This is a genomic window from Bowdeniella massiliensis (assembly GCF_023634005.1).
In the GTDB taxonomy this organism is placed as follows: Bacteria; Actinomycetota; Actinomycetes; order Actinomycetales; family Actinomycetaceae; genus Bowdeniella; species Bowdeniella massiliensis.
The window spans coordinates 138,049-192,444 of sequence record NZ_JALIQR010000004.1 but is presented as its reverse complement, the minus strand read 5'-3'; the positions used below and the strand labels follow the sequence as shown (position 1 = coordinate 192,444).

The 54,396-nt window shown below is 64.4% G+C and carries 61 protein-coding genes, 1 tRNA gene and 1 pseudogene (2 of these 63 cut by a window edge); 34 read left to right on the top strand and 29 right to left on the bottom strand.

Annotated elements, in window-relative coordinates; translation table 11 throughout:
* From MUN85_RS04180 to MUN85_RS04165, 4 genes are all read right to left on the bottom strand, one after another.
* Nucleotides 1-117, bottom strand: partial view of a hypothetical protein gene (locus MUN85_RS04180; RefSeq protein WP_250505518.1) — the beginning only. It extends 597 nt beyond the left edge of the window; only the first 117 of its 714 coding nucleotides appear in the window; it begins with the start codon at nt 115-117; its stop codon lies beyond the left edge, outside the window.
* Nucleotides 114-704, bottom strand: a complete 591-nt coding sequence (locus tag MUN85_RS04175; protein ID WP_250505517.1) for a hypothetical protein — start codon at nt 702-704, stop codon at nt 114-116. Before MUN85_RS04175 ends, MUN85_RS04180 begins: the two co-directional genes overlap by 4 nt.
* Nucleotides 704-1,360 (bottom strand): hypothetical protein, encoded by a 657-nt coding sequence (locus MUN85_RS04170; protein WP_250505516.1) that lies wholly within the window; start codon nt 1,358-1,360, stop codon nt 704-706. The genes MUN85_RS04175 and MUN85_RS04170 overlap by 1 nt, the downstream gene beginning before the upstream one ends.
* Nucleotides 1,361-1,528: 168 nt before the next feature.
* Nucleotides 1,529-1,951, bottom strand: coding sequence for an NPCBM/NEW2 domain-containing protein (locus MUN85_RS04165; RefSeq protein ID WP_250505515.1), 423 nt, complete (start codon nt 1,949-1,951; stop codon nt 1,529-1,531).
* 110 nt (nt 1,952-2,061) lie between these two features.
* Between MUN85_RS04165 and istA the strand changes: the two genes are divergently transcribed.
* The 8 genes from istA to MUN85_RS04125 all read left to right on the top strand — a co-directional run bounded on the left by istA (nt 2,062) and on the right by MUN85_RS04125 (nt 9,181).
* Nucleotides 2,062-3,612 carry an IS21 family transposase gene (gene istA, locus MUN85_RS04160; protein WP_250505514.1) on the top strand — a complete coding sequence of 517 codons (1,551 nt, stop codon included), beginning with the start codon at nt 2,062-2,064 and terminating at the stop codon, nt 3,610-3,612.
* The gene (gene istB / locus MUN85_RS04155) at nt 3,609-4,421 is read left to right on the top strand and encodes an IS21-like element helper ATPase IstB (RefSeq protein ID WP_250505513.1); all 813 of its coding nucleotides are present in this window, start codon (nt 3,609-3,611) and stop codon (nt 4,419-4,421) included. The genes istA and istB overlap by 4 nt, the downstream gene beginning before the upstream one ends.
* A 227-nt stretch (nt 4,422-4,648) precedes the next feature.
* Nucleotides 4,649-5,920 (top strand): S1 family peptidase, encoded by a 1,272-nt coding sequence (locus MUN85_RS04150; protein ID WP_250505512.1) that lies wholly within the window; start codon nt 4,649-4,651, stop codon nt 5,918-5,920.
* Nucleotides 5,917-6,324, top strand: a complete 408-nt coding sequence (locus MUN85_RS04145) for a hypothetical protein (RefSeq protein WP_250505511.1) — start codon at nt 5,917-5,919, stop codon at nt 6,322-6,324. Before MUN85_RS04150 ends, MUN85_RS04145 begins: the two co-directional genes overlap by 4 nt.
* Nucleotides 6,325-6,522: 198 nt before the next feature.
* Entirely contained in the window at nt 6,523-7,122 is a 600-nt protein-coding gene (locus MUN85_RS04140; RefSeq protein WP_250505510.1) for a recombinase family protein, read from the top strand.
* 3 nt (nt 7,123-7,125) lie between these two features.
* Complete coding sequence (locus tag MUN85_RS04135; RefSeq protein WP_250505509.1) at nt 7,126-8,094, top strand: DDE-type integrase/transposase/recombinase; 969 nt, start codon at nt 7,126-7,128, stop codon at nt 8,092-8,094.
* A complete protein-coding gene (locus MUN85_RS04130; protein WP_250505508.1) occupies nt 8,013-8,366 on the top strand; it encodes a Mu transposase C-terminal domain-containing protein in 354 nt (117 codons plus the stop codon). Before MUN85_RS04135 ends, MUN85_RS04130 begins: the two co-directional genes overlap by 82 nt.
* Nucleotides 8,363-9,181: an AAA family ATPase gene (locus MUN85_RS04125; RefSeq protein ID WP_250505507.1), complete on the top strand. Its 819-nt coding sequence runs from the start codon at nt 8,363-8,365 to the stop codon at nt 9,179-9,181. Before MUN85_RS04130 ends, MUN85_RS04125 begins: the two co-directional genes overlap by 4 nt.
* 110 nt (nt 9,182-9,291) lie before the next feature.
* Here MUN85_RS04125 and MUN85_RS04120 read toward each other — a convergent pair whose 3' ends face one another.
* From MUN85_RS04120 to MUN85_RS04110, 3 genes are all read right to left on the bottom strand, one after another.
* On the bottom strand, nt 9,292-9,468 hold the full coding sequence (locus MUN85_RS04120; protein ID WP_250505506.1) for a hypothetical protein: 177 nt from the start codon (nt 9,466-9,468) through the stop codon (nt 9,292-9,294).
* 126 nt (nt 9,469-9,594) lie between these two features.
* Nucleotides 9,595-12,150, bottom strand: coding sequence for an endo-alpha-N-acetylgalactosaminidase family protein (locus MUN85_RS04115; RefSeq protein WP_250505505.1), 2,556 nt, complete (start codon nt 12,148-12,150; stop codon nt 9,595-9,597).
* A 266-nt stretch (nt 12,151-12,416) separates the two neighbouring features.
* Complete coding sequence (locus MUN85_RS04110) at nt 12,417-12,677, bottom strand: discoidin domain-containing protein (protein ID WP_250505504.1); 261 nt, start codon at nt 12,675-12,677, stop codon at nt 12,417-12,419.
* Nucleotides 12,678-13,138: 461 nt separating this feature from the next.
* Here MUN85_RS04110 and MUN85_RS04105 point away from each other — a divergent pair, with 461 nt between their 5' ends.
* The 3 genes from MUN85_RS04105 (at nt 13,139) to MUN85_RS04095 (ending at nt 15,809) form a co-directional block, all read left to right on the top strand.
* Nucleotides 13,139-14,770 (top strand): sodium-dependent transporter, encoded by a 1,632-nt coding sequence (locus tag MUN85_RS04105; protein ID WP_250505503.1) that lies wholly within the window; start codon nt 13,139-13,141, stop codon nt 14,768-14,770.
* Nucleotides 14,767-14,913: a methionine/alanine import family NSS transporter small subunit gene (locus MUN85_RS04100; protein WP_250505502.1), complete on the top strand. Its 147-nt coding sequence runs from the start codon at nt 14,767-14,769 to the stop codon at nt 14,911-14,913. Before MUN85_RS04105 ends, MUN85_RS04100 begins: the two co-directional genes overlap by 4 nt.
* A gap of 140 nt (nt 14,914-15,053) precedes the next feature.
* The gene (locus tag MUN85_RS04095) at nt 15,054-15,809 is read left to right on the top strand and encodes a hypothetical protein (protein WP_250505501.1); all 756 of its coding nucleotides are present in this window, start codon (nt 15,054-15,056) and stop codon (nt 15,807-15,809) included.
* Here the strand turns inward: MUN85_RS04095 and MUN85_RS04090 are convergent.
* The 8 genes from MUN85_RS04090 to MUN85_RS04055 all read right to left on the bottom strand — a co-directional run bounded on the left by MUN85_RS04090 (nt 15,806) and on the right by MUN85_RS04055 (nt 22,452).
* Entirely contained in the window at nt 15,806-16,684 is an 879-nt protein-coding gene (locus tag MUN85_RS04090) for a patatin-like phospholipase family protein (RefSeq protein WP_250505500.1), read from the bottom strand. The genes MUN85_RS04095 and MUN85_RS04090 overlap by 4 nt on opposite strands.
* Nucleotides 16,685-16,786: 102 nt before the next feature.
* Nucleotides 16,787-17,572, bottom strand: coding sequence for an ABC transporter permease (locus MUN85_RS04085; protein ID WP_250505499.1), 786 nt, complete (start codon nt 17,570-17,572; stop codon nt 16,787-16,789).
* Entirely contained in the window at nt 17,569-18,411 is an 843-nt protein-coding gene (locus MUN85_RS04080) for an ABC transporter ATP-binding protein (protein WP_250505498.1), read from the bottom strand. The genes MUN85_RS04085 and MUN85_RS04080 overlap by 4 nt, the downstream gene beginning before the upstream one ends.
* Nucleotides 18,408-18,698: a hypothetical protein gene (locus tag MUN85_RS04075; protein WP_250505497.1), complete on the bottom strand. Its 291-nt coding sequence runs from the start codon at nt 18,696-18,698 to the stop codon at nt 18,408-18,410. The genes MUN85_RS04080 and MUN85_RS04075 overlap by 4 nt, the downstream gene beginning before the upstream one ends.
* Entirely contained in the window at nt 18,695-19,297 is a 603-nt protein-coding gene (locus tag MUN85_RS04070) for a hypothetical protein (protein ID WP_250505496.1), read from the bottom strand. The genes MUN85_RS04075 and MUN85_RS04070 overlap by 4 nt, the downstream gene beginning before the upstream one ends.
* A gap of 1 nt (nt 19,298) precedes the next feature.
* Nucleotides 19,299-19,622 (bottom strand): PadR family transcriptional regulator, encoded by a 324-nt coding sequence (locus MUN85_RS04065; RefSeq protein ID WP_073716002.1) that lies wholly within the window; start codon nt 19,620-19,622, stop codon nt 19,299-19,301.
* A 131-nt stretch (nt 19,623-19,753) separates the two neighbouring features.
* Complete coding sequence (locus MUN85_RS04060; protein WP_250505495.1) at nt 19,754-21,163, bottom strand: sugar porter family MFS transporter; 1,410 nt, start codon at nt 21,161-21,163, stop codon at nt 19,754-19,756.
* 122 nt (nt 21,164-21,285) lie between these two features.
* On the bottom strand, nt 21,286-22,452 hold the full coding sequence (locus MUN85_RS04055; protein WP_250505494.1) for an ROK family transcriptional regulator: 1,167 nt from the start codon (nt 22,450-22,452) through the stop codon (nt 21,286-21,288).
* A 106-nt stretch (nt 22,453-22,558) separates the two neighbouring features.
* Here MUN85_RS04055 and MUN85_RS04050 point away from each other — a divergent pair, with 106 nt between their 5' ends.
* Both MUN85_RS04050 and MUN85_RS04045 read left to right on the top strand, forming a co-directional pair.
* Nucleotides 22,559-23,203 carry a DNA-3-methyladenine glycosylase I gene (locus MUN85_RS04050; protein WP_250505493.1) on the top strand — a complete coding sequence of 215 codons (645 nt, stop codon included), beginning with the start codon at nt 22,559-22,561 and terminating at the stop codon, nt 23,201-23,203.
* A gap of 10 nt (nt 23,204-23,213) precedes the next feature.
* Entirely contained in the window at nt 23,214-23,918 is a 705-nt protein-coding gene (locus tag MUN85_RS04045) for a DUF4232 domain-containing protein (RefSeq protein ID WP_250505492.1), read from the top strand.
* 1,421 nt (nt 23,919-25,339) lie between these two features.
* Here MUN85_RS04045 and MUN85_RS04040 read toward each other — a convergent pair.
* The 4 genes from MUN85_RS04040 to MUN85_RS04030 form a co-directional block, all read right to left on the bottom strand.
* On the bottom strand, nt 25,340-25,573 hold the full coding sequence (locus MUN85_RS04040) for a hypothetical protein (RefSeq protein ID WP_250505491.1): 234 nt from the start codon (nt 25,571-25,573) through the stop codon (nt 25,340-25,342).
* Between the two features lie 9 nt (nt 25,574-25,582).
* On the bottom strand, nt 25,583-25,690 hold the full coding sequence (locus MUN85_RS13040; protein WP_431603544.1) for a group II intron maturase-specific domain-containing protein: 108 nt from the start codon (nt 25,688-25,690) through the stop codon (nt 25,583-25,585).
* An 83-nt stretch (nt 25,691-25,773) separates the two neighbouring features.
* Complete coding sequence (locus MUN85_RS04035) at nt 25,774-25,947, bottom strand: reverse transcriptase domain-containing protein (RefSeq protein ID WP_250505490.1); 174 nt, start codon at nt 25,945-25,947, stop codon at nt 25,774-25,776.
* A 39-nt stretch (nt 25,948-25,986) separates the two neighbouring features.
* Nucleotides 25,987-26,127, bottom strand: coding sequence for a hypothetical protein (locus MUN85_RS04030; protein ID WP_250505489.1), 141 nt, complete (start codon nt 26,125-26,127; stop codon nt 25,987-25,989).
* 472 nt (nt 26,128-26,599) lie between these two features.
* On the opposite strand from MUN85_RS04030, the gene MUN85_RS04025 reads away from it, so the two are divergent.
* Nucleotides 26,600-27,190: an isochorismatase family protein gene (locus MUN85_RS04025; RefSeq protein ID WP_250505488.1), complete on the top strand. Its 591-nt coding sequence runs from the start codon at nt 26,600-26,602 to the stop codon at nt 27,188-27,190.
* A complete protein-coding gene (locus tag MUN85_RS04020) occupies nt 27,191-27,577 on the top strand; it encodes a hypothetical protein (RefSeq protein ID WP_250505487.1) in 387 nt (128 codons plus the stop codon). It abuts the gene before it with no gap.
* Nucleotides 27,578-27,584: 7 nt separating this feature from the next.
* Here MUN85_RS04020 and MUN85_RS04015 read toward each other — a convergent pair whose 3' ends face one another.
* From MUN85_RS04015 to MUN85_RS04005, 3 genes are all read right to left on the bottom strand, one after another.
* The gene (locus MUN85_RS04015) at nt 27,585-28,505 is read right to left on the bottom strand and encodes a restriction endonuclease (protein WP_250505486.1); all 921 of its coding nucleotides are present in this window, start codon (nt 28,503-28,505) and stop codon (nt 27,585-27,587) included.
* Nucleotides 28,506-28,800: 295 nt separating this feature from the next.
* Nucleotides 28,801-29,670 carry a phosphotransferase family protein gene (locus MUN85_RS04010; RefSeq protein WP_250505485.1) on the bottom strand — a complete coding sequence of 290 codons (870 nt, stop codon included), beginning with the start codon at nt 29,668-29,670 and terminating at the stop codon, nt 28,801-28,803.
* A 76-nt stretch (nt 29,671-29,746) separates the two neighbouring features.
* Nucleotides 29,747-30,217: an SRPBCC family protein gene (locus MUN85_RS04005; protein ID WP_250505484.1), complete on the bottom strand. Its 471-nt coding sequence runs from the start codon at nt 30,215-30,217 to the stop codon at nt 29,747-29,749.
* A gap of 160 nt (nt 30,218-30,377) precedes the next feature.
* On the opposite strand from MUN85_RS04005, the gene MUN85_RS04000 reads away from it, so the two are divergent.
* The 6 genes and pseudogenes from MUN85_RS04000 to MUN85_RS03975 form a co-directional block, all read left to right on the top strand.
* Entirely contained in the window at nt 30,378-31,421 is a 1,044-nt protein-coding gene (locus MUN85_RS04000; RefSeq protein ID WP_250505483.1) for an ABC transporter substrate-binding protein, read from the top strand.
* A complete protein-coding gene (locus MUN85_RS03995) occupies nt 31,411-32,433 on the top strand; it encodes a FecCD family ABC transporter permease (protein ID WP_250505482.1) in 1,023 nt (340 codons plus the stop codon). The genes MUN85_RS04000 and MUN85_RS03995 overlap by 11 nt, the downstream gene beginning before the upstream one ends.
* On the top strand, nt 32,430-33,413 hold the full coding sequence (locus MUN85_RS03990; RefSeq protein WP_250505481.1) for a FecCD family ABC transporter permease: 984 nt from the start codon (nt 32,430-32,432) through the stop codon (nt 33,411-33,413). Before MUN85_RS03995 ends, MUN85_RS03990 begins: the two co-directional genes overlap by 4 nt.
* A gap of 3 nt (nt 33,414-33,416) precedes the next feature.
* Nucleotides 33,417-34,220, top strand: coding sequence for an ABC transporter ATP-binding protein (locus MUN85_RS03985; protein WP_250505480.1), 804 nt, complete (start codon nt 33,417-33,419; stop codon nt 34,218-34,220).
* The gene (locus MUN85_RS03980; protein WP_250505479.1) at nt 34,217-35,176 is read left to right on the top strand and encodes a siderophore-interacting protein; all 960 of its coding nucleotides are present in this window, start codon (nt 34,217-34,219) and stop codon (nt 35,174-35,176) included. The genes MUN85_RS03985 and MUN85_RS03980 overlap by 4 nt, the downstream gene beginning before the upstream one ends.
* A gap of 5 nt (nt 35,177-35,181) precedes the next feature.
* Nucleotides 35,182-35,498 (top strand): annotated as a pseudogene (locus MUN85_RS03975) (ribonucleotide-diphosphate reductase subunit beta); the annotation flags it as partial.
* 19 nt (nt 35,499-35,517) lie between these two features.
* Here the strand turns inward: MUN85_RS03975 and MUN85_RS03970 are convergent.
* Complete coding sequence (locus tag MUN85_RS03970; protein WP_250505478.1) at nt 35,518-36,342, bottom strand: fumarylacetoacetate hydrolase family protein; 825 nt, start codon at nt 36,340-36,342, stop codon at nt 35,518-35,520.
* Between the two features lie 112 nt (nt 36,343-36,454).
* On the opposite strand from MUN85_RS03970, the gene MUN85_RS03965 reads away from it, so the two are divergent.
* The 4 genes from MUN85_RS03965 to MUN85_RS13035 all read left to right on the top strand — a co-directional run bounded on the left by MUN85_RS03965 (nt 36,455) and on the right by MUN85_RS13035 (nt 39,403).
* Entirely contained in the window at nt 36,455-36,853 is a 399-nt protein-coding gene (locus tag MUN85_RS03965; RefSeq protein ID WP_250505477.1) for a cupin domain-containing protein, read from the top strand.
* Nucleotides 36,850-37,290 carry a RidA family protein gene (locus tag MUN85_RS03960; RefSeq protein ID WP_250505476.1) on the top strand — a complete coding sequence of 147 codons (441 nt, stop codon included), beginning with the start codon at nt 36,850-36,852 and terminating at the stop codon, nt 37,288-37,290. Before MUN85_RS03965 ends, MUN85_RS03960 begins: the two co-directional genes overlap by 4 nt.
* Nucleotides 37,290-38,657 (top strand): TIGR00366 family protein, encoded by a 1,368-nt coding sequence (locus tag MUN85_RS03955; protein WP_250505475.1) that lies wholly within the window; start codon nt 37,290-37,292, stop codon nt 38,655-38,657. The genes MUN85_RS03960 and MUN85_RS03955 overlap by 1 nt, the downstream gene beginning before the upstream one ends.
* A gap of 74 nt (nt 38,658-38,731) precedes the next feature.
* Nucleotides 38,732-39,403: a GntR family transcriptional regulator gene (locus MUN85_RS13035; RefSeq protein WP_431603543.1), complete on the top strand. Its 672-nt coding sequence runs from the start codon at nt 38,732-38,734 to the stop codon at nt 39,401-39,403.
* A gap of 197 nt (nt 39,404-39,600) precedes the next feature.
* On the opposite strand, the gene MUN85_RS03950 is transcribed toward MUN85_RS13035, so the two are convergent.
* Nucleotides 39,601-40,236: a hypothetical protein gene (locus tag MUN85_RS03950; RefSeq protein ID WP_250505474.1), complete on the bottom strand. Its 636-nt coding sequence runs from the start codon at nt 40,234-40,236 to the stop codon at nt 39,601-39,603.
* Between the two features lie 392 nt (nt 40,237-40,628).
* Entirely contained in the window at nt 40,629-41,360 is a 732-nt protein-coding gene (locus MUN85_RS03945) for a uracil-DNA glycosylase family protein (RefSeq protein WP_250505473.1), read from the bottom strand.
* Between the two features lie 807 nt (nt 41,361-42,167).
* On the opposite strand from MUN85_RS03945, the gene MUN85_RS03940 reads away from it, so the two are divergent.
* The 5 genes from MUN85_RS03940 to MUN85_RS03920 all read left to right on the top strand — a co-directional run bounded on the left by MUN85_RS03940 (nt 42,168) and on the right by MUN85_RS03920 (nt 44,989).
* Nucleotides 42,168-42,653, top strand: a complete 486-nt coding sequence (locus MUN85_RS03940; protein ID WP_250505472.1) for a DUF1889 family protein — start codon at nt 42,168-42,170, stop codon at nt 42,651-42,653.
* Between the two features lie 79 nt (nt 42,654-42,732).
* Nucleotides 42,733-42,957, top strand: a complete 225-nt coding sequence (locus MUN85_RS03935; protein ID WP_027020286.1) for a DUF2188 domain-containing protein — start codon at nt 42,733-42,735, stop codon at nt 42,955-42,957.
* A gap of 128 nt (nt 42,958-43,085) precedes the next feature.
* Entirely contained in the window at nt 43,086-43,247 is a 162-nt protein-coding gene (locus MUN85_RS03930; RefSeq protein WP_250505471.1) for a hypothetical protein, read from the top strand.
* A gap of 117 nt (nt 43,248-43,364) precedes the next feature.
* Nucleotides 43,365-43,874, top strand: a complete 510-nt coding sequence (locus MUN85_RS03925) for a DUF4365 domain-containing protein (RefSeq protein ID WP_250505470.1) — start codon at nt 43,365-43,367, stop codon at nt 43,872-43,874.
* A complete protein-coding gene (locus MUN85_RS03920) occupies nt 43,871-44,989 on the top strand; it encodes a hypothetical protein (RefSeq protein WP_250505469.1) in 1,119 nt (372 codons plus the stop codon). The genes MUN85_RS03925 and MUN85_RS03920 overlap by 4 nt, the downstream gene beginning before the upstream one ends.
* Before the next feature lie 16 nt (nt 44,990-45,005).
* Here the strand turns inward: MUN85_RS03920 and MUN85_RS03915 are convergent, their stop codons facing one another.
* From MUN85_RS03915 to MUN85_RS03900, 4 genes are all read right to left on the bottom strand, one after another.
* Nucleotides 45,006-46,736, bottom strand: coding sequence for a hypothetical protein (locus MUN85_RS03915; RefSeq protein ID WP_250505468.1), 1,731 nt, complete (start codon nt 46,734-46,736; stop codon nt 45,006-45,008).
* A gap of 11 nt (nt 46,737-46,747) precedes the next feature.
* The gene (locus tag MUN85_RS03910) at nt 46,748-49,324 is read right to left on the bottom strand and encodes a DEAD/DEAH box helicase (protein WP_250505467.1); all 2,577 of its coding nucleotides are present in this window, start codon (nt 49,322-49,324) and stop codon (nt 46,748-46,750) included.
* Nucleotides 49,324-51,456: a site-specific DNA-methyltransferase gene (locus tag MUN85_RS03905; RefSeq protein ID WP_250505466.1), complete on the bottom strand. Its 2,133-nt coding sequence runs from the start codon at nt 51,454-51,456 to the stop codon at nt 49,324-49,326. Before MUN85_RS03905 ends, MUN85_RS03910 begins: the two co-directional genes overlap by 1 nt.
* Before the next feature lie 221 nt (nt 51,457-51,677).
* Nucleotides 51,678-51,764 (bottom strand) — tRNA-Leu (locus tag MUN85_RS03900).
* Between the two features lie 133 nt (nt 51,765-51,897).
* On the opposite strand from MUN85_RS03900, the gene MUN85_RS03895 reads away from it, so the two are divergent.
* Entirely contained in the window at nt 51,898-52,599 is a 702-nt protein-coding gene (locus tag MUN85_RS03895; RefSeq protein ID WP_250505465.1) for an FHA domain-containing protein, read from the top strand.
* A gap of 4 nt (nt 52,600-52,603) precedes the next feature.
* A complete protein-coding gene (locus tag MUN85_RS03890; RefSeq protein ID WP_250505464.1) occupies nt 52,604-53,086 on the top strand; it encodes an FHA domain-containing protein FhaB/FipA in 483 nt (160 codons plus the stop codon).
* Nucleotides 53,083-54,396 (top strand): PP2C family protein-serine/threonine phosphatase, encoded by a 1,314-nt coding sequence (locus tag MUN85_RS03885; protein WP_250505463.1) that lies wholly within the window; start codon nt 53,083-53,085, stop codon nt 54,394-54,396. Before MUN85_RS03890 ends, MUN85_RS03885 begins: the two co-directional genes overlap by 4 nt.
* On the top strand, nt 54,396 holds a 1-nt sliver of the coding sequence (locus MUN85_RS03880; protein ID WP_250505462.1) for an FtsW/RodA/SpoVE family cell cycle protein. It continues 1,439 nt past the right edge of the window; just 1 of its 1,440 coding nucleotides falls inside the window; its start codon straddles the right edge of the window (only 1 of its three bases is visible, at nt 54,396); its stop codon lies beyond the right edge, outside the window. Before MUN85_RS03885 ends, MUN85_RS03880 begins: the two co-directional genes overlap by 1 nt.

Below are 54,396 nucleotides of genomic sequence, written 5' to 3'. Positions count from 1 at the left end.
GCGCCACCAGCGGCGCTTTCGGTGGCGCTCCGCGCGCGTCGTCGGGGCGGCGGGCGCGGTGGCGTCGGCGGGCGGCGTCGCCTCGGGGCGGGCTTCGGGCGCGTCGGAGAAACTCACGGCTGCCTCCGCTCGTAGCGCGTCGACTCCGCTTCGATCGACGTCGCAGCCGCGAGCATGGCGGCCGCGTCCTCGTCGGTGATCTGCAAGTCGATGTCGGCGATGTTATCGCCCCCGGCCGAGCGGTAGTTGTGCACGAGCAAGTGGCCGCCGGCGATCGCGTCGGTGGGCAGCTCGAACCAGATCGTGCACGTGACCGGGATGCCCACGACGGATGACCCGCACGCGGTGATGCGCGAGCCGGGCTGGCTGCCGCCGTAGCGCTTGCCGTCGGCGCCGCGCCAGAAAATCGGCGAGATAACGCGCTCCCGCCCGTTCGTCGCGTAGGTAACGTCGACGACGGCGAAGATGCCGGAGGTTTTCGCCGTCGAACCGAAGACGGTGACGTCGGTGGCGAGGCGGAGGTTGGTGGCCTTGACTTCGCCCGTGCGGATGGCCACGTACTCGTCGAGCACGCCCGCAACGGGGTAGGGCTCGGACATGATGTCCGCGCGCGTGGGCAGATAGGAGTTGATGACGCTGCCGACGGCGAAGGCGGCGGCGAGGACGGCTGCGGTGACGAGGCCGCTCGGGGTGAAGCGGCGCATCAGGGGGCTCCTGCCGCGAGGGGTTCGACCGGGATGCGGGCGATCGGATCGGTCAGGCGGAAGATCTGGTGGCCGTCGAGCGAGGAGCGGCCGTCCTCCGCGCCCGTGACGACCAGTGTGACGTCCTCGCTGGTCACGGGCGCGACCGGCTGCCACGTCACGACGATGTCCGTCGGTAGGCCGGGCTGGTAGGCGCCCTGCGTGAGGCCGTCGATCACGCGGTAAATCTGCGGGTAGCGCACGGTGGTTTTCAGGGGTTCGTCGTCGACGGTGACCGTGAGCATGCCGGAATCGAGCAGGTGAGTGGCGAAGACGGTGTCCTCGATGAGGCGATCGGCGGTGTTGGTGGCGGTGAGGCGGGCCTCGATGCAGCCGTGCTCGGCGTCGAAGGCGAATCCCGAGCATTCCGCGACGTGCCGGGCCTCGGAAAACACCAGGGTGAAGGGGCCGGCGGTGAGTTCTTTGCCGAGCTCGATCAGCGGGAGGGCGTCTTCCTTATCGACGGCTTGGCTGGCTTTCGACCAGCCGCCGGTTACTGCGACGACGGCGATGACGATGAGCATGACCGCGAGCGCAATGTTGCCGGGCTTGGCTACGTCCTTGACGAGGCCGTAAAGCCGGGTCAGGCGCTCGGTTCTCGAGGGTTTCTCGCTCACGCTTGCATCGTACTTCGTTCGAGTGGCTTTATGGCGAAGTTTTCCGGGGCGGAGAGTTGGTTCCGAGGGTGGGGGGGTATGGCTTGGGCCGGAGCCTGGCGTGGTCACCAGATTCCGGCCCAAGCTGGGCGCGCTCCTCACGGTTGCTCTAAGGGGCGCGCCGGTTTCCTACGCGTGGGAGTTGCGTCGGATGATGAGGACACTGCCACCTACGAGCAGCGCTGCCAGCAGCGCCAGGCCCGTCAGCTGGCCACCGGTAATCGGCAGTCCGGACTTTCCAGGCTTCGTCGGAGTTGCGGTTGGCTCGTCCGTCGGCTGCTCCGTGGGCTGCTCCGTCGGTTCCTCGGTCGGCGTGGCAACCGTGCACTCGACTCGGGCGTCGCCCCAGTTCGCGTGGTCGTTTCCAACCCCGTTGCCGCCGTCGCCCACAAGGAGCGTCAGCACGTCAACGCCGGTCACGTCGACGTCGATCTCGATCGAATGCCGTCTCGGTTGGCGCCGGTTTCCTGTGACGGCGGCCACGGCAGACTGCCCGGAGACGGCCAGATAGTTGCCCGGTCGCGGACATGAAAGTTGCCCGCTGATGGTCATGGGATCTGCCCGACACGACATTCGTTGCCTCGCCGCCTTGCGCGGTTCGAGGCCCCTCCTCGGGTGCGATAGCGGTGCTGAAGCGCCCATCGCGTCCGAGGAGGGACAACATGAAGCCTGCCGAGGAGATCATGGAAATTCTCGAAGCGTTCGATCTGACAGGGTCCTACCGGGATGCCGGCGAGCTCGCCGGGGTCTCTCACCACACCGTCGCCCGTTACGTCACCGCCCGTGATGCCGGGCGTCTGAGCGACAAGCCCGCGGCTCGGGCGCAGCTGATCGATGAGTTCTTGCCCAAGGTTGAGGAGTGGGTGGAGAAGTCCCGCGGGAAGGTCCGCGCGGACGTGGTCCACGACAAGCTCACCGCCGCGGGGTTCACCGGGTCCGAGCGCACCACCCGCCGGGCGGTCGCGGCGGTGAAGAAGTCCTACCGGCTGGGAAGCGTGCGGGTCCACCGGCCGTGGGTCACCGAGCCGGGCCTGTGGTTGCAGTACGACTTCGGCGACGGGCCGGTGATCGACGGAGTCCGGACCGTGCTGTTCTGCGCGTGGCTGGCGTGGTCGCGGTTCCGGGTAGTGCTGGCGATTCGCGACAAGACCGCCCCGAGCGTGTTCGCGGCGCTGGACGTCACGCTGCGGCGCCTGGGCGGGGCGCCGACGTATGTGCTGACCGACAACGAGAAGACCGTGACCGTCGAGCACGTCGCAGGGATGGCGGTCCGCAACCCGCAGATGGTGGCCTTCGCCAGGCATTACGGGCTCACCGTGTTGACGTGTGAGCCGGCCGACCCGGCCTCGAAGGGCGGGTCGGAGTCGACGGTGAAGGTCGCCAAGGCCGACCTCGTGCCGAAGGAGACGAACCTGAGGGGCGAGTACGCCTCGTTCGCCGACCTCGAGGCCGCCTGCGCGACGTTCTGCGAGGAGGTCAACAACCGGGTCCACCGGGTCACCAGGCGCGCACCCGCGGAGATGCTCGAGCAGGAGCGCGCCCGGCTGCATGCCCTGCCGTCGACCCCGCACACGATCGCACTGGGCACCACGAGACACGTCCCAGTGAACAGCCCGATGGTGACGTTCGAGGGCGGGCAGTACTCCGTGCCGCACCGCCTGCTGGGTGAGACCGTCTGGGTCCGGGTCTACGGACAGGGCGCTGGTGAGCAGGTCGTCATCGTCCACGTCAGCTCCGACGGGCCCCTGGAGGTTGCCCGCCATGCTCGCGCGACCCCGGGCAGCCCGCGGATCGACGATGGGCACTTCCCGCCGGCCCCGGCCGGCGCGCTGGAGCGCAGGCCACGGCCCAAGAGCGCCGCGGAGGCCGAGTTCCTCGCGCTGGGCAACGGGGCCAGGCTCTGGTTGACCGAGGCCGCCGCGGCCGGGACGACGAAGATGCGCGTCAAGATGGCCGAGGCCGTCTCGCTGGCCAAGCTCTTCGGGCCCGGTGAGGTCGACTGGGCACTGGGTCACGCCGCCGTCCACGCCCGCTTCGCCGAGGCCGACCTGCCCTCGATCCTCAACCACCGAGCCGCCGGCACGAGCGGGGCGGTCCACCGGGCCGGGGAGGACCGGTCCCTGACCCAGGGCACCGCCGGATGGGCCGCCCTGGGCCAGCACACGGCCACCACCGGCGAGGTCGGCGCTCAGGCCCAGGAGGTGGCCTCATGAGCCCGACCACCACGACGAGCAGGAGCGTCCCGACGCTCGGAGTGCCCTCCGCAGCGCCGCTGCCCGATGACCTCGAGGCGATGCTGCGTCGTCTACGTCTGCCCCACATCCGCCGCCATGCTCCCGAGGTCGTCGCGACCGCGAAAGCCCAACGTTGGGAACCCCTGGAGGTCCTACGAGCCCTGTTCGCCGAGGAGGCCGCCGGACGCGAACGCGCCGCGCTGACCACCCGCCGCACCGCGGCGGGGTTCCCCACCGGCAAGACCTTCGAGGCCTGGGACGAGAGCATGTCCTCGATCCCAGCACCGACTCAGCAGGCGCTACGGACCCTGGAGTGGGTCCACCGCAAGGAGAACCTCGTCCTCTGCGGGCCCTCGGGCACGGGCAAGACGTTCCTGCTCGAGGCGCTCGGGCAGCAGGCCGTCGAGCAGGGCCTGCGGGTCTCGTGGTTCACGCTCGAGGACCTCGGCGTTCTCCTGCGCAGGCACCGCGCCGACGACACCGTCACCAAGGCCATCGCCCGCGTTCTGCGCGCCGACCTGATCATCGTCGATGACATCGGTCTGCTCCCGGTCGCCACCGACGCCGCCGAGGGCCTCTACCGTCTCGTCGACGCCGCCTACGAGAAACGGGCCGTCGCGATCAGCTCCAACCTCCACCCGGCGGCGTTCGACGAGCTCATGCCCAAGACCATCGCCACCGCGACCGTCGACCGGCTCCTGCACCACGCCCACATCTGCCAGACCAGCGGCGAGTCCGTCCGCCTCTCCCAGGCCCTAACCGGTCAGGGGGTGAAGCCCCTGGCCTGACACCCCGGACCGTAATGGCCAACCCCTGTGCAGATCCCATGGCCATCACCGGGCAGAACTCGTGACTGTCACCGGGCAGGTCTCACGACCGCCTCCGGGCAGATCTCACTGTCCCTTGACATTCCTGGCCGGGTCTTGCAGAATGGTCGTCGGAACGACGTGTTGCCTTTATCACACACCGGGGGATCGCGAGCTCCGGTTCCCAATCGTCGGACAGAGGAGTCACGATGTTCAGGGCACGTTCTTTGCGAGTGGCAGCGATGGCCGCTGCTGCTGGATGTCTCGTTCTTCAAGGCGCGATCGCGTATGCGCACGAGAGCACCAACGCGGCCGACGCCGCGCAGACGGTGGAAGTCGCCGCACCGCAGATCGAAGATCAGATCAGCGCAGCAGAGATGCAGGACTTGATGTTTGTGGCGGAGCAGAGTGGCGCTCCACTGGACGAGGTGATCGAGCGATACGCCTGGAACGACAACTTTGCCTTGGCTGCGGCGGAAATCCGGGACACGTACCCCGACCTGTTCTCCAGTGCCGAGATTGTCGACGCGCACCACGCTTGGGTAGCCTTCAAGGGCTCCCCTCCTGAGGGGGTGCACGCCGTCCTCGATTCCTTCGCCCGCGTCGCGCCATCCGTCAAGGTTGAACTGCGAGGTGGCGAGGGCTACTCCGAACGGGAGTTGCAGGCCTCTATCGAGAGCGTTCATTACGCCGTCTACGAATCTCCGGGGGTCCGAGACGCCGCCACGAGCTTCGACGCCGCCACTCGCACGATCACGACGAGTGTCGTCCTCGCCGACGGGCTGCAAGAGTCGGTCGTCACCGACCTGAATACAACCGCACAAGAAGCGCTCGTGGCTGCCTCCGCCAAGTCGCTCGGCATCGCTGCGGTCGTGGACGTTTCCGACCGTGCGGTTCTCGGCGGGGTCGACAGTTCGAGCTATCACTACGGAGGTGAGGTTCTCTCGGGTTGCACCTCCGGGTTCGGGACCAGGGCTTCGAGTAGTACCAGCGGCACCCGCGGGATCGCCACCGCCGGTCACTGTGGCAACAGCCAGAGTGACGATGGCTCTGCGCTGACCTACCAGGGTGGGCACGTGGAGACCCACGGCGACTTCCAGTGGCACACGGGGCCAAGGACGGAGTCTGACGACTTCTATGCAGGTACTGCGAGCACGACTGAGACGACCCTTCGTGATGTCTCAGCTGTAGGGTCGCCGACCGTGGGCCAGACGCTCTGCAAGAACGGGGCGACGAACCATGCAAGCTGCCAACAGGTGCGGGCGCTGAATCACTGCAACGGAAGTGCATGCAACCTCGTGATGATGGGCGCGCGCCTGGCCGCCGGAGGGGACAGCGGCGGACCTATCTACTGGGGAAACACCGCATACGGTCTGCACCAAGGCTGGAAATACGACCCGGCTTGGCCCGCCGACCGTGACCTGTTCTCTCGGGCTGACCGGATCGACAACGCCCTCGGTGTCTGGATTGCGACGAATTGAGAGCGAAACGTCCGCCGGGCAGCAAGGCTGCGAACCAGACCGGGCGAAAAAGAACCCGCTGGGTTGTCGCGGCCTTGCTGCTCGCGGTCGCGGTGGTCGCTGTCGCCGTCACGCTGACACGAGGCGTCTCTTGGCGCGACCAGGTTCCGGTTACTCGTGCGATCCTGTCCGCTGAGGACAGCCTCACCCTCGTGGTCAATACGTGCGGCGGTGAACCCGCTGTTGATCTGTTGCGCGAGCAGAACGAGACGGTGGAGGTTGCTGTCGTCTCGACTCGTACCTTCGGCGGGTCCGGGGGCGAAGATTGCCAGGACACAATCGAGGTAAAGCTTCAGGCACCGCTCGGCGATCGAAACCTGGTCGATGGTGCGACCGGCGACGACCTCGCCGTGGATAACGGCTAGCTACCAAGTTCCGTACAACATCCGGAGGTTGTTGCTGAATCGAACGATTCCGCTACAACGGTGACGAGGGTGCGTCGCCCTGTCCAGGATGCTTGACGCGTCGCGGTTCTCGGCCGACGCCGTCTGTAACGAAACTCAGTGCCGGATTCTATGGCTCGATACTTCCCGTGCTGGATGAGTATCGCTACAGTCAGCATCATGGGGCATCTGCTGGGGTACGCGCGTGTGTCGACGACTGATCAGGACGCTGCGCTGCAGATCGATGCGCTGACTGCGGCGGGGTGTTATCGGGTCTTCGTCGACACGATCTCTGGCTCCCTGGATCACCGGCCCGAGTTGGCGAAGTTGATGGACCAGTTGCGCCCGGGGGACACGCTAGTGGTGTGGAGGCTGGACCGGTTGGGTCGCTCGATCCGGCATCTCATCGACCAGCTGCAGGTCCTGTCCGAGCAGGGCGTGGGGTTCCGCTCCTTGCAGGAGACGATCGACACGACCTCCTCGGGCGGGCGGCTGGTGTTCCACGTCTTCGCCGCGCTGGCCGAGTTCGAACGTGACCTGATCCGTGAGCGCACCAACGCAGGACTGGCCGCCGCCCGGGCCCGTGGCCGCAAAGGCGGGCGACCGCCCGCACTGTCGCCGGACCAGGTCAAGGCGGCCCGTCGGATGTATCAGCAGAATGAGATGACGGTGGCGCAGATCGGTGCGGTCTTGGGCGTCAGCCGCGCCACCATCTACCGCGTGCTCAACCGCCAAAGTGTCCCAGTGGTCGAACCACGACAGTCGAGAAGCGCCGTGTAGGTCATGGACGCGGCCGGGCGCTGGGAGATCCTCAAGCTTCACGTCGAGGACCAGATCCCGCTCGCCGCCCTGGCCCGTGACACCGGGATCGGGCTGCGCACGCTGGAGCGGTGGCACGCCCGCTACCGCACCGAGGGATACGCAAGCCTCGATAGGCGGCAGCGCGCTGATGCCGGCAGCCACCGCCTGCCCGCCGAGCTCGTGTCGCTGGTCGAAGGGCTGGCGTTGAGGAAGCCTCGGCCGGCGATCATCACCATCCACCGCAAGGTCAGCGCCATCTGCGAGGAGCAGGGATGGCCCGTGCCTTCCTATGGCGTCGTGCGCGCGATCATCGCCGACCTCGATCCGGGCATGGTCACCCTGGCCCTGGAAGGGCCGACGTCCTACCGGGACAAGTACGAGATCGCGCTGCGTCGGCAGGCCGAGCGGCCGAACGCGATGTGGCAGGCCGATCACACCCTGCTCGATGTCCTCGTGGTGGGCACCGACGGCAAGCCCGCCCGGCCGTGGCTGACGACGATCATCGATGACTGCTCGCGCGCTATCTGCGGGTACACCGTGTTCCTCGGTGCACCCTCGGCGATGAACACCGCGCTGGCGCTGCGCCAGGCGATCTGGCAAAAGACCGACCTCTCCTGGCCGATGTGCGGCCTGCCCGAGGTGCTCTACGTCGATCACGGCAGCGACTTCATCAGCAACCAACTCACCGCCACGGCCGTGGACTTGCATATCCGGCTCATCCACTCTGCCGTCGCGCGCCCGCAGGGTCGCGGCAAGGTGGAGAGGTTCTTCGGGACCGTGAACACCGAGCTGCTGGCTGGTCTGCCTGGGTACATCGCCCAGGGCCACCCCTGGCCAACGCCGAAGCTGCCGTCGCCCAGACCAGGGCCGTGCGTCGCGATGGCATCCACTTCCAGGGCCTGCGCTACATCTCCCCGACCCTGGCCGGTTACGTCGGCCGGTCGGTCGTGATCCGCTACGACCCCAGGGACATCACCGAGATCCGCGTGTTCGACCACGAGGAGTTCGTCTGTAAGGCCATCAACCAGGACCACCACGACCAGAAAGTCAGCCTCAAGGAGGTCCAGGCCGCCCGCAACGCCCGGCGCCGGGCGCTGCGGCAGGGCATCAACGAGCGGATCGCCGTCGTGGCCACCCACACCACCGAAACGCCACCAGCGACCCAGGCGCCGCCACCGGCGCCACGGCGGAAGTTGAAGGTTTACAGAGAGGACCTGAGGTGAGTCAGCGCTTCATCGTGACCAAAGAACACCGCCGCTTCACCGAGTTCGCCGACGCCGTGCGGCGCGGGCACACCATCGGCCTGTGCTTCGGACCAGCCGGCGTGGGCAAGACGCTCTCGGCGCGCCGCTACGCCCGCTGGGACAAGGTCCACGACCTGCTGACCTACTGGGGACCGCGCTCCGACAGTGACGCGCAGGTCTACGCTGCGCTGGCCAAGAGCCGCACCGTGCTCTACACCCCCAGCGTGCTGACCACCCCACGAGCCTTGAAGGACGAACTCGACCAGGTCATCACCCGCACCAACATCTGCATCGAGCAGCACCTCGCGCCGGCCGGGCAGGTCACGCCAGAGACGCGCGGATGGCGCCACAGCAGGAACTACGTGGAGCTGGTCATCGTCGATGAGTCCGAACGCCTCCGCCCCACCGCACTGGAACTGCTCCGCGATCGCTACGACCGCGACAACCTTGCCCTCATCCTGATCGGCATGCCCGGTCTGGAGAAGCAGTTCAGCCACTATCCCCAGTTCTACAGCCGCGTCGGCTTCGCCCACCAGTACCGGCCCCTGGGCAAGGAGGAACTGCTCTTCGTCCTGCAACGGCATTGGCGCGCCCTCGGTAAGACCCTCGACCCAGAGGACTTCACCGACGCCCAAGCCATTGCCGCCATCGCCCGGATCACCCGAGGTAACTTCCGGCTTCTGGAACGACTCTTCCCCCAGATCGAGCGCGTCCTGAAGATCAACGAACTCGACACCATCACCAACGACGTCATCGAAGCCGCCGCCAGCAGGCGCTCGGCGAGGTCTTTCTGATTGATGATCTCTCCGGTCACGGGATCAATCATCTCGTCATTAGCGATGACGGCATCGGTCGTGTCAGTCACGGCCATCTCCTTTCGGATCAGGCCGGACCCACACACCGTTTATCTGACAGTCCCCGTTCCGAAGAAGGGCAGATCGGACAGGTAGTTCGTCCCGTCGGTGATGGCCTTTTGGACGGTGACCGTCTTGGAAGTCGTCACCTCGCGGGCGCTGCCGTCGACGAGGTAGGACACGGTGAGCGTGAGCTCGCCGGGCTCGGCGCCCGCAGGTGCGGTCACGCGCCAGGCCTGGGAGGTCTCACCGTTCGAATCGGCGTCGACCTTCTCAACCGTCCAGCCCTCGGGCCGTCAGGGTGTGCGTCACGTCCGTGACGTCGCCGGTCTCGAAAATGTCGACCGTCGTCGTCACGTCGAAGGCCTTACCGCCCTCGACGTTTCCGGGCGAGGAAATCGCGGCCGAGGCGCAGGCTGGCATGTCCTCGGACTCCCCGAGGTCCTCGATGCGACGACGCGCAGGTCATCGATGCGGACCTTTGCTTCGCCCTCGCCGGCTGCGATCGTGAACGTTGCCGGGGAGCCCGTCGACGTGAACGTCACGCGCACCCGCTGGAAGTAGGTGCGCAGCTTCTCGTCGGAGGCCGTCGAGTTCAGCGCGGTGGAGCTGGTGATCGACGTCGTGGGCGCGCCCTCGACCTCGCTCTGGTAGCCCGCGGCGCTCACGCCGGTGCCGGTGACGGAGACGTCAACCGGGCGGGTGGTGCCCGGCTCAACCTCGATCCACGCCCAGGCGCTGTACGTGCCGGCGGGGAGGTCCAAGGCCTGGGAGATGCTCGAGGCACCGGCGCCGAGGACGGCCTGGTAGTTGTCGCGGTCGGTCTTTTCGATGCTCGCCTCGCCGCTCACCTGGTAGGCGTCGAGGGTGCCCGAGAAGAAGCCGGGATCAACGATGTGGCTCGCCTGGCCCCAGTTCGGTGCCTTGGCAGCCGGGACGCTGGTGCTCGGGTAGAGCACGTAGGCCGTGTTGGCTTCGGCGTCGATCGTGACCTTGCCGCCCGCAACCGCGAGGTCGGCGACCTTGACGCGTCCCGTATCCGTCAGCTTGAACAGGCTGAGCGCGGACTGGCCAGCGTAGGAGTCGGTCAGCGTCCACGTCGAGGAGCCACCGGCGGGGTTGTAGTGGTAGAGGCGGTCATCGCCGTCGGTCCACGGCAGCAGGTAGCGGCCCTGCTCGTAGACGGTGGCGCCGTCGTACTTGATGGTGCGGTTCGTCGGGATCGTCTTGCCGTCGATCGATGCCAGCGGCGAGGTCGCAACGGTGCCGTTACGGAAGGTGATGGTGTCCTTCGTCCAGCTCATGATGTCGGACTGCTGCAGGGACTTGGTCGGCAGGTTGCGTTCCCAAATGTTCTTGATGAAGCCGTTGTGGTTAACGTTGCCGGCCCAGCCTTCGAACTCCACGACGTTCGCATTCGACAGGATCGGATGCGGGTTGAAGGTGTCGCGGTAGGAGTTTTCGACGAAGCGAATGTACTGCGAGTTCAGGCCCTTGTTGTCCTGGCCGCCGTAGTTTTCGTCGGTGGCCCAGTGGGACCAGATCGAGTAGTCGGGGAACTTGTTCGACCACTCGGTTCCGACAACCCAGCCCTGCTTTTGCAGTTCGGCGCCCAGGCGCTGGCCTTCCCAACCGTCGGGGTAGTAGACGTCGATGTAGAGCCAGTTGAGGTTTTCGGGGGCTTCGTCGCGGAATTCCTGGAAGCGCTTCAGCACGTTGCGGGTGCCGAGGTCCTTGGGACCGTCGATGTAGTAGGACTGGTTCATCCAGCCCCACGCCTTTTGCGGCGGCATGCGCAGGAGCTCTTCGCTGAAGTTGTACGCCTCGGAGTAGGACTCGGTGACGTTGACGTGCACGCCGATATTGGCGTTCCACTTGGCGGCCTCTTCCGAGAGCGTCGTGAGGTCCTTCAGACCGCCGGCGCGTTCGTTGTAGTGGCCGGCGTGGTCCGGGTGGGCGGCGTCGTGGCCTTCGGCCTGGTAGCCCTTGAGCAGGACCTGCTGGCCGAGGTTATCGGTTTCGAGCGCGACGCGCTTCGTGTCATCCAGGGTGCGCAAGAAAGGGTGCGTGGCCTGGGAAACGATGTTGAACGGGATGCGCGTGATGACCGTGTTCCTTACGTCGTCCTGCCCATTGGTGGCGGGGCGGATATCGCGCGTGGCGATAGCGGCGTCCTGCCAGTCGACGATGCCGTCGTCGTTGGCGTCGGCGACAATCTTCACCTGGGCGAAGGGGTCTGCTTCGGGGCCGAGGCCCAGGTGGGCGGTGGTGCCGCGGTAGACGAACGGGCCGGGGCTGACGGTTCCGATGCGCGCGTCGCCGATCGTCGTGACGTTCGCGATCCAGCGGGCGTTGGACCCGGAGCGGGGGCCGTCGGAGGTGTTGTCGCTGACGGCGTTGGACATGAAGCCGGCCGCGAGCGCCTGCTCGTTGGCGCCGACCATGAAGCCGGTGTGGGTGCTAGGCTCTGCGGTTGCGACGTTCAGGCTCGTGTCCGGGTTCTGGGAGCGGCTGACGCCGAGCTTGCTCGTGATGATCGAGCCCTGCTGGGCGGCGGTGACGCTCACGAGATCCAGGCCCGGGACCGCGATGCGGTGGACCTTGCTGTCCGGGTCGTTCACGTCGGTGATCGTCCAGGACAGGACGCCGTCGGCAACCGTGATGGTGACGTTGAACGTGACGTCGAGGTCGGCGACACTCAGGGCGTAGGTGGCGCTCGCGCCGGTGCCCGTGGGGGCCGCGACGGTGACGTCGTAAGGCTTTTCGTCGATCGTGACCTGCGTGAGGGGATCGCAGAGCTTGCCGGCGAGCTGGGCATCGCCGAGACGGTAGTCGACGACCTGCGGGAAGTCAGGGTGGAGGCGGACGGACAGGCCGTCGGCACTCAGTTCGGGCGCGCCGTCGGGCACGACGATCTCGGGGCCGGGTGCTGGCGTGGATCGGTGGGTTCGGCCGGTTCGGTCGGCTCGACGGGCTCGCTGCCGTCGTCGGTCACGCTGAAGGCGTTGAACTCAGCGAGGGTAGCGACCTGTTCGGGGGTGTTGTTACCGCCCCAGGAGGCGTTGTAGACGACCTTGACGCGGCGCGCTGCGACGGCGTCGAAGTCGATGACGACGTCGGCCTTGGGGTCGGTTTCTGCGGCGACATCGCCCTTGGCGACCTCGGTGAAGTCCGCCTAGCACGACTCGGCCGTCTGGATCGAGTACTGCGCCACGCGGCCGGAGCCGTTGGAGGACTGGCGCGGCGTGAGCACGACGCGGCCGAGGTCAACGGCTTCGTCACCCAGCTCGATGGTGAGGTGGTGCGGCAGCGGATCGACGCCGCCCGCCCACTTGGTGTGCCAGTAGGTTTCTTTGTTTCCATCAAGCACGAGTGCGGCGGCACCGTTGGGCGCTTCGGCACTCTCTTCGACGGAGCTCACGTCGACGATGGACATCTGGCTTTGGTCGATGGCGGTCTAGACGGGCTCAGCAGCGGCAGGAGACGTGGTGGCTGGGAGGGCAAGTCCCGCACTCAAGAGACTACCTACCGCGATGACCCCAATGCTTCTTGCGAGGTTCATGAACGTCGTCGTCCTTTATTAGCGAATAGACACGGACCCAATCTCGTCCTGGCTCCGGGGGTCCGTGAGCCGAGGCACGATGGTGGGTTGTGGCGACAGTAGCGCGATTCTGATCGAACATGCAAGGTTTTGGATGAAATAGGTGGAATGCGCTCACTTTCCATCGTTTGACGGTGTGCGGAAATGATCGCTGATCTTCTGTGTATTTGTGCAGTTTAGCCCGCACGTCTCACGTGGTGGTCGCACTATTGCGTCAGGTGTTGGTTGGTCCTAACGTCGAGCTCACCTGAGGAGCAGGTCCCCTCCTTGCTCCGGGTGTGAGCTAGGGAGATGTCATGTCAATGAAGAAGCCGACGATGCGTCCGGGTGGTGATGCGAGCTCGGGCAATGGCCGCGAGCAGTGGACCGGCCAGTACGGATTTATTCTCGCCGCGATCGGCTCAGCCGTCGGGCTGGGCAATATATGGCGCTTTCCGGGCGTCGCTTATTCCAACGGCGGCGGCGCATTCCTCATCCCCTACCTCGTCGCGCTGCTGACGGCGGGCATTCCGATCCTGCTGCTCGATTACTCGCTCGGTCATCGCTTTCGGGGCGGGGCGCCGGCCGTCTTTCGTCGGCTCAGCAAGAACTTTGAGGTGATCGGCTGGCTTCAGGTGATGATCTCGTTTGTCATCATCACCTACTACGCCGTCATTTTGGCCTGGGCGCTGCGCTATATGTTCTTCTCTCTCAACGAGGCCTGGGGCGAGGACACGCTCGGGTTCTTTGTTGGGGACTTCTTGCAGGTAGGTCCGGCGGAGTTTTCTGCTGAGATTGTTCCCGGGATCTTCTGGCCGCTGATCGGCTTGTGGATTGTGGCAGCGATTGTCATGGCCCTCGGGATTTCGGGCGGTCTGGAGCGCGTAAACAAGATCTTCATGCCGCTGCTGATTGTCATCTTCCTCATCCTTGTGGTGCGGGCTCTGATGCTCCCGGGCGCGGTTGACGGGTTGAACTCCTTCTTCACACCGAACTGGCAGGCGCTGGCCGATCCGCAGGTGTGGATCGCGGCCTATTCGCAGATCTTCTTCTCGCTGTCGGTCGCCTTTGGCATCATGCTGACCTACTCCTCGTATCTGCGGCGACGGTCCAACCTGGCGCCGACGGCGCTCGTGACCGGGTTTGCGAACTCATCTTTCGAAATTCTCGCGGGTTTCGGAGTGTTTGCCACGCTCGGCTTCCTCGCCTTCCAGCAGGGGGTGGGCGTTAACGAATTGCAGGGCATCACGGGACCGATCTTGTCATTCGTCACGTTCCCCGCGGTGATTTCGATGATGCCGGGCGGCCCGTTCTTCGGCGTGATTTTCTTTGCCTCGCTCGTCATCGCGGGATTCACCTCGCTGATTTCGCTGCTACAGGTGGTCTCGTCTGCACTGCAGGAAAAATTCGGGATGAACCGCCGGCTCGCCGCCCTCATCACGTGTGGCACGACCGGGGTTCTATCGATCGGGCTGTATTCGACCACGAACGGGTTGAACGCGCTGGCTGTCGTCGATAAGTTCATCAACGAACTGGGCATCGTGGCCTCGGCCATTCTCATGACACTGCTCGTGTCCTACGTCGTCAAGAAACTGCCCGAGCTGCGCGCGCACATCAACCACTATTCGACGCTCACGATCGGCCCGTGGTGGTACATCGTGATCGGGGCGCTCGTGCCGATCGTTCTGACCGTCATCTTCGTCGCGACGGCCTACTCCCTCGTGACCGAGGGCTATGACCCGGATTCGTATTCGACGTCGTTTATTTACCAGTTCGGCTGGGGCATGCTCGTGCTCGTCGTGCTGTCGGCGTTTGTCTTCACCGTCGCGCCGTGGAAGACGAACGTTGATGAGTTCGACCCCGTCGACTTCCACGAAGACGGCGCCTCGGCGGGCGTACGTCAATCCCCCGGCGCTACCGCCTCACCCGACCAAAGGAGCAACCAATGACTACCATCGCAATCGTCATGATGGCTGTTGCTATCGCGACAGTATGGGGCGGCCTCGCGGTTTCCGTTGCCTATCTTGTTACGCACCCCGTAGAAGAAGAAGTTGACGGCCGGCAGAACTCAAGCGCTCACTTGGATGTCTAGGGGGTAAAAGTCCACAAGCTTCGCGGATAGTCGAACAACTCATTGCGCTGTTAGCCTTTAGGCAGTATAAATAACCCTCACGTACGCTTGACCGAAATGCTCTTAAGGAGCGCCCCGACAGAAGGATGGGTCTACCGGCCATGAACACCACTCCTCGCACACCCTCCCCGCTCGACCGCCGCACTGTTGTCTCAGGAGCCGCCTGGGCGGTGCCTGCCATCGCGCTCGGAACCAGCGCTCCTGCGTTCGCTACTTCCGAATGTTTAAGCATTCCGACAATCAACAACTGGAGGATGACGGATCAGGACGTCAACGAAAAGCCGTTCCGGATCATTAGGAATAACTCCACGCTGGAAGCGATCATCGACTGGGCGTGGTGGAATGGGAAATCGCGACCGGCCCTTGGCTACGGATGGGCGACCACGCCGCTTCGGGTCGAGCCCGGTCACCGATACACAATCAGGCTCGACCTTGAAACCTGTAAAGGCTATAACTACCCGGGTTCCGGATCCCCTGAATCCTGCGACACGAACAACACCACGCTGGATGTGTCGTGGATCCCCAGCGGCGGCCAGCCAGTCTCTCTTTTCAAAGGCTCGACGCAACCGACCAGTGGGTACGAGCACTTCGAACCGCCGCACAATTGCTCTGGGCCTGTGAACAACCGGCCTCCCAAATGGAGCGGGGTGAAGAACCGAGAGATCACCTTCGATGTGCCGTGCGGGGCGCCGAGCACCGGAACGCTCCGACTGCAATTCACGGCATACCCGCACAAGTTGGTGACCTCTGCAGGCAATCCCCGCAATGCTTCCAAAACGAAGTTCTCTAACCAGAACAACGATGACTGGCGCGTGACCCCAACAGTCGTGTCATGTGAGCGAATCGCCAGCTGCTAGCGGCCGAGGAACTCGCGGATGGCTGGGAGCTCCCGGCGGGCTTGGTCTAGGCCGAGCCGATGCGCAGCCCACAGCTTGTTCAGGTTGCGCTCACCGTTGGTGATGGGCATGGTTTCGGGCGCAAATACGTAGGCTCGACCGGCCTTTTCCAGCTCGAAGATGTGCTCGCGCGCGTCGTTGTAGCGCACGTGCCTATCTGCTAGGGCCTCATAGACGGCGGGATAGCGTCGGTAATGCTGGCGAATATAGCGACTAAAGCGCTGCGGACCTTTGACGTAGGAGCGCGGCTGGGTTAGCACGATGACGAACTTGGAAAACCCGTCGGCCTCCGCCTTATCGATCGCGATGCCGCCGGTGCCCCCGAGGGCGCCGTCGACGTAAACCTCGCCGTCGAGGGTGACGGGCGGCATGAGGATCGGCATCGTTGAGGAAGCTTGGACGCGCGTCATGAGATCGCGGATGTCGCCGATATCGCGCTTGGACCACCATGTTTGTTCGCCGCTGCGAGCGTTGAAGCCGCCGATGCGGAAGTCGGCGGGGTTTGCCATGAACGCGTCGTAATCGAAGGGGAAGGCTTGGCCGGGCAGGCCCGAGACCTGGTAGATGTAATGCGAGTTGAATAGGCCCTGGCCACGCAGGAAGGTGCGCCAGTTGCCAAGGAGCGGGTCGGCGGCGATTTCGACGAAGGCCTGGCGGGCGCGCTCGGGGGATTTGGCGATGTAATTGCACGTCATCGACGAACCCGCCGAGATGCCGGCCACCCAGCGAAAATCGAGCCCGGCCTCGATGAGCACGACGGCCATGGCGGAGGTGTAGGCGCCGCGTATGCCGCCGCCCTCGAAAATGAGGGCGGTGTCGGTAATTGGTTCAGTCATCGGCACTGAGCCTAGTCCGGCGCCCGGGCCCGCCGCACGTCGAACCGCATGGTGTAGCGCGCGGTGCGGGCGGCTGCGGGTGGCTGCGGCGCGGCGGTCCCGCTAGGGCAGTTCGCGACGGCGGAACACCTCGATGGCTGCGTAGGCGATGACGGCGGCACTCAGCAGGCTCGTGGCGATGGGGAGCCACAGCTCGGGGCCGGACACGGATTCCGTGGCAATGCGCCCGGGCAGGGCCAGGATGCCGGCGGGGCTGTAGCGCGCGGCCGGCGGCCAGATGGCAAGGAGTTGCAAGACGAAGAACGCGCCGATGCCGATACCGGCGGCGCCGATCTGGCTGGCGAGCGCGGCCGAGGCGAGCCACGTGACCGCAAGTAGCAACGCGGCGGCGACGCACCAGGCCGCGGTGGCTGCCACGAGGCGCACGGGGTCGCCGTCGTCGAAAAGTAGGGCCGTCATGCCCGCGGCGACGAGGGAGCCGAGCAGGCTCGTCGCGAGCGTGATGGCAAGGCTGACGACCATCGTCGCGGTGACGTAGGCGGCGCGCGAGAAGCCGCGCGTCAGGAGGAATTGCGCGGTACCGCGCGCGACGTTGCCCGCGATCGCGCCGCCAGCGATGACGATGAGCGCGATGAGGACGATCTGGGTAAGGTTCTTCGTCCACTGGGTGGCGGCGTCGGCGGCGGTGGGCTCGGGGATGAGCTCTCTCAGGGCGGGATCGCCGAGGCTGGAGAGGATCGCCGGCAGGTAGTACGCGGTGATGGGGCTTAAGAACGCGAAGATGGCGATGAGGACGACGATGACGACAAGGCGCGCGCCGCGCCGCCACGCGAGCCACTCGGTGGCGATCATGGTGCGCAGGCCGCTCATGGTGGTGGGGGCACTCATGCCGCACCGCCGCGCGTGAGCTCGACGTAGACGTCCTGCAGGCTCGCGCCCACCGCGCCCGCGGAGACAATGTCCGCACCTTGGGCTGCGAGCGCGTCACGGATCGCGCCCTCGCTTTCCGGTCCCGGCAGGCGGAGGCGGACCTCGTATTCGCCGGTGGCGGATCCGCGGGCGAGGACGTCGGCGATGGGGCCTTCGGCGATCATCGCGCCGTTGTGGATCATGCCGACGTGGGTGCACACCCGTTCGACGTCGGCCAGCAGGTGGGAGGAAAACAGCACCGTCGTCTTGCCGCGCAGCGAGGCCAGCAGGGCGAGGACGTCGGCGCGGCCGAGCGGATCAAGGGCCGAGGTCGGCTCGTCGAGGATGAGGAGCTCGGGTGCGGAGATGAGCGCCGTCGCGATGCCGAGCCGCTGGGTCATGCCGCGAGAGAATCCGCCGATGCAGCCGCGCACTCGCGCAAGTCCCGCGGTCGACAGTAGTGCGGGGATGCGCGCGTCAGTCACATCCCGCGGCGTGCCAGAGACATCGCCCGCGAGGCGCAGCGCCTCGGGTGCGGTGAGCCACGGGTAGAGGCCGGGGACGTCGGGCAGATAGGACACGCCGCGCACGGCCGGGGCGGGCAGCGTACCACGCTCGATACCGAGGACGGTGATCGTGCCGCTCGTAGCGGCGGCCAGGGAGAGCGCGATGCGCAGCGTCGTCGTCTTGCCGGCACCGTTGGAACCGATGAAACCGTAGATGGCGCCGCGCGGTACGGACATATTCAGCCCGTCGAGCGCGGTGTGCTCGCCGTAGCGTTTTGTTAGGCCCGTGGCCGACAGGGCGAGATCGCTCATCTCGTATCGTCCTTTTCGGGATAGAGGAGGTCGCTGAGAGTCTCGCCGGCTCGTTGGTCCTCGGGCGGCGCTTCACTGTGCCGCGTGCGTTCGCGGATGACGATGATGAGGAAAATCGTCGGGCCAACAATGCCCACCAGCAGGATGACGAGGAGCCAGGCAAACTTGTTGCCCGGCAGGAGCGCGGCGTCGGTGTGCAGCCAGATGATCGCAGCGGTGACGGCGAGGACCGCCTGCACGATGACGAGTATCGCGAGGAGTTCGAGTGGGATGCCGACGTCGATCATGAGCGCAGCTGGGTATCGAGTTCGCTGAGGGCCGCCTTGACGACGCCGACCGTGACGCCACCGGCGACGACGGGGTAGGCGAGGATCGAGGCGAGGACCGCCAGCGAGGGCTTGTCGGGGCGGGCGGCGGAACGCGCGGCAGCCAGCACGAGGCCCGTTGCCATGGTTTGGGTCCCCGTCGCGAGTGCCGATGCCGCCACGTTGGCGCCCGGGTCGTCCTTACCGCTGAGCTGCGCGAGGCCAGCCGCGCCGACGGACAGGGTGATCGGGGCCGCGAGCGCCGCCGCGGGTGAGGCGAAGGACCGCGGCCGGAATGCGCTATTCCAGCCCGTCGGCAGCTTCCTTGCGCGAACGCCCACGACGCCCGCGGCGACGATGGTGGTCGCGGCTCCCACGAGGGGCGCGAGTGCCAGCGCTCGGCGCACTCGGGCAGGGACGTAAGGGTCGAGGTCGGGTAGCGAGTCATCGGGGCGGATGAGGCCGAGCCTGACCGCGAGCGCACCGAGGTTGAGGTCCCACCCGAGACCGATCGTTCGGCGGACGAACAGCTGGGGGTTTTCTGGATCGAATTGTTTCAGCGCGGTGGGCGTCGTCGTCATGTCACTGTCCTAGGATCGCGGTCATTGCGGTAGAAAGTTCCCGCCAGGCATCGGTCAGGTTCGCCAGCTGGCGCCGACCGCCGGCGGTAAGTTCGTAGTATTTGCGCGGCGGCCCCACCGGGGATTCCTGCCAACGGGTGGCAACGAATCCCGCTCCTCGCAGCCGCGTGAGCAGTGGGTACAGCGTCCCCGAGGAGACTCGCAGGCCGCCGTTGGTCGCGAGGCGCTCCAGGAGTTCGCCGCCGTAGCTCGGGGCGCGCTCGAGTTCGGCAAGAACGGCAAGCTCGAGTACGCCTTTGCGCAGCTGGGAGTCCTTGGCCTTCATCTCGCTACCTCGCTTACCGAGTATCTATGTTTTACATAGTAGCAGGCGCAGGACTAGGACGCGGGAACACCAACGGGGGCGGCCGCCAAATCGTAGCGACCGCCCCCGCGAGCAGGACGTGGTGCTAAGGCCTATTCCGTCATGTCCTCCAACTCGCGCCCGTTCGTCTCCGGCACGAACTTCGCAACGAACAGGAAGGAGATTGCAGCGAACGCGGCGTAGAGCCCGTATGCAAGTCCGAGCGAGTAGGCGGCGAGCGGCGGGAAGGTCTGGGTGACGAGGAAGTTCGCGAACCACTGCGCAAAGCCGGCGACGGCAAGCGCGGCGCCGCGGAAGCGGTTGGGGAACATTTCGCCGAGCATGACCCACATGACCGGGCCCCACGAGACGCCGAAGAAGACGACGAACAGGTTCGCGCACACGAGCGCGATCGGTCCGGCGGCACCCTCGAGCACGGGCCCAGCGTCGGTCACCGGCGCCATCGCAAAAACGACAGCCATCGTGCCAAGGGTCAGCGCCATCCCGATAGAGCCGACGAGCAGCAGCGGCTTTCGCCCGACCTTGTCCACCAGCAGGATCGCGAAAATCGTGACCGTGACGTTAATCGTCGCGGAGATCAGCGAGAAGATAAAGGACTGCGATTCGGAGAACCCAACAGACTGCCACAGCGTGTTGGAGTAGTAAAAGACGACGTTAATGCCGACGAACTGCTGGAAGATCGCGAGCGCAATACCGACCCAGACAATCGGCTTGAGGCCTGCGGCCGCCCCGCGAATATCCTTCAGCGACGGCTTTTCTTCCCGCTCCAGCGATTCCTTGATGCGGTTGAACGAGATTTCCAGGTTCTTCTGGCCGAGGATCAGCGTCAGGACGCGGCGAGCTTCGGGAATCTTGTGCGTGGCGACGAGATAGCGCGGCGACTCGGGAATGAGGTAGGCGCCGACGAAGTACCCGAGTGCCGGAAGGGCTTCGACGAGGAGCATCCAGCGCCAGGCCTCCATGCCAAACCACAGATCTGCGCCGGAGCCGCCTGCCGCATCGGCGAGGAGCTTGTTGACGAGCTGAGACAAGAAGATGCCGACGACGATCGCGAACTGCTGCAGCGACCCGAGCCGGCCGCGAATGTGGGCCGGTGCGATCTCGGCGATATAGGCCGGAGCGATGACCGAGGCGATGCCCATGCCGACGCCACCGATGACGCGGAAGATGATGAGCGTGTAGATCTCGGGCGCGAGGCCGGAACCCAATGCGGAGACGAGGAAGAGGACGGCCGCGATCTTCATGACGGCGATGCGGCCGATGCGATCGGAGATCGAGCCCCCGGCAAAGGCGCCGATAGCCGCGCCGACGAGGGCGGAGGCGACGGCGAAACCGAGCGGACCGGGACCGACATCGAACTGCGAACGGATCGCCTCCGTCGCACCGTTGATGACGGCGGAGTCATAACCGAAGAGGAATCCGGCAAGCGCCGCGACGGACGCAATCAAAATAACGGAGCGACCGGTCTCCGTTGAGGGCGGCTTCTGTGCCGTGCTGTTCATCGTCAAGCCTCTCTGCTCTCTTACTCAGCCCTTCGCGAGCGTTAAACCTATGAAAGCATTAAGAGGCGCTAGCGGTCAAGCCTTGAATGCATTGGGAGATCCATGTCGCGCTCCCGGTTGGTCTAGAACGCCGGTGCATGCTCCAGCGCGAGGCTGACCGCTCCCAGCACATGGCTACGCACCCCAAGGGAAGAGACGCGAAACTCAAGGCTTTGCACTACGCCTCGCACGGCGTAGCGCGAGACCGTGCGACGAATCGGATCGATGATGATCTCGCCCGCCTCGGCGAGCGAGCCCCCGATGACGATGACGCTGGGGTTGACCGTGTTGGCAAGGTTGGCGAGCGCGAGCCCGATGACCTGGCCCGCATCCTCCAGGACTCGAATGCATGCGGCATTTCCGGCGTGCGCGGCGTGAATGACCTCGTCGATCGTGACGTCCTCGCCCATAACCGGGCGTAGCAGCGCGAGGATCGCCGGGACGGAGGCGAGAGTTTCAAGGCAGCCGCGGTTGCCGCAGCGACACACAGCCCCGTCTTCGTCGATCGTCGTATGGCCAACTTCGCCTGCCGAGCCGTCAGCCCCGCGATAGAGGCTGCCCGAAAGGACGAGGCCGGCGCCGATGCCGCCAGAGAGTTTGAGGTAGGCGAGGTCATCGACGCCCTGGGCGGCTCCCCAGATTTGCTCGCCAATCGCACCAAGGTTTGCGTCATTATCGACAAAGACGGGCACCCCGAGAGCTGCTTCGGCGCGTTCCTTGACGTCGATGTCCGCCCAGCCGGGCATGACGTCGCGCGAAGTGATGCGCCGGCCGTCGAGGTCGATGGGGGCGGGCAGCGCGAGGCCAGCGACGAGGATGTCCTCGCGGTTGATCGCCGCCTCCGCGCACACCTCATCGAGGAGGGTCTGCAGCGTGGCGAGGTCCTCGTCCCAGCGGTGGCCGTGTTGAAGCTCGATGCGACGCTCGGCGACGATGTCGTGGGCGAGGCTCGACAGGGCGATCGTGAGGTGGCGGTGGCCGACCTCGATGCCGAGGGCGAGCCCTGCTGGCGGAATGAGGCCGATGAGCTGGCCGTGCGGACCGCCGCGGTTCTCCTTGCGCTCAATGAGCTGCTGGTCAGCAAGCTCGCCAACAATGTTCGAGACGGTCGAGGCGGCAAGGCCCGTCGAGCGCGCAATCTCGGCCTGGGTGAGTTCGCCGCGGCGGGACAGCTCGTCGATGATGCGCCGTTGATTCGCGGTGCGCAGCGCGCGTTGCGAGCCGCCGGTCACCGCAGTCGTTCGTGCCATGAACTCATTTCACCACAGAAGCGTTCGACCTGGAAGGCTAGAGTTCGCAAACCTCACTATCCACAGACCGAGAGCCCATCGCCGTGCGAGCGCTTACCCTCGGGTTATGGCTGACAGCACTGCGGACCTCATCATCGGCGAGGACGGGCTCGCGCGCCCGGCTTGGGCGGCGGGCGATCCTCTCCTGCGTGAGTACTACGACACCGAGTGGGGCATGCCCGTGACCGACGAGTCCGGTGTCTTCGAACGGCTCAGCCTCGAAGCGTTTCAGTCGGGGCTGTCCTGGCGGCTCATTCTTGCGCGCCGGGAGGCCTTCCGCGAACTTTTTGCGGGCTTCGATCCGCAGGCCGTTGCAATGTTCAACGAGGACGATGTCGAACGGCTCGTGGCCGATGCCCGCATCATCCGAAACCGCCGCAAGATCGAAGCGACGCTCGCCAATGCGCGCGCGACGCTGGAGCTTCGAGCAACCGGCAGTCTGTCGGATCTCGTATGGAGCTACCGGCCGGCACGCACTCCTGCTCCGCGCAGCGCAGCCGAGGTGCCAAGTTCGTCACCCGAGTCCGTAGCGCTAGCAAAGGAGTTGAAGCGGCACGGATTTCGGTTCGTCGGCCCGACGACGATCTTCGCGCTGATGGAAGCCATCGGTATCGTCGATACCCATCTAGTTGGCTCGCACCGGCGGGGCGCCTCCGAGCTGTGGAATCCCGACGGCACCCAGCGCCTCAAGCCGGCTGCGGAGGGAGCGTAGACTCGCACCCATGAACTGCGCGCGACGATGTGGCCCACTCATCCTCGCGGTGGCGGTCCTGCTCGGCGCGTGCAGCTCCTCGGAGCCACCGGAGCCTATCGTTCGTGGTCCACTGCCGGGCGCCGATGCCGATCGCGAGGCACTCGACCGCGTCCGCAGCGACAATTACCGTCAAGCCTCCCCTGATGCAGCCGAATCTGCCCCCGCGACGAACGCGCCAAAGCCGATCACCGACCTCACGAGCGAGGAGCGTCGAGCATTCTTACTGCTCGAGGCCAAGGGCGAACCGCAGGAGCCAAGCTGCACGCCAAAGGACGTCATCTTCCGCTACCAGTTCAACGATGCGGCCGCGGGCCACCGCTACGCCCTCATCGAGGTCGAGAACATCAGCGCCCAGGATTGCGGTCTAGGTTTCTTTCCCGGAATGGGCGTGGCCTCCACCGACGGCGAGCCCATGTCACCGCGACTCGAGGTGAGCGATCTCGACATCAGCAATGAGCCCGTCACCCCGCGCGCGATCGTCCTATCTCCCGGTGGTAAGGCATTTACCGAGATCGAGTGGACAGGCGAGCTGGCAGGAAATTGGCAGCCGCACCTAGGCGCGTTCGCGATCCAACTCGCCCCGGGAGGCGACGTCGCAATGTACGAGCCGCCCGAGCCGATCATTGACCTCGGCAACGGCACAACCCTGCGGTTCACGGCCTGGCAACAGTAGGTGGAAACGCCATCGCTCTAGCTCGCGGATATCGGTGTGCCCGGAATGCGGTAGACGTCGCCAAGCGGGGCGACCTCCTAATTCCGGATCACTACTAGAAGTCCGAAGCATCGACTGAAGCCAGTTGGGCTTAGCATCAGAAAACGACATCGATCATCGTGAGCACCCCAGATACCAGATACACATGCCTCGCCGATTCTTAATGATTCCCCCGCTCCTACTCTGTCGACACACGGGAGTCGGCGCCCTTATGATCACTCCGCGGGCCTAGACCTGAACTCTCAGGAAGCCAAGACAGTAAACACTCTACCGGCTGACTATTCACCCTGAGATCATGACCAGCCCGCCTATATCCCCCAACTCACATAGATGTCGGACAAACAACCTACATCATCGACTTCCGCTTTGCGGGTAATATCGTTTCGACCAGGGGAAACTTCAAGCTAGCTTGGGCCAGAATGTCCAGCACAAAGGCAGGAGATCAGTCAAAGAAGTTCATGCTTAACACAGGCACTACGGTGATTGATGTTATTGGACTGCGTGCTTGTTATAACATTTACCGAGAACTTTCCTGACAGCTTATGAGTATTTTATGCTGAAATATTTAGATAACCCTATTGTTGCCACGATTGTTTCCGCGGTTGCCGCTCTATTTGCGTTCGCTGTTGTCTATTTAGAGATGCCGCCAAGACTCGCTCGAAAAACGGGTACCACTACACCCTTACGTGAGCGCTTAACACAACTGAGTCGAACTGGAAAGGTCCTGTTCCTAGTTGGCATTCTGATGACAATCTCTGCGATAGCGTCGCTTCTGGAAGTCGCCACCTGAATGTAGTCTGCTCGGCGTTTGGGCTCCTCATTGAGCTGCTTCGCTCGGCTAAGCATGGAGACCGAGCCGCAAGAGCCGATTATCTATCTCGGCGGCAGCACAACCCTGCGCATTGTCGGCTTTTCGCAATTTATGGTGGTGGTTGGGGTCTGAATTTGCCGGTTTCCAAGAGTGTATTAGCGGTGTTATGTCGACTTCGGGAGATAGGAGTCTAGCCGGTTCTTCCGGACAGTTTCGGTTCGTTAAATCATGCTGCTTCCGGGCTGGCGTTGGGGAGGGTTTCGGACTCGTGGGTGATCTCATGCCGAGGCCGGAGTGGCGTCGGCGGGGGTTGCGCCAGGCTTGAATCCACTCGGCCATGTCGATGGCTTCGATCACGAGCTCAGTGCGGATGTGATCGGCGATCGACCAGCCCACGATCCGCCTGCTCCACGCGTCCATCACTGCACAGCAGTAGACCCAGCTGTCGCTGGCGCGGTGTTGAGTGTAGGGTCGTCCAGCAGCGCTCTGCCAGTCTTTGGACTGGTGGGTTTCTGCTGGCTGCCCTCCGAACCGGACGTGCCCATTCCTAAGCATTCGGCTCTCCATGTGGTCACGTCCATGCGCTCGTCCAGGGTGTGGGGATACGTGTTCCGCGATACCGGTAGCGGGTCACGGTGACCTGCTGGCATCGGAAGAACTCGACTCCGTGGTCGCGGATCTGCCAGGCTGGCAGGTTGCGACGCACCAGGGTGCGCATCCTCAGTTTCGGGTGTCGCTGCTTCAGCCAGCCCACGATTCGCCAGAAGGCCAAGTGATCGATGTAGCTGCTGAAGAGGTGTTTCACGACACCGTGCTAGAAGTATGCGCACCACCAGGGCAGCACCGGGTTGAGTCGGCGCAGCAGGTCAGCGAGTGTTCGATGGGCTGCCCGATGGGTCAGTGTCCGCACCTTGTCCTTGATGGAAGCTATCGACTTTCGCGACGGATAGGTGTATACACGGCTGTTTTCCCGCCATGACCTCTGATCCGGCGGCGCTAGATACGCTACCCGAGGAAATCAAGCCCGGTGTCTACGTGCGTGACCATCGTCTTCTCCACCGACAGGCGCAGTCCCATCGGCGCGAGCAATGTAGCGACTTCGTCCCAAAGCGCCTCGGCATCGCCGCGGGTCCCGCGGACGAGAACGACAAAGTCATCCGCATAACGGACCAGCTTCATCGTCGCGCCCCCGGCGCGTCGATGCTTCGTGCGCGACCATTACGGTCCGAGCGCGTCCCACTTGCGTTGGAAGTGCTCGTCCACCATGGACAGGGTGATGGTCGCCAGCAGCGACGAATGGATCCCGCCTTGCGGGATGGCTTGGCAGCAGGCATCACATACTCGTTCCTGGAACGCCACCGCCACACCGCACGTGTCCGGAAAACCGGGTCAGGCTCCCTTTGTTGAGTGGCGTCGTGGGGAGCCAGCCCTAGCGCGGGTAGGATTCTTAGTTGGTCAACATAACCGGGTGGGGGTTTAGCGGTTCTTGAGCAACGCAATGAGAGAGTCCGAGGTTTGGTAGCGGGCGGGTCGTCGCTCGTCGACGGCGGAAACGCGCTCTAGCGTCCGCCGTTTTAGTTCGAAGTCGGCGTGCAGCTAGATCCGAGTGGTCTGGATGTTCGCGAGTCCAAACCGGAGCGCGATGCTCGAGGTCTCGATCCCAGCTTGCAGCAGGCTCATCCGGCAGGTGTGCCGCGGCGTTTATGGGTGACGTTCTTCCCGGCCAGCGAAAAACACGGGTCGGCCGCGGCACGGCTACATCCTCAACCGCCAAGAGCCCATTCACGGCCTGGCAACAGTAGGGTGGAAGCACGCTACGGAAGGACCCGTGATGGCTCGCGCACTGCTCGTTGTTGATGTTCAGCCGACCTTTTGCGAGGACGGCGCCCTGGGCGTTGCAGGCGGCAATGCCGTCGCCCAACGAATCGCCGACTTCGTCGCATCTCATCGCGACGACTACGCCCTGATCGCTACCTCGCAGGACTGGCACATCGACCCGGGCGAGCATTTCTCTGACAATCCGGACTTCGTTGACACCTGGCCACCGCACGGCGTGGCCGGAACCGCCGAGGCCGAACTGCACCCCGCGCTCGCGGACTTAAACGCCGACATCGCCGTCAAAAAGGGTCAATACTCCGCGGCGTACTCGGCATTTGAAGGTGTCACCGAGGACGGCACGAGCCTCGCGGAGGTCTTGAAGGACGCGGGAATTGAGGCCGTCGATGTCGTCGGCATCGCCGAGTCTCACTGCGTGTGCGCCTCAGCGCTCGACGCCCGCAAGGAGGGCTGGCCGGTGCGCTGCTTTAGCAACCTTACCGTCCCAGTCTCCGAGGAGCTGGGCGCGGCCGCGCGACAGACCATGGCCGATGCTGGCGTCGAGCTCGCGGACTCCTCAGACCTGGGCATGGCGGGACACGCCTAAATGATTTCGCTTGATCGGGCACGTGACCTTCGCGCTGCGGGCATCCCGTGGACGCCGCGTAGCGGAGATCAATTCATGATTCCGGACCGCGATCTCGATAACGAGGTTTTCGTTATCTCGGAGATGACGATCGACGCTGAGAATCTTCCGACGGGCCAGATCGTGAAGTTCAACGGCACGACCGAGTGGGCGCTCGACTCGATCTCGACCGATGACGTCCTGTGGTTGCCGCGAGAAGACCAACTACGCGAATTCCTCGGCGAGAATTTCACTCGACTAGAAGCCGCCGCCGGTGGGTTCGTCGTGGAGTTACGCGACGGCTCACGGCACGCAGATGCAAGCGCTGCCTCCGCCTATGCGCGAGCAGTGTTATCGCAGCTGCGCTAGCTTGCTCCTACTCTTCGAAGAAGTCCTCATCGATTTCCGGGATCCTGATGACCTGGCGGCTTTGCACACCGACACCGTATTGCAGCATCAGCTTCGTCAGCAGCTGGCCGTCGACGAGGACAATCTTGCCGTGGATTTCTCGCTCTGCAAAGGTTCGTGCGTCTGACGTGAAAGACGACGTGGTGATGAAGACGCCGCGATCCACGCCGCGTCCGGTGATGGCACCAAGGAATCCCTGAACGTCTGGGCGTCCGACCGAATTGGTATCGGCGTAGCGCTTCGCCTGGATGTAGACGTTCTGGACGCCCAGTGGGTCCTGGGGAATGATTCCGTCAATGCCTCCATCACCGGAGCGCCCGGTATGAACCATGCGGCGTTCTTTTCCGCCATAACCCATGGCTGTCAGGAGATCGAGAACGGCCTTTTCAAAGAACTCGGGTGTCGAGTCCTGCAGCCGGGCAAGTAATTCCGTCGCTACGACGTCATTGATCTTTTCAACATTGTCCTGAATAGTCTCCATTGGATCCTGGTCGTCAGAAACACTCGCGGAACTATCACGGACTTCGTCTCGCGATGCACGACGTTCTTCGAGTTTCGCCTGGTACGCGTCCCACATGGGTAAGCCGACAAGATCCGCTTCACGGAAGGGCCTGTCACCCCACTTGGCAGCGAGCTGACGACCCACCTCGGTGATTCGATAGAGCCCTCGAGCCGGACGTTCCACTGCCCCCGCAGTTGCGAGCGATGTGATGGCCCAACCGATCCGGTTCAAGCTTCTCGACTGCCCGCTGGGAAGTCGCTCGGCCCGTTTTTCGGGTGTTAGACCTGCGTAATTGCTGACCAAGGAATTGAGTTCCTGGCGTACCCGCGTCTCACCATCGAGGAGAACTTGGAGCACCATCGGTCGGAAATCATCGGAGGTGGGCATGTCGGAAGGGTGTGAAGCCATGTCGCTATTATCGCCGCTCCCTACAAAAGCGAAGCGTGTCGAAGTCCAGTATCGAAAATGCGTTACATCGAAATTGATGCTAGTTCGGTTTCGGTTGTCGTCGATAGTGTGGACTCACAGCCAGGAGAGGGGAGCCGGCCGTGGCTTTGACGTTTGATATCGAGGAGCGCCGGGTGTTCTTTCGCGACGTGAAACCCTATGAGGTTCCGCAAAGGCTGGAGGATTTGAAGGGCCCAGCCAACGGTGTTTCGGTTTCCCGAGCTCCGCACGTAGGTCAGCGGTTTGCCCGGGCAAGGACGGCGGAAAGGCGCTGCCGGCCCTCGCGCTCGAAGGCCTCGTCGCCGACCTTGTATGCCCAGGCAGCGGTGGCGATTGCTTCGCGCAGCTCGGCCATAAGCCACTGCGGGCTCGATTCGATCCCCTCGGCCAGGCCGTAGCCGCGATAAAACGCCGCGCGCGTGGCGGGGTACGTGCGCCATTGGCGGCCAGCGATGCGCAGAAAATCTAGGACGGCGGGCCGGTGGCCGAAGCGTCCGAAGTCGATGAGTGCGACGCGGCCGTCGTGCACGATCCAATTGCGGGGTGAGAAGTCGCCGTGGCTGGGGACGACGATGACGGGCTCCGGACGGTGGGCGCGCAGGATCTCGCCTGCTCGATCGGCCTGCGCGGGCGGGATGCGGTGGGGGCGGTTCAGCCACTGCAGCGCCTTTTTCCTCATGTGACGCTCGATCGACTCATCGAGGCTTTCGCTCGCTGAATGCAGCGCTCGTAGCAGCTCGCCGGCCTGCTCGCTGATGCCCGGCTCCGCCTCGCTGACCGTCCCCTCAACGAGTGAGCCGGGCAGGAATTCGGCGCACAGAATTCTGGCCTCGCGGTCGGCGGCGATCAGCTGGGGCGCGGCGCTACGAGCGATCAGGGCCTGCAGGGCGTCGTCGTCGTGGGCGGAGATTTCGCGGCCGATGTGGTGGTTGTCCGCGCCGCCGGCTTTGATGATGACCTCGTCGTTTCCGCTCACGCAGTGCAGGACGCAGGAATCCACGAGGTGCCACGACAGATCGGCGATGAGGCGCGCGCCCGGCAGCGCCGTCGCGATGAAGTCGCGCTGCGAGTCCGTGAGGTGGGGGTAATCGATGGCGGCGCGCACGGTTCTTATTGTGACAGGCCAAAGCCCGCCGCCACGGCTGGTGGGGCGGGCTTTGTTCGGGCGAGGAAGCTGGGCGTTAGTTCGTCGCGACGGCGGCGGCGAGTTGGTTGAGGGACTCTTCCAGCGTGGATTCGTCGAAGGCGGGGAAGATCGAGATGAGGTCCTTGTCCGTCACCTTGGACCAGTCGTAGGTGAGGGTCACGTTGGTGGAATCCGAACCGTCGGCTTCCAGCGTGTAGAGCCACTCCCAGCCGGCAGGCTCGTCCTTGTTCTCCTCCTGGGCGGGCTGCCAGCCGACCATCTTGTTCTCGTCATAGGCGGTGACGTGGTTGTACATCTGGTAGTCGCCGCCCATGGCTTCGGCGTGCATGTTCATGACGAAGACGTCGCCAACCTCCTGGATGCGCTGGGACTTCTCGTCGGAGACGACCGTGCCGGAGCCGTCGAATTCGCTGTGGCGGGCCGGCAGTGTCAGCAGGTCGAAGATGTCCTTGGCGGGAGCGTCGATGATCCGGGAAACGATGATCTGCTTGTCATTGGTAGTCATGCCTTTACTCTGCCCGAGGGCAGGGATTGACGCACGTTAAAAGGGGAAGCGAGGTCACAGCCGCGAACGGTTGATCGGCGGGTGGGCGCACCACTACTGTAGTGTGACGTCGATCAGTTAGGTAAGCCTAACCACAGTTTCCCAGTTCTTAAGGTTTCTCATGACTCCACGTCCTCGCTCCGTCGCCCTCGTTGCGGTCCTTGCGAGCGCACTGCTCACCACCTCGGCCTGCAGCTCCACCCCGTCGCCCTCGGATACCCCCGCCTCCTCGCAAAGCTCCACCGCGAGCGCCGTCGACCACATCTACGGCACGACCGAGTTCACGACTCCCCCGACTCGCGTCGCCACGATCTCGTGGGTCAATGCCGATGCCCTCCTCGCGCTCGACGTCGTTCCCGTCGGGATGGATAGCGATATTTGGGGCAATAACGCCCAGAACTCCACCGATTGGAAGGATGCGAAGCTCGCGGAGCTGGGTGCGGCGATCGGTTCTACGGGCGCGCCCGTTCAGTTCGATGTGTCCGACGGGATCGACTACGCCGGGATCGCGAAGGCGAAACCGGACGCGATTTTTGCCGCATACTCCGGGCTCAGCAAGGAGGAGTACGACAAGCTGTCGAAGATCGCGCCGACCGTCGGACCGCTCGCGGCGAACTACACCGCACCCTGGCAGGACGTCACGCGGGCCGCGGGCGAGATGCTCGGCAAGGCCGACGCGGCAGCGGCCGTCGTCAAGGACGTCGAAGCGCAGATTGCGCAGCAGACCGAGAAGTTCCCCGAGCTGAAAGGCGCGACGTTCATCGCCGGCAACCTCGAGCCGGCCAAGGGTGGGATCAACGTCTACACCTCGGGCGATACCCGGCCGCGGTTCCTCACGGCGCTCGGGATGGTGGAGGCGCCCATCGTCAAGCAGCTCGCCACCGGCACCGGCTTCTATACGAACGTCTCGCCCGAGCGCGCCGACGAACTCGACTCGGACGTCTTCTTCTCCTGGGGGCCGGGCGGGCAAAACGCCGATGAGGTCGTCGCGGCCAACCCGCTGTTCGGCCGGATTCCGGCCTACGGCAAGGGCGGCCTCGTGCTGCTGACCAACGACGCCGATGTGCTGGCGATCTCCGCGTCCTCGCCGCTGTCACTGCCGTGGGCGATCGATACCGTCGTGCCCGCGATCGCTGCCGGAGCCAAGGCCGCCGTTGGCCGGTAGCGTCCCGGCGCCGAGCGCGCCGCGGAACCTCCTCACCCTCGGCGCGCTCGTGTTCGTCCTCGCGGCGGCCGTCCTCGCCTCCCTCATGTGGGGCGCGAAGGCCGTCAGCGTGGCCGACGTCGTGGCCGCACTCGCGGGCACGGGCGGCCAGGAGCTCGCCGCCGACATCGTTGCCTCGCGCGTCTCGCGGACGATCGCGGGCGTCGCGATCGGCGCGGCGCTCGCGCTGGCGGGGGCGGGCCTGCAGGGCCTGACGCGCAATCCGCTGGGCGATGCCGGGATCCTCGGGATCAACGCCGGCGCCGCGTTCGCCGTCGTCCTTATTACCTCGCTCCTTGGCGCGCGTGGGATCGCAGCGGCCTCGAGCGCGGCATTCGTCGGCGCCGCCGCGGCCATGGCACTCGTCTACGTTCTCGCCTCGGTGGGCAGCCAGGGGCCGACGCCCCTGAAGCTCGCGCTCGCGGGCGCGATCCTCGCCGCGGCGCTGTCCTCCGCAACGATGGCGCTCCTCATGGTGTCCGACACCGCGCTCGACGACTTCCGATTCTGGCAGGTCGGCACGCTCGCGGCTCGCTCCACCTCCGAGGTGCTAACCGCCCTGGCGCTCATCGTGCCGGGCGCGCTGCTGCTCGCCTCGACGGCCCGCGCCGCCAATGCCGTGGCCCTCGGCGATGACATGGCTCGCGCACTCGGCTTTCGACTGGGCGTGACGCGCGCGATCGGCGGCCTCGCCGTCGTTCTCCTTGCGGGAACGGCCACCGCGCTCGCGGGGCCGATTGCGTTCGTCGGGCTCATGGTGCCCCACGCCATGCGCACGCTCGTCGGCTCCGACTACCGTTGGCTGCTGCCTGCGAGCGCCCTTGGCGGACCAATTCTGCTGCTCGCCGCCGACACGCTGGGCCGCGTCATCGCACCGCCGAGCGAAGTGCAGGTCGGCATCATGTGCGCGCTGCTCGGGGCGCCGCTGCTCATCGTTCTCGTCCGTCGCGGCATCAAAGGAACTGCGCTATGACCCGCCGCCTCACCACGAGCCTGCTCCTAGTTGCGCTCGGCATCCTTGCCGCGCTCTCGACGATCGTGTGGGGCCGCGATCCGCTTGCGGCCGGCGACGTCATCGCGGTGCTGCGCGGCCAGGACGTGCCGGGCGTGAGTTTCCTGCTGCTGGAAGACCGCCTGCCGCGCATCGTCATCGGCGCGCTCGCGGGCGCGGGCCTCGGCGCCTCGGGGTCGCTGTTCCAGCGCTGGCTGAAAAACCCGCTCGCGAGCCCGGACGTGATCGGCGTCGGCTATGGGGCGGCCGCGGCCGCCGTCGCCTACCTCGTCATCGCCGGAACCGCCGACGGCCTTATGCCGCTCGCCGCGCTAGCCGGCGGGCTCGCCGTCGCCGCCGTCATCTACCTGCTGGCCGGTTCGGGCGCGAGCGCGGGGGCCAAGCTCATCGTGTCGGGCGTCGCGATCGGCGCGATGCTGCAAGCGCTCATCCACTACCTCCTCACCCGCGCCGCGATCCGCACGGCCTCCGACGCGCTGCACTGGCTGACCGGCTCCCTCGCAACGAGCACATGGCCGCGCGCCGCACTCCTTGCCGCGGGCCTCGGCGTCATCGGAGTGACGTTGCTGCCGGTCGTGAGGCGCCAACTCACCATCCTCGAGCTCGGCGACGCCGCGGCCGCGGCCCTCGGGCTGAACGTCTCTCGCGCGCGGGCGCTGCTCGTCTTCGTCGCGGTAGCGCTCAGCGCTATCCCGATCGCCGTCACCGGCCCGATCGCCTTCGTCGCCTTCCTTGCGGGACCGATCTCCGCGGCCCTGACCGGCCGAGGCATCCGCATCGGCGCCGCCGCCCTGACCGGCGCGTGCCTCGTCCTTGTCGCAAACGCCCTGGCGATGAACCTGCTGCCGCACACCTCGCTGCCGGTTGGCGTCGTCACGGGCGCGCTCGGCGCCCCCGCGCTCATCCTTGTCCTCCTTCGCCACCACTCCCCCGGGAAGTAACGCATGCCGAACCTCGCCGCCGAGCATCTCACGCTCGCCTATGACGCCCACCCCGTCGTCTCCGATCTCACGCTCACTATCCCCGACGGCCGCATCAGCGTCATCGTCGGCGGCAACGGCTGCGGTAAATCAACGCTGCTGCGCGCCCTTGCCCGCCTGCTGCGCCCGCGCAGCGGAGCCGTGTTGCTCGACGGCGCCGACATCCGCTCCCGCCCCACCCTTGCCCTCGCCCGCGAGCTCGGACTGCTGCCGCAGTCCCCCACGGCCCCGGCCGGCATCACCGTCGCCGAGCTCGTGCGGCGTGGCCGCTATCCGCACCAGGGCCTGTTCAAGCGCTTCTCCCCCTCCGACGCGGCTGCCGTCGCCGAGGCGATGGAACTCACCCAGATCACCGCGCTCGCCGATCGCCCCGTCGACGAACTGTCCGGCGGCCAGCGGCAGCGCGCCTGGATCGCGCTCGCCCTCGCGCAGCAAACCGACATCCTGCTGCTCGACGAACCCACGACCTTCCTCGACATCGCCCACCAGCTCGAGGTCCTGGACGTCATCACCGATCTCAACGCCCGCCGCGCGACGACCATCGTCATCGTCCTGCACGATCTCAACCTCGCCGCACGCTACGCCGATCACATCGTCGCCCTGCGCGGCGGCGAGATCTACGCCGCCGGCTCGCCCACCGACGTCATCACGCCCGCCATGGTGCGCGACGTCTTCGCCCTGCCCGCCCACGTCATGACCGACCCGGTCTCCGCCACCCCACTCGTCCTTCCCATCGGCCGCCACCACACACTAGGAGCTACCTCATGACCGACTTCACCGACGCGCTCTGCGATCACCTCGTCTTTGCCACGACGGTCACGCGCGTGACCGATCTCAGCCCCTCGCTGCGGCGCGTCACCGTCACGGGCGCGGACCTTGCGCACTTCGGCACGGGCGGGCCGAGCCTCGATCTACGCATCAAGCTGGCCCTGCCGGCCACCCCCGGTGGCCCACTGTCGCCCGAGCTGCTCGCGCTGCGGCCCGGCATGCCCGCGCCCGCCGACCATACCGGCTGGTACCGACGCTGGCTTGCCTCCGATCCTGCCGTACGCGGCTACCTGCGCACCTACACCGTGCGCGAATTCCGGCCCGATGCAGCCGGGCACCCCGAGCTCGACATCGACATCGTGCTGCACGGCGGTGACAGCTCCGGGCCCGGCGCCAGCTTCGGGGAGCACGCCCAGGTGGGCGACACTCTCGCGATCTTCGGCCCCAACCGCCGCCTCGCGACGCCCGCCTACCGCGGCATCGAATTCCGCCCCGGCAGCGCGAACGAGCTCCTGCTCATCGGCGACGAGACGGCCCTGCCCGCCATCGCCGCAATCCTCGAGAGCCTGCCCGCACCCGTGCGCGGCACCGCGCTCATCGAGGTCGGCGAGCAACGCGATCGCCTCCCCCTCACCACACCCTCGAGCGTGGACGTCACGTGGCTCGTGCGCGGATCCGAGTTCGCGCGCGGCGAGCTGCTCGATCGCGCGATCCGCGGCCTAGACCTCGCGCGCTTCGCCGCCCCCGGCGAGCATGCCGAGCCCGAGGACGTGAACGTCGATGACGTCATTTTGTGGGAGACGGACACCAGCGAGCAGGACGCGTTTTATGCCTGGATCGCCGGCGAAGCCGGCTGCGTCAAGCAGCTGCGCCGTTACCTTGTCCGCGAGGTCGGGATCGATCGCCGCCAGATCGCGTTCATGGGGTATTGGCGCCTCGGCAAAGCCGAAAGCTGAGTGGCTCGGGGTTCTACCTGCCGCTGCACTTCTCCGTCCAAGCCACGACGACAAACACCGCCGACATGATCCGCCTGATCCTGCGTGACAAGGCCGTCCACGGCTGGAACTCAAGGACTTCACCGCGAGCCTGCTCGGTGAACTCTACGAACTCGAACTGCAGTACTCCGGCGAGTTCTACGAGCCGCTCGGCCTCATGGATGACGTTGCAATCTTCGTCCGCTGCAACGCGAACAAAGCCCTCATGAACCTCGGCTACCCCGCCCGCTTTACCGCCGCCGAAACGGAGGTCAACCCCAAAATCCTGTCCGCCCTCGCCCCCGCGACGACGACTGGATGTTCTAGGCGAAAACAATACGATTTCGTAGGGTCCCGATGCGTTCTACTGTAGTTGTGATCAGCTGACCATCCTGAAGATACGTCTTGGGGTCCATTCCATGTCCAACCCCTCCAGGTGTGCCGGTCGCAATAAGATCACCAGGACGCAACGTCACGATTGTCGAAAGATACTCGACAAGCGTCACCGGGTCGAAGACAAGGTCGTTCGTATTTGCAGCCTGGCGTTCGTCACCGTCAACCTCGCAGGAGATCTCGAGGTTCAAATCCTCAAGTTCATCGGCCGTGACCATCACAGGCCCCAGAGGAGTTGTCCTTTCCCAGCACTTTCCTTGGAGCCATTCGTTTGTACGGTTCTGCCAATCCCGCATTGAAATGTCGTTCATGACGGTATAGCCAGCTATCGCGCTGGCCGCAGCAGCACCAGTGACATTGCGAATGGTCTCTCCGATCACGATGACCAGTTCCGCTTCCCAATCCAATGCCGCTTGCGCGGAAGCCGGAATCACAATGTCATCGTCTGGCCCCGTCAACGTGTCTGCGAACTTGGCAAATACCGTTGGGTACTCAGGACGCGGACGCCCCATCTCTTCGATGTGGTGGGCATAGTTGAGCCCGACGCAAAGGATCTTGCCAGGGTCAGGGACGACAGGAAGGAGCGTCACGTCCGCGGCAGCTACGAGCTCTGCCGTGCTCAAATCTAGTTCGCTCAAGTCCTCGCCTGAGCGCAACAGCTGACCCACGCTGTCGAACGGAAGTAACTCATACCTTTCGTCTTCGAGACGTGCCGCCCGACTTTGGTCCCCAACTTTCACCGTTGCGAGCTTCATTTTGCTCCTCCAATCAGTTCCGCGTTCAAAACTATGGTCGAACCCTTGCGGTTTAGATATGTGATCACATATTATCTCGGATAATACACGAACTACGTTCAAAGGAGACACCATGTCCTACAACCCTGACGGTCCGATCGACGGCGAGCGGAAGGTCTCGGAGTCCGACCTCGAATGGGAAGAGAAGTCCCTGAAAGGCTGCTTCGAAAAGACCTTCTTCCGTCACGAAGAAACCGGCGCCACAATCGCGCTGATCAAATTTGAAAAGGGCGCAGGCATCCCAATCTTGCACGAGCATGCCTCGAACCAGTTCATGTACATGCTGTCGGGAAAGTACGAGTATCCCGAATCCGGAATCGTCCTAGAACCTGGTGATTTCTATGGAAACCAGGTAGGGCACCTGCACGGACCGACTGTAGCCCTTGAGGAGACCATCTTCCTCGAAATCTACGACGGGCCTCACTACCCGTCACGCCCCGAGTTCTACGACAACGATGAGGACGCCCGATGACCATGTCCATTTCGGAGATCAAGTCTCCTAAGCTCGCGACGCCGCTCGGCATCTACTCGAACGGCATCAAGGTGACCAATCCCGGCAGCATCATTTTTCTTCCAGGCTTCACTTCTCGGGATAGCGACGGAAACGTCGTCGGTGAAGGTGATATCAAGACCCAAACCAGGCGCGTGCTTGAGAATATGCAGGTTGCGCTGGAGGAAGCGGGCGCGACTATGGCTGACGTAGTGCGAATGACGATCTACATCCGCGACATGGACCAATTCAGCGATATTCACGAAGTTCGCGCTGAGTTCTTCACCGAGCCTTACCCTGCGTGCGCGATGCTCGAAGTCTCGAGGATGGTGAGCCCTGAAACGCTCATCGAGATTGAGTCGATCGCAGTCCTTCCACATGGAGACAATGTGCCCTCCGAACTCGAAAGGAGCCAATAATGACAGCTCCGACGACCACGGCCAATCAAGGCACACTACTTCGCGTAGCAGATGCAGCTAATGCGATTGTTCAGAGGTTTCTGCCAGACCCATATGTCATCGGCGCCTTGCTTGTTGGTGGAGTCTTCTTATGGGGAGTGCTAGCTACCCCCACGACTCCGACCCAAATGCTGGAACTTTTCGGCGACGGAGTATGGAGCCTCGTCGGCTTCTCTATGCAACTCTCGGTCGTAATCGTCACGTCCCAAGCTCTCGCGAACACACCGCCGGTCGCCCGAGTTCTGGAGCGACTCGCTTCCTTGCCGAAGAGTGGAGCACAGGCGGCGCTTTTCGTTGGTCTCTTCACCTCCGCCATCTCTTTTCTCAATTGGGGAGTAGGCTTCGTCGCCGGTGTGATTTTGGCGAAGGAAATCAGTCGGCGAATTAAAGGAGCTCACTTCCCGCTTCTCGCTGCAGCGGCGTATGCCGGATACACCGTATGGGCGGGCGGAATCTCATCGTCCATCCCCCTTACAGTGAACACTCCAGGCCACCCTCTCGAAGAGTCCACGGGACTCATTCCGCTCACATCGACAGTCCTCACCCCTGTAAGCCTGATCCTGTTTGGCGCACTCGCACTGACCTACGCCCTCATTTCGAGGTTCATGGCACCAAAGCATGACGAAGCAGTCGGACTCCCCGAAGAGCCAGAAGAAGCTGAAAACGTTGACGCCGTTACAGCGGAACCGCGCACCTTTGCCACTATTCTCGAACGGAGTCGGATCCTGTCGATCGGGCTCGCCCTAATTGGACTCACCTGGTTCGCAGTTTCTGTTGCTCGAGGTGGGCTAAATGCGCTGAATCTCAACCTCATTAACCTCCTCATCCTTTCTCTGGGGCTGATGATGTACAAGGGCGTCATGCCTTACTTGAGGGAAGCGGAGAAGGCTGGCAGCTCGATCATTCCAATCGTGATCATCTACCCGCTGTACTCTGCAGTTTCCACGATGATTACTGGCTCAGGACTTGGCGAGATCATCACGAACGCGTTTGCCAACTTCGCCACGGGTCCAACCCTGCCCGTCATTACCTTCCTCACCGCAGGAATCATCAACGTCTTCGTCCCCGCCGATGGCGGGCATCTGGTTCTGCAGGGTCCCATTTTCTACGAACTGGCCCAGAACCTCGGAGCAGACCCTGGCATCATCACCGTTGCCATGGCCCAAGGTGCGAACTGGACGAATCTCCTGCAGCCATTCTGGGCTCTTCCGCTATTGGCCATCGCTCGTCTCGGCATACGCGACATCATGGGCTACTGCTTAGTGATGCTCGTTGCTGGCGGGGTCGTCGCGTCCTTGATTCTCGGAATTTTGCCCCTGTTCCTCTAATTCGTTGGTGGTAGGCGAGACCTTCCGTCTCGCCTACCATTAGTCCAGAGACACGTCATCTGTCAGGAGTATCTATGAGGCTTCAGCGAACCTTGGCTGATCAGGTCGCCGCCGAGCTTCATGGTGCAATCCTGAAGGGCGAATTTTCTGGGGGCAGCGCACTACGGATCCGTGATCTAGCGGAACGATTTGCCACGAGCCCAATGCCTATTCGAGACGCTCTAAGACAGCTAGAAGGTCTGGGACTGGTGGAGATTCTCCCGCACCGAGGCGCCCGCGTTCTCGACCTCTCGCTAAGCGACCTGGATGATACCTATGCAGCACGTGCGGCTATGGAAAGTACCGCCGTTCGGCTGGCAGCTTCCCGAATCTCAAGGGGTGAAGTAGCCGAAGCGCGCAAGCACCTCGATGCTCATAACCAATGCATTGAGCAAAGTCGCCTAGAGGAAGCTCGGGATGCTCATCGCAGGTTTCATTTCGCCCTGTATAAAGCTGCGGGTTCCGAATGGCTCGTCCGTGGACTCGAGCCCGCTTGGCAAAATGCGGAACGATATCTGTTCGCTGCCCCTAAGGGCGATGTTGATCACGAGCAGACTGCTTCCGAACACGAGGCCATTCTGGACGCATGCGCGAACCATGACGCTGAGCGAGCATCGGAAACAATGCATGCCCATATTATGTCCGCTAGAGATCGAGTCGCGTCTCTTCTCATGGATAACAGCGCGTTTGATCGGTCAGCACCCTAACAGATGAAAAAGCGACCTCTATAGGAGTAGGAGCGGCGATCTTCGTCCGCTACAACGCGAGCAAAGCCGCTTCACCGCGGCCGAAGCCGAGGTCCACCCAAAATCCCGTCCGTCCTCGCCGCCGCGACGACGACTGGATGTTCCAGCAGGTCGAGTAGCTCGCCACTCACGCTTACATCTCACCTCGCCAGCGTGTATTACTCAGGGTCGGCCTGGCGCGAATGCGCTCGATCAGCCTCGGGTTCTAACTGAATTTTCAGCGCAAACCACTCAGCACTCTCCGACGAGATCTCGCCACGCGCGACCCGATCCCCTGCCTCGTTGATCTGGTGTTGCGCGTCAGACGGATCCCGGCCCTCGTAATAGGCGCATATTTTTTCGGCCCGACGGTGAGCTTCGAGGTATGTTATCTCTCCGCGATCTGCTGCTCCATACACCTCATCGCGCCAGACAATGCCCTCGACATCACAGGGTTCCGGGCATTCTTGCCACCTCTGCGAATATGCTTTTTCCAGTTCCTCCCACCCGGGAGCGGTGACTCTCAGATGTAGCTCGTAGAGTTGGTCGTGGTTCTCCCGATCAATCTCTGGCACACCTTGTCGAGTTCGTATAGCCACCAGAAAGATGCCGATCTTGCTGTGGGGGGGTCGAATTTGGTAGTAATCGAGATACTCGAGCACCTGCTCCCACTCCATCGCAGTGCAGCTAGCAAACACGTCCGGGTAAATCTCCTCGTAGGAAGCCACGCAGTCGAGGTCATGGCCCTCAATGAGCGCAAGGGCTTTTTCGGGGATGATTTCACCGGCCGCGACCCGTGCAAGCTGGGCACGCATGAATTCGCACGGAATCTCTTAACTCGGATCACCAATGTTTCGGCAGCCAGACACTGTTGCCTTCTAGCGTCGCGGGAGTCTCACCACCAGATCCCGCCCATATTTTCAAGCTACCAAGGCGGCCCCAACGTACGTGCGGCACTTAAAATTATTTAGAGGCCCATCACAGATGCAGAGAAACCAGCAGGCTCGCCTGCTGGTTGACGGTGGCTATTCAGGGAAACGGTGAATACCCACGCCAGACGCGCCTTGACGGTCTTGCCCGCGCCAGTCGACGCCGTGAGAGATGACTCTGACAGCGGCCCGTAGCGGTGGTACATGTCCCGGGCCGGATCCAGGTTACGCAGCACGTCCCGGACGGGCCTCGCTCCGGTAGTCCTTCAGGGTGAACCTCATGGTCGGTCCGTTCGTCCGGGCACCCACAGGCCCGAGGGGTCCTGGCGGGAACCGAGAACTTTGGTCGCGTTGCAGATGCGAGCGTTCAGTCCACCTCGGTGGGAGTAGTGCCAGATCGTCACGCTAGGTGAGTCGAAGTACTTCTCGAAGACAGTACGGAACTCCTGCTTCTTCTCCACTAGATCCCTGACGCTCCCACCCAGGAAGACGACGGTGGCGTGGCGAGGCGGTTCAAGATGTCCAAGGGTCTCGTCCAGGAGTTGGGCGCAGATATCCCGATGCTTGGCATCACTCTTCAGTTTCTCTTCGGCCACTTTGGAGGACGTCTCCACGGTTATGGTGTCGAGGTCCACGATGAATCCTCCCCACAGGCCCCAGTGGTAGGCCACGGCACGAAGGCGGTGGTCCTTGGTCACAGAACTCGTGTCGTGGAAGCAGCCGAAGGTACGCGCATCCCGAACGACCCGCCCGGTCTTATCCTGACGTCCGGCAGGGTTCAGTCCGACGAGCACAATGTCCCGCCGCAGGGCCTGCCCCACTCCTGCGAGGTAGTCGTCCTCAGTGGGCGCCTCGAAAAAGCCCACCTCACCCACTCCTGCGGTGGTCAACTGGCTGTCCGGGTCGAGCACCTCCGGCGGGTTCTTCCAGACCGCCCATGAAGCCACATCGGCGCGGTTGGCGCGCATCCATTGGTAGACGCTGAACGGCACGCTCGCGGTCATGGTCATTACCTCCGGTTTAGGTCGGGATCTCCAGCCCGCACCTTGTCCCCACGACGCGGGGCCCGACTCGGCAACTCCACGGCCTCGGGCTGATGCTGCTCGAAGACGAGCCCGAGTTGCTTGTCGGCCTTCCGGGCCTGCCTCAGTATTTCAGTCAGCCTCGACACTCGCTACGTCTCCTTCACGGTCTGCGAGTGCTCGAACTCGCTCTCTGTCATCGTAGGCAGCGGCAACGACAGAACCGGCCAGGCGTGGCCGACCAGGGGCGGACCCGGCGTAGCCACCGTGCATCGAGCGCCCTCCAACGCAGAAGTCCCGGCCCTGGTGACCCGGGGCCGGGAGTTCGCTTGAAGAAAATCGGCTAGTACAAATGAATAGCCATGGTGGCTATTCAAGGAAACGGTGAATGCCCACGTCAGACGCGCCTCTCACCAACGGTCTGAATACTTCACCACACGCCCAAGGGTAGGTTCACCACATGGTGGTGGGACACAGCGAGGAGGCTGTGCCCGCCAGAACTGTCAGTGACCTCTGGCAACGTCCCGGACATGACGCGCGCCTACACCGCCCTGTGCAACACGACCGACCGGCACCAGGACCTCATCACCGCCCTTCGCTGGGCCCGGGACCACGCCGAGGACGGCCAGCCCGTCACGCTGTGGTGCTGGGACAAGGAGGGCCTACCTGCGGGCCTGGTGGCTCAGGCCCCCTCGCTGGGGATCGCGGTCCACTCAGAACGCCCACGTCCGCGGTCGCTCCTTCCGTACTCCGAACGGCCCTGTCGTGGCTGTGGACCTCCCGTTGGAGACTCTGGTGGAGATCGAGCCCTTCGATCACCCTGTCTGCCTCGTGCACGCCTACGTGCCGGAGAACGACAAGCGGGGCGGATGGATCGGCGGGGACGATCTACCTTTCGACCGTCCTTGGATCAACGCCTACCGACCCGAGTGCCTGTCAGGCCCGCCCATCCAGACTCCCGAGCCCCTCATCACCGACCCCGTGGTGGCCGTAGCGGTGAAGTCGTTCACCGGGAGGACCTACGGCGGCACCACGATGCACGACTACCGCGACGGTGACCGCGTGACCCACGGGCTCATGGAGTTGCGCAAGGGCGGGCACGTCATCGAGCCCGACCTGCTCTTCGCTTCCGCCCTGCGGGCAGGCTGGAAGGGACGTGAGGCGGTGCTGTTCTGGAAGGTCGCCAAGGATGTCGCCAAGGGGGTCAACAAGCGCCCCAAGCACCACTACCGCGAGGACATCCTGAACCACTGGCGCTCCGAGGCCAACACGACCCAGTAGTAGCGCGCTCCCGTGGTCCCAGGTGTGTCAGAGGTGCCGTCCATGCTGGAGGTAGGACGAGCCTTGAAAGGAGGTGAACATGAGCAAGGGCGACATCGAGACGTACCACGAGGACGGCCAGTGGAAGAACCGCGCGCAGGGCAACAGCCGGGCGAGCAATGTCCACGACACCAAGGCGGCAGCGCAGGCGGCTGGCCGCGAGATGGCCAAGGACCGAGGCGTGGAGCACGTCATCAAGAAGATGGACGGCACCATCGGTGAGAAGAACTCCTACGGGAGGGACTCCTACCCGCCGAAGGGCTGACCGGACTAGAACCCCGCGCTCTTCGCTGGGAGGGCGCGGGGTTCCGCATCACTTGTGATCAGCGACGACAAGAACTGTCTCGCTGGAGTTGCTGAGGATGTCGGCCAGCCTGGCTACAGTCCAGGCGCATGAGAGCGACCAACCAGCAGACACTGATCAGCGCCGTCTTCGAGGCAGCCGAGCGCGCCACGCAGGACCTCACCCATCTCGTCCCCGATCTCGACCGGGACCGCACCGAGTACGCGCTGGCGTCGGTGCTGCTGGAGGAGGCGTGGGTCAGCGGTCTCTGAGCCTGACCTCACTCGCGAGGAGCCGCCCCGCCGTTCGCGAAGCCGTCGAAGGCCCGGATGTCCCGCTTCGGCTCAGGAAGGCCGTCACGGCGGCGCTGGGCCTGCTAGACTTCCTTCATGTCAGCGGTGTCGCAATCCCCTGCTCTGGGGGACATCGCGTCAGCGGACCGGATCGGCAGGATCGGGACGTACTACGTGCGGAGTCTCGCGGCGCAGGCAGGCATCCGCAACGAAGAGACATCTCCCGGCGAGGACTACGGTGCCGTTGACCTGACGGTGCACCTCACGAAGTCACCTGTCACCGTGCAGGTGAAGACGGGCACGTCTCAGCGCCGGAACAAGGACGGCACCTACTCGGTGCCGGTCAAGGCCGAGTGGTGCGAGAAGTGGTCGAACCAAGGACTTCCCGTCTATCTCGTGCTCGTCGTGCTGTCCCGCAAAGAATTTGCCTCCATGGTGACCCAGGCTGAGCGCTCCACCACCTGGCACGCACACGCCTACTGGACGCAGGTCAACGACGCTCAGCCGGGGACTGTCAGAGTGCCCGTGCAGAATCGGCTCCACCTCGACACGTTCCAGGTTTGGGACGAACAGGTCCGACGAGTCTTCACAGGAGGGGCGGCATGAGAGACCTTCAACGCAACCTGTCGCTCTACCTCGCGAGCCACGGATGGGAGTCCCCGCGTGATCCGGGCGCTTCGGGACGCCTGTGGGACCACGAGGCGACTGACCTGTCCGTCGCAGTACCCCACGAGGTCCAGGAGGGTTCGCTTGACTGGCGCTCGATCACTGCACGTCTGGCCGAGGTTGAGCGGGTCACGGTCGAGCAGGTCGTCACGGACATCATGCTGATGTCGACCGACGTGGCCAACCTGCGCGCCGCGAATGACCTGGTGATCACGGACACGATCCCGTACGAGGCCGGGACGGCGATGATGCAGGGCGCATGGCGGATGTTCAGGTCCTGCGCAACCACGTCCAGGAGAGCGCGAGCGCAGATCAGGGGCAACTACAACAAGGATGCCGACGAGATCGCAGGCACGGCTCGGATGGCTCACACGAAGCGGGGGTCGTTCATCATCCCGCTGCTCCTTCCCGTCAGTGAGCCGGTCCCAGTTGACGAGGGACTGGTCGATGCTGCGCCACCGGAGCCTGAGGAGCGTCGGGTCATGCGGACCTTCGCAGAAGCACTCAGGAAGGTCCACGAAGTCGTCGTGACTCCCGAACGTGAGCCAAGGCAGAGCGATGCACTGAACCTGATCTTCGCCGGGGTGAGTGCCGAGTTCGCTACTGCTCTCCATCATGTCCTGTCGGAGGAGGCCGTGGCGGAGTTCGGCGCAGAGTTCCGATGGGCCCCGGTGGCGGGGCCACAACCCGAGAACCTCAGCAAGGTCTCTATCCCGGCTGCTGCTGCACCGCGTGTCAACGCAGTGGCGAAGGTGCTCCGCAAGGCAACCCCAGAGCCCAACGTCGAGATTCTCACCGGACCCATCGTGGCCGTCGCCCGTGACCCTGAGCAGGGCGGCACCGTCACCATCGACACCTTCCGGAAATCGCGCAGCACCCACGTGAGCGTCCGGGTGACCGATGACCAGCGCTTCGATGATGCGCTGGACTGGATGAAGCGACGGACGACAGTGGCTCTGGAGGGAAGGATCAGCCGTCAGGGCAACGTCTTGATGAGTGACCGTCACAACGGTGTGGAGCCGTTGAGCGCCAGACAACTCGTTCCCGAGGACTGATCCATTGAAGCGCGCGTCACTGAGCGAAGCGGAGCGTGGGAGTCTTCGGCTCGGTCACCGTGGGCAGGTTCCATGGCGTCACGTGTCCGCTCTTGTCTTGCAAAAGCCCAGGTGCGTACAGGACGAAGACTTCACCGTTCACGGGGCTGACAACTGAGGTTCTATTCTCCGCGTTCACCGCGAACGTGACTTCGGGATGACAGTAGGCGAGCGCCGGGAGTCGAAGGTCTCGCCCGGCCAGGTGGACGCTCTCGCCCTTCTCGGAGAGCCAGAGAGCCTGGTGCTTCTGGCCGTGATCGAGTGTCTCTAGGTCAATGCTCTCCAGAAGTTCCACCTTCATCTTGTCCAGCGGCACCGGAGCCACACCGCCTTCGAGGACGATCCGGAGCGCACGTATCCAGAGGCGCTCTAGGGGGTCGATCACGTCGGGCATGGGGAAGTGCTGCCTCAGGTGTTGCTGGATGACGGCTAGGTCGTCGGCAGCCAGACGCACACCTTCCAGTCGAGTTAGGTACTCCGGGTCAGCGTTCTCTTGGCGTGACCCCAGCACGTGCATCTTGTTACCGTCGAGATGGACCTCCATGGTGGCGGCACGGGATATGGCACTGATGAGCGCAGCGCCATCGCGCACCTGGGCGGGGCTGGCACTCTCGGCCCCCTGACGCATCGTGAGGTGGGCCGACTCGCCCTCTTGCGTAGGTGCCCGCATCTCCACAGTCACGTTTCCGGAAAGCGACATCTCCATGGTGTGACCAGCGTTACCCATCGCGCCGTATGACACAGTGCCTTCGTCATCGACCAACACCTCGCCCGCTCCATCTAGGACGACGAGCCTCACAGGCTTACCGACGACCCGTGGGTTACCCTCCCCGGCTCCGATGAAAAGCCCTTCGATCTCACCATTCCACTTGAAGAAGTCCGGCCCCTCGTATTCACCCATCTCCACGTACTCCCCGGGGATGCACAGCGTCTCCTTGCCGCCGTACTGGAAGACGGCTTCGGCTTGGGCTGCCAGATCGCCTGCGGTCTTAGGGAACCGCAGCGTGAGTGACTGCGTGATCGGACTCACCCGCGCGGCTCCGGGATGCTTCGCTACCGGCGTTACAACAGTGCGTTCGCCATCGCGCCAAAACGACACGCCCCAATGAGGGTCCACGCTGTCGGTGAGATCGCCCAGTCCGTGTACTCGCGCTGTGAGGTCAGCGATGCCACCCGCCAGCACCGCACGCTCTTGGGCGTAGAGTTGCGCAGCGCGCATGAGATAGTCGTCGTCTCGCTCCACCAGATTCAACAGGTCCGGATACCTCGACAGCAGGTCGTCCAACTTCGGACGGTCCCTGGTGCTGATCGTGACCTTGGTGGCATGGGCGATGTCCTTCACCTCCTTCCGTTTGGGAAGCAGTGTGAGGAACTTGCTCATAGCGTCGTTGATCTTGCTGGGGAAGACCAAGACCCACTCATCAGGCTCGTGTTTGAGGGCAGCCTTGAAGGAGCGGATGATCTGCTGCTTACGCGACTCTGGCTTGCTCGTCAGCCCGTCTTTGTAGAACTTCAACTGGTAGATGATGGTCTTGTGGTCGTACTCAACTAGAACATCGCGACCGCCGTCACCGCCAGAATCCTCGGGTGACCAGACTCTATTGGCGTCTGCGTGCACACGATGCAGCAGTGCCTCGACCAGACGGTCAAACCCCTCCTGCTCCAGCCGAGCCCAGTCAACCCCGACCTTCTTGTCCCGTTCTTTCACGACGCGCGTCCTCAGTAGTCGCTCGCCACGCCGGACTCGTACAGCCCCTTGGCCGTCTTGGCGTCTCGGATGGCCTGCCGGACGTGGTGCTTGGTCAGGTCGAGGACGCGCATGGTTCCTCCGGTCTCGGCCACCGACTCGATGCGGCCGAACTCGCCCTGGTACTTCTCCGCGAACGCTGCGAGCCCTCGCAACTTGGGTAGGGCATCGGAGAGGTGATGGCCGTGGGGGTCCACGAGGTCTGCAACGACCTGACCTGCGTGGTCGGTGCCGAAGAAGATGAAGTCGGGACGGACTGCCTTCCAGGTGCCGGAGTCCTCCCTGTAGGCGATGGCCAAGGACTCCTTCGTCGCACGGGCGGGGTTGCGGTACCAGCCCTTGAAGCCAGGCTGCTTGGCCTCCGAATCCAGGACCTTGCGCTCCCACTCGTTGAGCGAGATCGGGTAGGAGCCGTCCTCGGCTGCCATGAGGTGCATGAGCCGGGTCTCCAGCGGGCTCTCGGTCCCGTCCTTCTCGCGGACCATGGTCTCGGCCTGGGCCGCCTTGGGCACAGTCAGAGAGATGCGCTCAGGCTGAGTGGACATGCCCTCCAAGCGGTCGTACTCCGCCTGCCGCTCATCCGACAGCCCCTTGCGGGCCACCCGGGTCTGGTTGAGCCACGTCCTCGCGAGGTCGTCGGCCTCGTCCTCGACCGCCTCTGTGATCTCAGGCACCCGGCCCAGAGCAGCGACGGTGATGTTGGCCTCCAGGAGGTCGTCATCGTCGCCGTCCGGGCCGACCAGGTGGTTGACGTAGGAGGAGCAAAGGGCGGGGCTCAGGACGCGCGCAGCGGCCCGGTAGGAGTCCTCGATGGCACGCGGGTCTGCTGACTCCTGGAACGACTTGTAGGAGAACCCGCCGCCGATCCGGCCTCGGGCCTCCTCACCGCTCATCGTGAGTACGTCCTCGCGGGCCTGGGCGACCTTCTCCTTGTGCTGCACCGCCCGACCGTCGAGCACGGCGTGGAGGTGCTTGTGCGCCTTCTCGACGGCCTCCTCTACGAGGTTGTCCTTGGACAGCGCCGTGGCCAGCGCGGTGAGTCTGCGGATCGGCTTGACACCCTTCTTCGGGATCGTCACCGAGGGCAGGGCGGCGAAGCGGTCCCAGACCTCTTGGGGCACCTTCGGGTTGGGGTGCAGGTCCACCGGGTCGAAGAGGACGCGGCGTCCCTCGCCGCCTCCGGTGTCGGTGTCCTCCTCGTCCTTGGAGGTCGCGCCCTTCATGAGCATCTCTGCCACGCCCGTGGCGGTCTTGCGGTCGAAGAACGGCAGCAGGCAGTCCACGGAGTTGAGCAACTCGTTGCCCGGGATGCGCCGTGCCAGCGGGGTGCGGATCATGCGGCCCAGCAACTGGGTGATGTGGGTGCGGTCCTTCGCAGGACGCATCGAGACCAGCACCTCGGCGCGCGGGCAGTCCCAGCCCGTGGAGATCGCAGACTTCGCCAGCAGCACCCGCACGTGCGTGGCATCCTGCACCCTCTGGGGCTCGATGTACGGCACGCCCTGCTGGCCGACCAGCAGGTCCTGGTGCTCCCCGAAGACGTTCGCCACGGCGTCGGGGCCGAGTTCGGGCCAGGCGTCATAGATTGTGTCCAACGTCCGCACCAGCGTCTCGGTGGTGGGCTTATCACCCACCTGCACCACCAGCAACGGGATGACCGGATCGGCCTCCTCCTGCTCATCGGCGTACGCCAACCACGCCGCCGTCGAGGCGCGGACCTTCTCCACCGCCCGCCGCAGCAGCACCGTGTCGAAGACCCCCTGCTCGGTCGGGATGGAGAGCACGATGTCGTCCTTCAACAGCCCCGACGCCTGCACCAGAGCGGAGTCCACCTCCACCGAGGGCAGGGCAGTGCGGCCCTTGGCGTCCTTCATCGCCGCCTCGAACCGCTCCACGGTTGCCGAGATGCCGAAGACCACCGGCATGGGCGGCACCGTGCCGTGACCGTTGATCAGCCGCTGCACGATTGTGCTGCGGTCCTTGCTCGTCGTCCCCATGCCCCGGTGAGCCTCATCCAGCACGAAGTACAGCGTCAGGTCCCTGTTCTCCACGGTGTTCGTGATTACGTCGTAGATCGAGGACTGCATCTCATCCGGACGCGGCTCGAACAGGCGCACCTGCCCAGGAGCCGGGGTCGGCTCGCCGCGCACCAGGCGCGAGTTCTTCGACAACTTCTGCGTGTTCAGGAAATACACGTGACCCGGACGCAACGAGGGCTCGGAGAACGTCGTCTCGATCACCCGTAGCCGCGAATCCAACTCGCTCCCGGCCTCCTGCAACCGGGCCCGGGACTGCTCGTTCAGCGACGGGTCGTCGGAGAACCACAGCACCACCGCGCCCGGGTCGGCCTCGAAGTCGAACTCGTCGTTGCCGAAAAACAGCGCCTCGATCACCGCAGCAGCCATGACGGTCTTGCCCGCGCCGGTCGTGGCCGTGAGCGAGAACTGCGACAGCGACCCGTAGCGGTGGTACATGTCCCGGGCCTGCTCCAAGTTCCGCAGCACCTCCCTGACGGCCTCACCCTGGTAGTCCTTCAACGTGTAGCGCATCAGCGACCACCCCTCAGCATGAAGTTCTGCAAGTACGACTCGTACAGCCGCACCGGAAGCACCGCACTGGGCAGATCACGGCACACCATCTGGAACGCCGAGTCATCATCCGTGACGATGAACGCTGTCTTCACCGACTCCTCCTCAGCCACCCGGACCACGAAGTCACCCGCCTGATCCAGGTTCTCCAGCACCCCGTACGTCTCGGCAACGTCCCAACCGTCCTCACCGAGGTCCGTGATGATCCGGCCCTGCGACCCCGCCCTCAGCCACAGCATCGGAGCGATCCGCTCGAACGCCCTGTTGTGACGCACCGACAACGGGGCCTCATACGTCAACGTGAAGAACGCCGCGTTCTCCTCGAACCCCTCGCTCATCGGGAACTCGTCCATGAAGCGATAGTCACCCTTGATCGGCTCGCCCTCGGGGGTCTTGCCCGTGATCGCGGCGGTCACACGAGGCTTGGTGATGTAGTCGCAGATGCCCAGCGCCTCCCACTCGGCGTCACCCGCGCGCAGACCCTGCCTGCGGAGGGCGCGCTGCTCGTTAGCGCTGACCTCGTTGTTCGTCATCGAGATGCACTGGCGACGACCTCCGTCCTGCCTGTTCAGGCGCATGACCGCGTGGGCTGTCGTGCCAGAGCCCGAGAAGAAGTCCAAGATCACAGCATTGGGTTTGTCCTGCACGAAGAAGCGGAGGGCGTCCTCAACCGCGTAAAGAGACTTGGGAAACGGAAACTTCCGGCTCGGAAGGAAGCGCGAGAGCAGCGCCGTGCCAAAAGCACTCGCGTCATGAGATGCCATGAGCCACATCGTCTTGGCTTTACGAGTAGCCACAGCGGTAGGAAGAATATTCAGTTTGCCCTCCGCGTCACGCCCATCGACCTTAAAAGCGCCGCCTCGGACTGCGGCGAGGTCCCCACCCTTCAGATACACGACGGAAGCGGAACCTTTAGTCCTGTCCGCTTTACGAAGGGCAGCGGTACCCTCCGCCAGTTGCTCTCGGAGCCGAGCGGGGGAAACCTGCCATCGCCCCTCCTCGCCCTTAGGGTCGAGAGGCCATGCTGCCCATGTCCCGTCCGGTGGGACTACTGACCGACGATCTTGGTTAAGCGGTATCGGCTCGCCAATGGATTGCAGCGACCCGTCAAGGGCCGAGATGAACAGTGGATAGAAGCCATTCGGCCTATGGGCTCTCTTCCAATCGGTGCTGCCCCTACGACGAAGCCCTTGCCAAGTCACGGTGGCAAGGGCGGGCTGCGAGTCTGCATCCCTCAGCATGTCGGTGGTGCTCGTAGCCGGATGCGAGTCACCGAACATGGCGAAAAAGATGAACTCCTCCACTCGTGAGAACTCACCTCCCCTTTGAGAGCCTGACGGCTTGATAGACGAGGTGACCATCTGGATGTTCGCTTCAGGAAACGTCTGTTCTAGCAGCATCCCAAGGCGCAGGTACTCCTTCTCGTCAATGGTGACGATGAGAACGGAGTCCTCGGGGTTCAGCAGTTCCCGGGCCACCTCCAGTCGTCGCTCCATGAAAGCCAGCCACTTGCTGTGCCGGTAGTCGTCGTCCCCCTCGACGTAGTTGTTGTTGTACTTCCAGTCCTTCGCGCCCGTGTTGTACGGAGGGTCGATGTAGATGGCGTCGACCTTCCCCCGGTGCGTGTAGGTGAGCATCTCCAGGGCGTGGTAGTTCTCCGCGTTGATGACCGTGTGGAACGGCTTGTCGCCGCCGCGCTCCACCCTGCCCGTCTCCACGAGGCCCGGGTAGATGCGGTCGTTGAACTCTGCGACCACCACCAGGTCGTCAGTGGTGACCTCTTGGGTCTCCGGCTCCTCGGCGTCCAGTTCGAGCAGATGAGCGACGCGGCCTCCGTCGACGCGCTCGATCCGCTCCACGCGCCACAGTCGCTGGTCGCCCTGCTTGACCTCGCCCCGGGGCGGGAGCACCCGCACCTTGTCTCCACGACGCACGGCCCGCCCGGGCAACTCCACGGCCTCGGGCTGGTGCTGCTCGAAGACCAGGCCGAACGTCCGCCGCTTCAGCAGCGCGGCGAACTCCTTCTCCAGGTCGTCACCGAGTTGCTGGTCGGCCTTCCGGGCCTGCCTCAGTAGTTCAGTCAGTCGCGACACTCGCTACGTCTCCTTCACGGTCTGCGAGTGCTCCAGACCCGCTCTAGTCATCGTAAGCAGCGCTTCCCACAGAATGCTTGAAGCTGGGCCTGTCGATGGCGCGGTGGTTAGTCACGGTCTTGTCGAAGGCCACAGGGCCCTCCAACGCAGAACTCCCGGCCCTGGTGACCCAGGACCGGGAGTTCTCTTGAAGAAAAGTGGCTAGTACTAATGAATAGCCATGGTGCTCGAGAGAAGACTTGAACTTCCACGCCCTTACGGGCACACGGACCTGAACCGTGCGCGTCTACCAATTCCGCCACTCGAGCAGCGTTCATTTTGGAACATCAGTATCGTAGCGCGCCTAGCGCGTCGAAGGAAATCTGGGCCAGAGAGATGCTCAGCACACCTCACCCGTTAGAATCGCAGTGTATAGGTATGTCCAACCCCAGGGGGCCAGCAATGAGCTTTCTCGACAAGTTCGAAAAGAAGGTGGAAGACGTCGTTTCTGGCGCGTTCTCCAAGGCCTTCCGCTCGGAGATCAAACCCGTCGAGATCGCTTCGGCGGTGCGACGCGCGATGGATGAGCGAGCCGCCGCGGTAGCGCGCGACCGCACGATCGCGCCGAATGACTTCAAGGTCACACTCTCGGCGACGGACGAAGACAACTTTGAGGCATGGGGCGCCGACGCCCTGGCCGAGGAAATCGCGGCGGCGGCGACCGAGCACGCGATGAGCCAGTCCTATTCCTTCGTCGGGCCGGTGCGCGTCACCTTCGATCTCGATTCGGAACTCACGACGGGCCAGTATCAGATTGCCTCGGCGACCAAGCGCGGGGCCGTGGCTCCTGCGACGACGTTGAATGCGGCCGAGCGGCACCCCATCGTCGACATTGATGGGCGGCGCTACCTGCTCACTGGCCCGGTCACCGTCATCGGGCGCGGCTCCGAGGCGGACATCGTCGTCGACGATACGGGCGTGTCACGCAAGCACCTCGAACTGCGGGTCACGCCGCGCGGCGTGATCGCCACCGACCTCAACTCCACCAACGGGCTGTACGTCGAGGGGCATAAGGTGCCGGCGGCGACGCTCGTGGATGGCAATACGCTGACGATTGGGCGCACGCGCATCCTGTTCTGGTCTCAGCCGGGAAGCGAGGGCTGAGCCCATGAGCGAACTCGCCGTCACCCTCCTACGGCTGAGCTACCTCGCCCTTTTGTGGCTCTTCATCCTCTTTACGCTCGGCGTGCTGCGGCGCGATATCTTCGGCACGACCGTCACCCCCCGCGGGCCGGGACGCCCACCCACCAACCCCGCCAAGCGGCGCGAGGCACGACCGGCGGCTCGCCCCGCGCGCACCGAACCCACGCGCCTCATCGTCACCGAGGGGCCGCTCACCGGCTCCGCGGTGCCGCTGTCCGGCTCCGCCGTCATCGTCGGGCGGGCCTCGACCTCAACGCTCGTGCTCGATGACGACTACACCTCCTCGCGCCACGCCCGGTTCTTCCCGCACGAAGGCGGCTGGTACCTCGAAGACCTCGACTCGACCAACGGCACGTACGTCAGCGGCACGCGGATCTTCCAGGCGACGCCCGTCGCGCCCGGCACGCCTGTGCGCATCGGCCAGCACGTGATGGAGCTGCGCCGATGAGCGTGCAATTCCGCTACGCCGCCCGCTCCGACGTCGGCATCGTGCGCTCGAACAATCAGGACTCCGCCTACGCCGGGCCCCACCTGCTCGTGCTCGCCGACGGCATGGGCGGCCCCGCGGGCGGCGACATCGCCTCCTCCGTCGCCGTCGCGCACCTCGCGCCGCTCGACGATGACGCCCCCGGCGCCGATGACCTCATCGACCTGCTGCGCGGCGCCGTCGAATCCGCGCACGACGAGCTCATGGACCGCTCCGATACCGACCCGGAGCTCGAGGGGCTCGGCACAACGTGCATCGCGCTGCTGCGCTCGGGCACGAAACTCGGCATGGTTCACATCGGCGATTCGCGCGCCTACGTGCTGCGCGACGGCACGCTGCACCAGGTGACGACGGACCACACCTACGTCCAGCACCTCGTCGACATCGGGCGCCTCACCCCCGAAGAGGCCGAACACCACCCGATGCGCAACATGATCCTGCGGGCGCTCGGCGATACCGACGGCGAAGTCCTGCTCGACACCTCGGTGCGCGAGGCCCACCCGGGCGAGCGCTGGCTGCTCGCCTCCGACGGACTTTTTGGCGTCGTCTCGGCCGAAACAATCACCGAAACGCTTACCGAGCACGAGGACGTAGATGCGTGCGCCGACGAGCTCATCCACCTCGCGCTGCGAGCCGGAGCGCCCGATAACGTCACCGTCATCGTGTGCGACATCCTCGATTCCAACCTCCTCGCCGACGGGCACCAGCCCTCGACGACGCCTCAGATCGTCGGCGCCGCCGCGACCGACCGACTCGCGCGCACCCGGGCATCGCTCAATTCGGGCGCCGCCGGCCGGGCCGCGAACCTGCGACCGGCACGCGCTGCCGAGCCCGATGAGGAGGCGCCGGCCCCCAAGCGGCGCGGGCGGATCATCGGGCGCGCGCTCGGCGCCCTGCTCATCCTGGCCATCCTGGCCGGAGGCCTCGCCGCCGGCTACGCCTGGACGCGCACCCAGTTCTATATCGCCGAGGACGAGGGCGTCGTCACCGTCTTCCAAGGGATCCCCCAAAAGCTCGGGCCGATCTCGCTGTCCGACGTTCACCACCGCACCGACATCGAGGTCGACGCGCTGCCCGATTACGCCAAATCGCGCCTCACCACGCCGACGACGCGCTCCTCGCTGGAGGAGGCCGATGCCGTCGTCGCCAACTTCCGTTCCCTCGCTAGGCCCTCGCTCGCCGAGGAATCCAGCCCCGACGCCACTGAGTCGCCCACCCCCAGCGAGTCGCCCACGCCGAGTGATTCCCCGTCGCCGAGCGAGTCGCCCTAA

Bases quoted from the DNA above. Each gene is read 5' to 3' on its own strand.
- MUN85_RS04095 (WP_250505501.1), top strand. From the start codon at position 15,054: ATGAACACCACTCCTCGCACACCCTCCCCGCTCGACCGCCGCACTGTT.
- MUN85_RS04015 (WP_250505486.1), bottom strand. From the start codon at position 28,505: ATGCCCACCTCCGATGATTTCCGACCGATGGTGCTCCAAGTTCTCCTC.
- MUN85_RS04105 (WP_250505503.1), top strand. From the start codon at position 13,139: ATGTCAATGAAGAAGCCGACGATGCGTCCGGGTGGTGATGCGAGCTCG.
- MUN85_RS03885 (WP_250505463.1), top strand. From the start codon at position 53,083: ATGAGCGTGCAATTCCGCTACGCCGCCCGCTCCGACGTCGGCATCGTG.
- MUN85_RS04080 (WP_250505498.1), bottom strand. From the start codon at position 18,411: ATGAGCGATCTCGCCCTGTCGGCCACGGGCCTAACAAAACGCTACGGC.
- MUN85_RS03895 (WP_250505465.1), top strand. From the start codon at position 51,898: ATGAGCTTTCTCGACAAGTTCGAAAAGAAGGTGGAAGACGTCGTTTCT.
- MUN85_RS04070 (WP_250505496.1), bottom strand. From the start codon at position 19,297: ATGACGACGACGCCCACCGCGCTGAAACAATTCGATCCAGAAAACCCC.
- MUN85_RS04150 (WP_250505512.1), top strand. From the start codon at position 4,649: ATGTTCAGGGCACGTTCTTTGCGAGTGGCAGCGATGGCCGCTGCTGCT.
- MUN85_RS04050 (WP_250505493.1), top strand. From the start codon at position 22,559: ATGGCTGACAGCACTGCGGACCTCATCATCGGCGAGGACGGGCTCGCG.
- MUN85_RS03910 (WP_250505467.1), bottom strand. From the start codon at position 49,324: ATGCGCTACACGTTGAAGGACTACCAGGGTGAGGCCGTCAGGGAGGTG.
- MUN85_RS04045 (WP_250505492.1), top strand. From the start codon at position 23,214: ATGAACTGCGCGCGACGATGTGGCCCACTCATCCTCGCGGTGGCGGTC.
- MUN85_RS04085 (WP_250505499.1), bottom strand. From the start codon at position 17,572: ATGAGTGCCCCCACCACCATGAGCGGCCTGCGCACCATGATCGCCACC.
- istB (WP_250505513.1), top strand. From the start codon at position 3,609: ATGAGCCCGACCACCACGACGAGCAGGAGCGTCCCGACGCTCGGAGTG.
- MUN85_RS04135 (WP_250505509.1), top strand. From the start codon at position 7,126: ATGGACGCGGCCGGGCGCTGGGAGATCCTCAAGCTTCACGTCGAGGAC.
- MUN85_RS03955 (WP_250505475.1), top strand. From the start codon at position 37,290: ATGACAGCTCCGACGACCACGGCCAATCAAGGCACACTACTTCGCGTA.
- MUN85_RS04090 (WP_250505500.1), bottom strand. From the start codon at position 16,684: ATGACTGAACCAATTACCGACACCGCCCTCATTTTCGAGGGCGGCGGC.
- MUN85_RS03985 (WP_250505480.1), top strand. From the start codon at position 33,417: ATGCCGAACCTCGCCGCCGAGCATCTCACGCTCGCCTATGACGCCCAC.
- MUN85_RS04110 (WP_250505504.1), bottom strand. From the start codon at position 12,677: ATGTCCATCGTCGACGTGAGCTCCGTCGAAGAGAGTGCCGAAGCGCCC.
- MUN85_RS03980 (WP_250505479.1), top strand. From the start codon at position 34,217: ATGACCGACTTCACCGACGCGCTCTGCGATCACCTCGTCTTTGCCACG.
- MUN85_RS04065 (WP_073716002.1), bottom strand. From the start codon at position 19,622: ATGAAGGCCAAGGACTCCCAGCTGCGCAAAGGCGTACTCGAGCTTGCC.
- MUN85_RS13035 (WP_431603543.1), top strand. From the start codon at position 38,732: ATGAGGCTTCAGCGAACCTTGGCTGATCAGGTCGCCGCCGAGCTTCAT.
- MUN85_RS03890 (WP_250505464.1), top strand. From the start codon at position 52,604: ATGAGCGAACTCGCCGTCACCCTCCTACGGCTGAGCTACCTCGCCCTT.
- MUN85_RS04100 (WP_250505502.1), top strand. From the start codon at position 14,767: ATGACTACCATCGCAATCGTCATGATGGCTGTTGCTATCGCGACAGTA.
- MUN85_RS04005 (WP_250505484.1), bottom strand. From the start codon at position 30,217: ATGACTACCAATGACAAGCAGATCATCGTTTCCCGGATCATCGACGCT.
- MUN85_RS03990 (WP_250505481.1), top strand. From the start codon at position 32,430: ATGACCCGCCGCCTCACCACGAGCCTGCTCCTAGTTGCGCTCGGCATC.
- MUN85_RS04175 (WP_250505517.1), bottom strand. From the start codon at position 704: ATGCGCCGCTTCACCCCGAGCGGCCTCGTCACCGCAGCCGTCCTCGCC.
- MUN85_RS04025 (WP_250505488.1), top strand. From the start codon at position 26,600: ATGGCTCGCGCACTGCTCGTTGTTGATGTTCAGCCGACCTTTTGCGAG.
- MUN85_RS03945 (WP_250505473.1), bottom strand. From the start codon at position 41,360: ATGACCATGACCGCGAGCGTGCCGTTCAGCGTCTACCAATGGATGCGC.
- MUN85_RS04060 (WP_250505495.1), bottom strand. From the start codon at position 21,163: ATGAACAGCACGGCACAGAAGCCGCCCTCAACGGAGACCGGTCGCTCC.
- MUN85_RS03930 (WP_250505471.1), top strand. From the start codon at position 43,086: ATGAGAGCGACCAACCAGCAGACACTGATCAGCGCCGTCTTCGAGGCA.
- MUN85_RS03960 (WP_250505476.1), top strand. From the start codon at position 36,850: ATGACCATGTCCATTTCGGAGATCAAGTCTCCTAAGCTCGCGACGCCG.
- MUN85_RS04140 (WP_250505510.1), top strand. From the start codon at position 6,523: ATGGGGCATCTGCTGGGGTACGCGCGTGTGTCGACGACTGATCAGGAC.
- MUN85_RS03965 (WP_250505477.1), top strand. From the start codon at position 36,455: ATGTCCTACAACCCTGACGGTCCGATCGACGGCGAGCGGAAGGTCTCG.
- MUN85_RS03970 (WP_250505478.1), bottom strand. From the start codon at position 36,342: ATGAAGCTCGCAACGGTGAAAGTTGGGGACCAAAGTCGGGCGGCACGT.
- istA (WP_250505514.1), top strand. From the start codon at position 2,062: ATGAAGCCTGCCGAGGAGATCATGGAAATTCTCGAAGCGTTCGATCTG.
- MUN85_RS04055 (WP_250505494.1), bottom strand. From the start codon at position 22,452: ATGGCACGAACGACTGCGGTGACCGGCGGCTCGCAACGCGCGCTGCGC.
- MUN85_RS03920 (WP_250505469.1), top strand. From the start codon at position 43,871: ATGAGAGACCTTCAACGCAACCTGTCGCTCTACCTCGCGAGCCACGGA.
- MUN85_RS04035 (WP_250505490.1), bottom strand. From the start codon at position 25,947: ATGAAGCTGGTCCGTTATGCGGATGACTTTGTCGTTCTCGTCCGCGGG.
- MUN85_RS03950 (WP_250505474.1), bottom strand. From the start codon at position 40,236: ATGCGTGCCCAGCTTGCACGGGTCGCGGCCGGTGAAATCATCCCCGAA.
- MUN85_RS03935 (WP_027020286.1), top strand. From the start codon at position 42,733: ATGAGCAAGGGCGACATCGAGACGTACCACGAGGACGGCCAGTGGAAG.
- MUN85_RS04165 (WP_250505515.1), bottom strand. From the start codon at position 1,951: ATGACCATCAGCGGGCAACTTTCATGTCCGCGACCGGGCAACTATCTG.
- MUN85_RS03925 (WP_250505470.1), top strand. From the start codon at position 43,365: ATGTCAGCGGTGTCGCAATCCCCTGCTCTGGGGGACATCGCGTCAGCG.
- MUN85_RS04020 (WP_250505487.1), top strand. From the start codon at position 27,191: ATGATTTCGCTTGATCGGGCACGTGACCTTCGCGCTGCGGGCATCCCG.
- MUN85_RS04000 (WP_250505483.1), top strand. From the start codon at position 30,378: ATGACTCCACGTCCTCGCTCCGTCGCCCTCGTTGCGGTCCTTGCGAGC.
- MUN85_RS04075 (WP_250505497.1), bottom strand. From the start codon at position 18,698: ATGATCGACGTCGGCATCCCACTCGAACTCCTCGCGATACTCGTCATC.